General features: G+C 63.8%; 51 protein-coding genes (2 of these 51 running past the window's edge). 29 read left to right on the top strand and 22 right to left on the bottom strand.

Going from position 1 to position 57671, the window contains the following annotated elements; translation table 11 throughout:
* On the bottom strand, positions 1-999 hold the 5' portion of the coding sequence (locus ACX80Q_RS03315; protein WP_459329089.1) for an ATP-binding protein. Its footprint begins 480 nt before the window's first position; the window shows 999 of its 1479 coding nt (coding positions 1-999); it begins with the start codon at positions 997-999; its stop codon lies off the left edge, out of view.
* 32 nt (positions 1000-1031) lie between these two features.
* On the opposite strand from ACX80Q_RS03315, the gene ACX80Q_RS03310 reads away from it, so the two are divergent.
* From ACX80Q_RS03310 to ACX80Q_RS03275, 8 genes are all read left to right on the top strand, one after another.
* The gene (locus ACX80Q_RS03310; RefSeq protein WP_459329088.1) at positions 1032-1226 is read left to right on the top strand and encodes a hypothetical protein; all 195 of its coding nucleotides are present in this window, start codon (positions 1032-1034) and stop codon (positions 1224-1226) included.
* Entirely contained in the window at positions 1226-1408 is a 183-nt protein-coding gene (locus tag ACX80Q_RS03305) for a hypothetical protein (protein ID WP_459329087.1), read from the top strand. Before ACX80Q_RS03310 ends, ACX80Q_RS03305 begins: the two co-directional genes overlap by 1 nt.
* A 60-nt stretch (positions 1409-1468) precedes the next feature.
* Positions 1469-2689, top strand: coding sequence for a DUF4389 domain-containing protein (locus ACX80Q_RS03300; protein WP_459329086.1), 1221 nt, complete (start codon positions 1469-1471; stop codon positions 2687-2689).
* Positions 2592-3035: an AarF/UbiB family protein gene (locus ACX80Q_RS03295; protein ID WP_459329085.1), complete on the top strand. Its 444-nt coding sequence runs from the start codon at positions 2592-2594 to the stop codon at positions 3033-3035. The genes ACX80Q_RS03300 and ACX80Q_RS03295 overlap by 98 nt, the downstream gene beginning before the upstream one ends.
* Before the next feature lie 174 nt (positions 3036-3209).
* The gene (locus ACX80Q_RS03290; RefSeq protein WP_459329084.1) at positions 3210-3464 is read left to right on the top strand and encodes a hypothetical protein; all 255 of its coding nucleotides are present in this window, start codon (positions 3210-3212) and stop codon (positions 3462-3464) included.
* Between the two features lie 57 nt (positions 3465-3521).
* A complete protein-coding gene (locus tag ACX80Q_RS03285) occupies positions 3522-3992 on the top strand; it encodes a pyridoxamine 5'-phosphate oxidase family protein (protein WP_459329083.1) in 471 nt (156 codons plus the stop codon).
* A gap of 125 nt (positions 3993-4117) precedes the next feature.
* Positions 4118-6010: a heavy metal translocating P-type ATPase gene (locus ACX80Q_RS03280; protein WP_459329082.1), complete on the top strand. Its 1893-nt coding sequence runs from the start codon at positions 4118-4120 to the stop codon at positions 6008-6010.
* An 88-nt stretch (positions 6011-6098) separates the two neighbouring features.
* Positions 6099-6791 (top strand): response regulator, encoded by a 693-nt coding sequence (locus ACX80Q_RS03275; protein ID WP_459329081.1) that lies wholly within the window; start codon positions 6099-6101, stop codon positions 6789-6791.
* Here ACX80Q_RS03275 and ACX80Q_RS03270 read toward each other — a convergent pair.
* Positions 6785-8506 carry a GAF domain-containing sensor histidine kinase gene (locus ACX80Q_RS03270; RefSeq protein ID WP_459329080.1) on the bottom strand — a complete coding sequence of 574 codons (1722 nt, stop codon included), beginning with the start codon at positions 8504-8506 and terminating at the stop codon, positions 6785-6787. The two genes, ACX80Q_RS03275 and ACX80Q_RS03270, sit on opposite strands and share 7 nt — an antisense overlap.
* A gap of 173 nt (positions 8507-8679) precedes the next feature.
* Here ACX80Q_RS03270 and ACX80Q_RS03265 point away from each other — a divergent pair, with 173 nt between their 5' ends.
* The gene (locus tag ACX80Q_RS03265) at positions 8680-9162 is read left to right on the top strand and encodes a pyridoxamine 5'-phosphate oxidase family protein (RefSeq protein WP_459329079.1); all 483 of its coding nucleotides are present in this window, start codon (positions 8680-8682) and stop codon (positions 9160-9162) included.
* 58 nt (positions 9163-9220) lie between these two features.
* Here the strand turns inward: ACX80Q_RS03265 and ACX80Q_RS03260 are convergent, their stop codons facing one another.
* From ACX80Q_RS03260 to ACX80Q_RS03250, 3 genes are read right to left on the bottom strand one after another with little or no spacing between them, the layout of a single operon-like run.
* Positions 9221-10135, bottom strand: coding sequence for an amino acid kinase family protein (locus ACX80Q_RS03260; protein ID WP_459329078.1), 915 nt, complete (start codon positions 10133-10135; stop codon positions 9221-9223).
* Positions 10136-10137: 2 nt separating this feature from the next.
* Positions 10138-11082 carry a universal stress protein gene (locus ACX80Q_RS03255; protein WP_459329077.1) on the bottom strand — a complete coding sequence of 315 codons (945 nt, stop codon included), beginning with the start codon at positions 11080-11082 and terminating at the stop codon, positions 10138-10140.
* A 40-nt stretch (positions 11083-11122) separates the two neighbouring features.
* Positions 11123-11641, bottom strand: a complete 519-nt coding sequence (locus ACX80Q_RS03250; RefSeq protein WP_459329076.1) for a universal stress protein — start codon at positions 11639-11641, stop codon at positions 11123-11125.
* Between the two features lie 240 nt (positions 11642-11881).
* On the opposite strand from ACX80Q_RS03250, the gene ACX80Q_RS03245 reads away from it, so the two are divergent.
* Complete coding sequence (locus ACX80Q_RS03245; protein WP_459329110.1) at positions 11882-14275, top strand: phosphoketolase family protein; 2394 nt, start codon at positions 11882-11884, stop codon at positions 14273-14275.
* A 440-nt stretch (positions 14276-14715) separates the two neighbouring features.
* Here the strand turns inward: ACX80Q_RS03245 and ACX80Q_RS03240 are convergent, their stop codons facing one another.
* The 4 genes from ACX80Q_RS03240 to ACX80Q_RS03225 form a co-directional block, all read right to left on the bottom strand.
* On the bottom strand, positions 14716-15603 hold the full coding sequence (locus tag ACX80Q_RS03240; protein WP_459329075.1) for a helix-turn-helix transcriptional regulator: 888 nt from the start codon (positions 15601-15603) through the stop codon (positions 14716-14718).
* Between the two features lie 105 nt (positions 15604-15708).
* A complete protein-coding gene (locus ACX80Q_RS03235; protein ID WP_459329074.1) occupies positions 15709-16743 on the bottom strand; it encodes an aldo/keto reductase in 1035 nt (344 codons plus the stop codon).
* Between the two features lie 10 nt (positions 16744-16753).
* Positions 16754-16876 (bottom strand): hypothetical protein, encoded by a 123-nt coding sequence (locus ACX80Q_RS03230; RefSeq protein WP_459329073.1) that lies wholly within the window; start codon positions 16874-16876, stop codon positions 16754-16756.
* A 99-nt stretch (positions 16877-16975) separates the two neighbouring features.
* A complete protein-coding gene (locus tag ACX80Q_RS03225) occupies positions 16976-17851 on the bottom strand; it encodes an aldo/keto reductase (protein WP_459329072.1) in 876 nt (291 codons plus the stop codon).
* A gap of 156 nt (positions 17852-18007) precedes the next feature.
* On the opposite strand from ACX80Q_RS03225, the gene ACX80Q_RS03220 reads away from it, so the two are divergent.
* From ACX80Q_RS03220 to ACX80Q_RS03205, 4 genes are all read left to right on the top strand, one after another.
* Positions 18008-18934 carry a helix-turn-helix transcriptional regulator gene (locus ACX80Q_RS03220; protein WP_459329071.1) on the top strand — a complete coding sequence of 309 codons (927 nt, stop codon included), beginning with the start codon at positions 18008-18010 and terminating at the stop codon, positions 18932-18934.
* Positions 18935-19109: 175 nt separating this feature from the next.
* Entirely contained in the window at positions 19110-20345 is a 1236-nt protein-coding gene (locus ACX80Q_RS03215; protein WP_459329070.1) for an MFS transporter, read from the top strand.
* A gap of 76 nt (positions 20346-20421) precedes the next feature.
* Complete coding sequence (locus ACX80Q_RS03210; protein WP_459329069.1) at positions 20422-21462, top strand: NAD(P)-dependent alcohol dehydrogenase; 1041 nt, start codon at positions 20422-20424, stop codon at positions 21460-21462.
* A 64-nt stretch (positions 21463-21526) separates the two neighbouring features.
* A complete protein-coding gene (locus tag ACX80Q_RS03205) occupies positions 21527-23209 on the top strand; it encodes an MFS transporter (RefSeq protein WP_459329068.1) in 1683 nt (560 codons plus the stop codon).
* A 46-nt stretch (positions 23210-23255) separates the two neighbouring features.
* On the opposite strand, the gene ACX80Q_RS03200 is transcribed toward ACX80Q_RS03205, so the two are convergent.
* The 6 genes from ACX80Q_RS03200 to ACX80Q_RS03175 form a co-directional block, all read right to left on the bottom strand.
* Complete coding sequence (locus ACX80Q_RS03200; RefSeq protein ID WP_459329067.1) at positions 23256-25265, bottom strand: ABC1 kinase family protein; 2010 nt, start codon at positions 25263-25265, stop codon at positions 23256-23258.
* A 125-nt stretch (positions 25266-25390) separates the two neighbouring features.
* A complete protein-coding gene (locus tag ACX80Q_RS03195) occupies positions 25391-27034 on the bottom strand; it encodes a dipeptide ABC transporter ATP-binding protein (RefSeq protein WP_459329066.1) in 1644 nt (547 codons plus the stop codon).
* Positions 27031-27891: an ABC transporter permease gene (locus ACX80Q_RS03190; protein ID WP_459329065.1), complete on the bottom strand. Its 861-nt coding sequence runs from the start codon at positions 27889-27891 to the stop codon at positions 27031-27033. Before ACX80Q_RS03190 ends, ACX80Q_RS03195 begins: the two co-directional genes overlap by 4 nt.
* Positions 27888-28892, bottom strand: coding sequence for an ABC transporter permease (locus ACX80Q_RS03185; protein ID WP_459329064.1), 1005 nt, complete (start codon positions 28890-28892; stop codon positions 27888-27890). Before ACX80Q_RS03185 ends, ACX80Q_RS03190 begins: the two co-directional genes overlap by 4 nt.
* Positions 28879-30531 (bottom strand): ABC transporter substrate-binding protein, encoded by a 1653-nt coding sequence (locus ACX80Q_RS03180; protein WP_459329063.1) that lies wholly within the window; start codon positions 30529-30531, stop codon positions 28879-28881. Before ACX80Q_RS03180 ends, ACX80Q_RS03185 begins: the two co-directional genes overlap by 14 nt.
* Positions 30528-32207, bottom strand: coding sequence for an amidohydrolase (locus ACX80Q_RS03175; protein ID WP_459329062.1), 1680 nt, complete (start codon positions 32205-32207; stop codon positions 30528-30530). The genes ACX80Q_RS03180 and ACX80Q_RS03175 overlap by 4 nt, the downstream gene beginning before the upstream one ends.
* A 131-nt stretch (positions 32208-32338) precedes the next feature.
* Here ACX80Q_RS03175 and ACX80Q_RS03170 point away from each other — a divergent pair, with 131 nt between their 5' ends.
* The 7 genes from ACX80Q_RS03170 to ACX80Q_RS03140 all read left to right on the top strand — a co-directional run bounded on the left by ACX80Q_RS03170 (position 32339) and on the right by ACX80Q_RS03140 (position 40221).
* Positions 32339-33043, top strand: coding sequence for a TetR/AcrR family transcriptional regulator (locus ACX80Q_RS03170; RefSeq protein WP_459329061.1), 705 nt, complete (start codon positions 32339-32341; stop codon positions 33041-33043).
* 207 nt (positions 33044-33250) lie between these two features.
* Positions 33251-34636, top strand: coding sequence for an aspartate aminotransferase family protein (locus ACX80Q_RS03165; RefSeq protein ID WP_459329060.1), 1386 nt, complete (start codon positions 33251-33253; stop codon positions 34634-34636).
* 3 nt (positions 34637-34639) lie between these two features.
* On the top strand, positions 34640-36064 hold the full coding sequence (locus tag ACX80Q_RS03160) for an NAD(P)/FAD-dependent oxidoreductase (protein WP_459329059.1): 1425 nt from the start codon (positions 34640-34642) through the stop codon (positions 36062-36064).
* A 30-nt stretch (positions 36065-36094) separates the two neighbouring features.
* On the top strand, positions 36095-37231 hold the full coding sequence (locus tag ACX80Q_RS03155) for an ABC transporter ATP-binding protein (protein WP_459329058.1): 1137 nt from the start codon (positions 36095-36097) through the stop codon (positions 37229-37231).
* Position 37232: 1 nt separating this feature from the next.
* Positions 37233-38399: a polyamine ABC transporter substrate-binding protein gene (locus ACX80Q_RS03150; RefSeq protein ID WP_459329057.1), complete on the top strand. Its 1167-nt coding sequence runs from the start codon at positions 37233-37235 to the stop codon at positions 38397-38399.
* On the top strand, positions 38396-39301 hold the full coding sequence (locus tag ACX80Q_RS03145; RefSeq protein WP_459329056.1) for an ABC transporter permease: 906 nt from the start codon (positions 38396-38398) through the stop codon (positions 39299-39301). The genes ACX80Q_RS03150 and ACX80Q_RS03145 overlap by 4 nt, the downstream gene beginning before the upstream one ends.
* Entirely contained in the window at positions 39298-40221 is a 924-nt protein-coding gene (locus ACX80Q_RS03140; RefSeq protein WP_459329055.1) for an ABC transporter permease, read from the top strand. Before ACX80Q_RS03145 ends, ACX80Q_RS03140 begins: the two co-directional genes overlap by 4 nt.
* Before the next feature lie 138 nt (positions 40222-40359).
* Here ACX80Q_RS03140 and ACX80Q_RS03135 read toward each other — a convergent pair whose 3' ends face one another.
* The 5 genes from ACX80Q_RS03135 to ACX80Q_RS03115 all read right to left on the bottom strand — a co-directional run bounded on the left by ACX80Q_RS03135 (position 40360) and on the right by ACX80Q_RS03115 (position 46733).
* Positions 40360-40824, bottom strand: coding sequence for an Lrp/AsnC family transcriptional regulator (locus ACX80Q_RS03135; RefSeq protein ID WP_459329054.1), 465 nt, complete (start codon positions 40822-40824; stop codon positions 40360-40362).
* 30 nt (positions 40825-40854) lie between these two features.
* Positions 40855-42243, bottom strand: coding sequence for an NAD(P)/FAD-dependent oxidoreductase (locus ACX80Q_RS03130; RefSeq protein ID WP_459329053.1), 1389 nt, complete (start codon positions 42241-42243; stop codon positions 40855-40857).
* Entirely contained in the window at positions 42233-43672 is a 1440-nt protein-coding gene (locus ACX80Q_RS03125; RefSeq protein WP_459329052.1) for an aminobutyraldehyde dehydrogenase, read from the bottom strand. The genes ACX80Q_RS03130 and ACX80Q_RS03125 overlap by 11 nt, the downstream gene beginning before the upstream one ends.
* Positions 43673-43832: 160 nt before the next feature.
* Entirely contained in the window at positions 43833-45218 is a 1386-nt protein-coding gene (locus ACX80Q_RS03120) for an aminotransferase class III-fold pyridoxal phosphate-dependent enzyme (RefSeq protein WP_459329051.1), read from the bottom strand.
* Positions 45219-45248: 30 nt separating this feature from the next.
* On the bottom strand, positions 45249-46733 hold the full coding sequence (locus tag ACX80Q_RS03115) for a CoA-acylating methylmalonate-semialdehyde dehydrogenase (RefSeq protein WP_459329050.1): 1485 nt from the start codon (positions 46731-46733) through the stop codon (positions 45249-45251).
* A gap of 185 nt (positions 46734-46918) precedes the next feature.
* Between ACX80Q_RS03115 and ACX80Q_RS03110 the strand changes: the two genes are divergently transcribed.
* The gene (locus ACX80Q_RS03110) at positions 46919-48574 is read left to right on the top strand and encodes a PucR family transcriptional regulator (RefSeq protein ID WP_459329049.1); all 1656 of its coding nucleotides are present in this window, start codon (positions 46919-46921) and stop codon (positions 48572-48574) included.
* Between the two features lie 178 nt (positions 48575-48752).
* On the top strand, positions 48753-50210 hold the full coding sequence (locus ACX80Q_RS03105) for an amidase (RefSeq protein WP_459329048.1): 1458 nt from the start codon (positions 48753-48755) through the stop codon (positions 50208-50210).
* A gap of 67 nt (positions 50211-50277) precedes the next feature.
* On the opposite strand, the gene ACX80Q_RS03100 is transcribed toward ACX80Q_RS03105, so the two are convergent.
* Complete coding sequence (locus tag ACX80Q_RS03100; protein WP_459329047.1) at positions 50278-50658, bottom strand: cupin domain-containing protein; 381 nt, start codon at positions 50656-50658, stop codon at positions 50278-50280.
* A gap of 212 nt (positions 50659-50870) precedes the next feature.
* Between ACX80Q_RS03100 and ACX80Q_RS03095 the strand changes: the two genes are divergently transcribed.
* Complete coding sequence (locus tag ACX80Q_RS03095; RefSeq protein WP_459329046.1) at positions 50871-51809, top strand: MerR family DNA-binding transcriptional regulator; 939 nt, start codon at positions 50871-50873, stop codon at positions 51807-51809.
* A 166-nt stretch (positions 51810-51975) separates the two neighbouring features.
* Entirely contained in the window at positions 51976-53430 is a 1455-nt protein-coding gene (locus ACX80Q_RS03090) for a TrkH family potassium uptake protein (RefSeq protein WP_459329045.1), read from the top strand.
* On the opposite strand, the gene ACX80Q_RS03085 is transcribed toward ACX80Q_RS03090, so the two are convergent.
* Positions 53427-53954, bottom strand: a complete 528-nt coding sequence (locus tag ACX80Q_RS03085; protein WP_459329044.1) for a TetR/AcrR family transcriptional regulator C-terminal domain-containing protein — start codon at positions 53952-53954, stop codon at positions 53427-53429. The genes ACX80Q_RS03090 and ACX80Q_RS03085 overlap by 4 nt on opposite strands.
* 111 nt (positions 53955-54065) lie before the next feature.
* Here ACX80Q_RS03085 and bioB point away from each other — a divergent pair, with 111 nt between their 5' ends.
* The 4 genes in view from bioB to ACX80Q_RS03065 are tightly spaced (each overlapping or abutting the next) and all read left to right on the top strand, a layout consistent with a single transcriptional unit that may run on beyond the window.
* The gene (gene bioB, locus ACX80Q_RS03080; protein WP_459329043.1) at positions 54066-55142 is read left to right on the top strand and encodes a biotin synthase BioB; all 1077 of its coding nucleotides are present in this window, start codon (positions 54066-54068) and stop codon (positions 55140-55142) included.
* Entirely contained in the window at positions 55135-56496 is a 1362-nt protein-coding gene (locus ACX80Q_RS03075; RefSeq protein ID WP_459329042.1) for an adenosylmethionine--8-amino-7-oxononanoate transaminase, read from the top strand. Before bioB ends, ACX80Q_RS03075 begins: the two co-directional genes overlap by 8 nt.
* Positions 56496-57641 (top strand): 8-amino-7-oxononanoate synthase, encoded by a 1146-nt coding sequence (locus ACX80Q_RS03070; RefSeq protein WP_459329041.1) that lies wholly within the window; start codon positions 56496-56498, stop codon positions 57639-57641. The genes ACX80Q_RS03075 and ACX80Q_RS03070 overlap by 1 nt, the downstream gene beginning before the upstream one ends.
* Positions 57638-57671, top strand: partial view of a cytochrome P450 gene (locus ACX80Q_RS03065; protein WP_459329040.1) — the 5' portion only. 1055 nt of this gene lie beyond the right edge of the window; only the first 34 of its 1089 coding nucleotides appear in the window; its start codon is at positions 57638-57640; its stop codon lies beyond the right edge, outside the window. Before ACX80Q_RS03070 ends, ACX80Q_RS03065 begins: the two co-directional genes overlap by 4 nt.

Here is a 57671-nt window from a genome sequence, read left to right as displayed (position 1 = left end):
CAGATCCTCCAAGACGGCCAACGCCACCACCAAGGGTTCGTCGGGGTAGCTGAAGCCACCAAGATCAAGCACTGTTGCGTCCGGGCGTGACTGAACGATCTCGGTGACAGCACTGAAATCTCCTGCCCACACGTCCCAGTCCGTCACCTTTAGGTTTTCGATCCGTGCCGCCAGGGCGTGCGCTGCAGCGGTTTCGCGTTCGCGTAGCTTGGGCACAATCTCATCGGGGCCAAGGACGCCCACGCTTTGTTCCAAGTGGATGAGCTCGTTGTATTCGGCACGGTCCTGGATGGGATGCAGCCGGAGAACTGCGCCCTTGGACTGCAGGGACAATGCGGTGAAACGAACATGCAGCGAATCCCGCTCCGACGTTCCCGGGCGGAGAATCCGAATGTTGTGGCCGGCAAGGACGTGCGGCTGCGCACCTGCGTCACTGGGTTCGCGCAGGCGGACAAAGTCGGCATTAGGATCGAATATCACCATGGGCAGGCCCGTGTGAATCAGAATCTGTTCCAACACCACACCCAGGGCGTAGGTCTTGCCTGAACCGCTCTGCCCGCACCAGAACGTGTGCCGGTTGAAGCGGTGCGGGAGCAGGCGGGCCGGGATGTCGCTGGCGGCCAGGTATCGCCCGATCACCAGCGAGCCGGCCTGGCCACCGTACAGGAGCTCCACCGTTTCCGCGTCCGCAGGCTCAATGGCAGCACTGGAAAAACGGAAGGAGCCGCGGACATCCAATGAACCATCCACTGCTATGGAACCAAGAATCCGCCCCGCACCACGCAGGCTGCTGCCCATGGAAAACGCTGCCTCATCCACCTGGCCCAGCTGCACCGCATCCGCTCCGTTGCGCAGTGTGACAAAGGTTCCCGGCTCCAGGGCAGATGCGCCCGGTGCCGTGAATTGAAAGCGCCGGCCGTCCATCGATACGGCGTGGGCGTCCTCAAGCGTGGGTGAGTCTTCAACGGCCATGGTCAGTTTTTCCGTTCTCGTATCCATCTGGATGCTGCATCCTGAACGAAAGAATAGCCGTGAGTGGCGTTGTTGACTACAGATTCACCCGAGTTGGAAGTGAATTGCTGATTCCTGGGCCGCAGGGCATGGCCTTTCATGAGGTGCACAACCACGACGGCGGCCGGCTGCGCCCTGACTATGGTGCTGATGGTGGCGGGAGGATTCCGGCACCTTTCGTGAGCAGCCCCGCCAGCGGTGACCTTAGCCTCTAGTGGCGCCGGTACTGGGCACCTTGCTGGCATTGCTGGGGGCCGGCGGGGTTACCGCTGGCGTGGCTTCGGCTGTGGTGAGTTCACAGCAGGGCTCGGAGGGCTACTTCACTACACAGAGGCGTGAATTCACCACCACCTCGTATGCGCTCTCCTCTCCCCCGGCCCAGCTTGGGGTCGAGTAAATTCCCCTCGGCCGTGGCAGCATCCGGCTGAGTGCTGCGTCAGCTGCGCCCGGGGGTGAGGTGTTCATTGCTATTGGCCCCAAGGCGGCGGTGGACAGCTATCTCAGGGGTGTGCACACCACAGTCATCACCGGCGTTGAAACCCAGCCGTTCCGGGTGAGCTACAGCGATGTTCCCGGCCAGGTGGCACCCGAGCTGCCCGGGGAGCAGAGTTTCTGGACTGTGCAAGCGTCCGGAACCGGTACCCAGGAAGTCACCATGGACCTGCGCAGTGGTGATTGGGTCATGGTGGTCATGAACGCCGATGCCAACCCGGGTGTCACCGTCAACATGGCTGCCGGGTTGCTCGCCGAGTTGTTTGGCGCGATCGCACCTGCCTTGTTGATGGGCGGGGTGGCAGCCCTGATGATCGGGGCCGGCTTGATCGCTGTGGGTGCCGTGGGCCTGGGCAGGCGGGTCCCGTCGTCCCCGCGGCCGGTGCCTGGCCATCCGGTCACGGGCAGCGGTGCGCCCCCCTCGGGGCTTGCCTACGCGCAAGGCTATCCAGCGAGACTGACCGGGCAGCTTGACCCGCAGCTATCTCGGGGTCTGTGGCTGGTCAAATGGCTTCTGGCCTTGCCGCACATGATCGTCTTGTTTTTCCTGTGGTGCGCCGTAGTCATCACCACAATCCTTGCCGGCTTCGCCATCCTGTTCACCGGCCGCTACCCGCGTGCGCTGTTCAACTTCAATGTCGGAGTCCTGCGATGGAACTGGCGGGTGGCGTTCTACGCCTACTCGGCGTTGGCCACAGACAAGTACCCACCGTTCACCCTTGCCGCCACCGAGTATCCCGCCGACTTCGAGGTTGACTATCCCGCTCAGCTTTCCCGTGGACTCGTGCTGGTCAAGTGGTGGCTCTTGATACTCCCCCACCTGCTGGTAGTAGCCCTATTGACCAGTGCAGGGTGGTCCGTGTGGGGACAGGGCGGTGATTGGCAATCGGGCTACGGCCGTGCGGTGGGGTTCTCCCTGCTCGGCATTCTGGTGCTCATTGCCGCCGTCGGGCTCCTATTCACGGGGCACTATCAACGACAACTCTTCGATCTCATCATGGGAATCAACCGATGGATCTATCGAGTGGCCAGCTATACCCTCCTGCTGAGGGATGAGTACCCGCCGTTCCGCTTGGATCAGGGCCCTGATGAGCCGGCCGGGGGTGGTTGTCCACGTTCAGGAAGATCTGGAAATCCTTCAAAACCTGGCCCACCAGGCAAGCCGGAATTGGGTGGCGGTGGCTGACTACAGCCTTGAGGCTAGTGCCACCGAGTTCGCCATAACACTTAGGGCCGAACTCGATTACCTGCAAGGGGGATGCTACGCTGAACGGTTTGCGAGCAATTTTGCCAACCACCCCAGCATCCACGTGCCGAGAATTTTCTGGTCCACCACCACCTCCCGGCTGCTGACCATCGAAAGAATCTTTGGCCTGAAGATCGACGACGGCGACGTTCTCGCCATGCCTGCCTTCGAGCGGACCCGCCTGGCTGATGTGGCAGCCAAAGCCGCGATCAAGATGATCGTTGAGGCCGGCTTCTTTCCTTGCAGATTCCCACCCGGGGAAACTAGTGCTGGCATTCAGCGTTGACGACCCCGCCCGCACCGCCAGGGCACTGGTGGAGCCCTCGCTCAACCGACCCACCACAGATCGTGGCCTGCTGCGGCAAGGCATTCTGCGCAATCACCCTCTTCAGCTGTCCAGTGAAATAGCCATGGTGACCACAATGGTCTTCATGACAGCAGGACAAAGCTCCGAAAGCTGTTGGATCTACTGGATGACGGCGTGGAGGTTCAACTGCGCTCAGGAGAATTGGTGCCCTTGGTGACGCGCGCCGAACGCATCGGAGATTGTCGCATTGCAGGGATGCTCGTCGCAGCATGTGTTCGAGGAACTGGCGAACTGACGGCAGCCGAGAGGGACCGGCTCAAGGCATGGCAAAACACGCTGGCGGTGTTGGCGTCGTCACGGCGTTGGGCGGGCCTGCCCTGCTTCCTGCCACTCGTGGCGAGCTCCTAGCCAATAGCGGGTCTTTGGACTCTATTGACACAGCACCCGCCAGCCTAGGCTCAGACCATGACGAACAAACCAGCCAGTGCCCCCGTCGAGGAACTAGATGCCCACGAATGCTGGGCGTTGCTTCGTGGCGTTTCCGTGGGGAGACTGGCGGTCTGGGTCACTGACCATCCCGACATCTTCCCCATAAACTACGCGGTGGACCACGGAACGCTGGTGTTCCGCACGGGTCTCGGGACCAAACTGGAGGCGGCCCTCGGTGAAACGCCCGTGGCCTTTGAGGCCGACGGCGTCGACCCGGGCAGCGGCGTCGCCTGGAGCGTTGTGGCCAAGGGCAGTGCAGTTCGCATCGACTCAACGGAGGATGTCCTGGCCAGTTTTTCGATCATGCTCTTCCCCTGGCAATCAGGACACAAGGACACGTTCATTCGGATTGCCCCAACGTCGATCACGGGCCGAAGATTCACTGTGGCCGATCCCGCGCAGTGGTGGAGCGCCCAGGCCACAGCCCCCCATACCGCTCCCGAATGACGGTTCCGAACCTCAAGGGCAGGCGCTCCGCACAAATACGAGGACGCCACGGGGGCAGGTCCTTGAGCCTTCTCCCGTAAGCCGTCCATGAAATCAGTGTTCGACACCTGAACCGGAAAGTGACCATGACCTTCATTCGCACCCACCTCATGATCACAGCCACCCTTGCAGTGGGGTGCGTGGTGCTGATTTTGCTGGGCGTGGGCCAGGGCGGAGTCGCACAATTGCTGGCCAGTGTGTTTGCAGGCTGCGCCGCGATTTCACGAGGCGCAGCCATGATCCGTGACATGGCGCATGGCCGCTGGGGTGTTGACCTGCTGGCCGTGACAGCAATCGTCAGCACGATTGTGGTGGGAGAGTACCTCGCAGCGCTCATCGTGGTACTCATGCTCTCCGGTGGAACAGCCTTGGAGAAGTACGCGTCCGGCAGAGCTCAAGCGGAACTGACCGCGCTGCTGGACCGCGCCCCTCAGTCTGCGCATCGCGAACGCACTGGCGGCGACCTGGAAGAAATTGCCGTCACTGAGGTGGTGGTGGGGGACGTCTTGCTGATCAGGCCCGCCGAAGTGGTTCCCGTCGACGGTCACCTGTTGTCAACCGCGGCGTCCTTTGATGAATCGGCCATTACCGGCGAGAGCCTGCCGGTGGAACTGGGTCAGGGCGATGGCGTCCTGAGCGGTTCCGTGAACGGGCCGGTGGCTGTCCGGATCGAAGCCACCGCAACGGCTGACGATTCTCAATACAGCCGCATTGTGGCGCTGGTGCAGGGCGCGGCCAGCAGCCGTGCGCCAGTGGTCCGCCTGGCAGACCGCTATGCCGTGCCGTTTACGCTGATGTCCTTGGTGATAGCAGGTGTTGCCTGGCTTCTTAGCGGAGATGCTCTGCGTTTCGCAGAGGTGCTGGTGGTTGCCACGCCATGCCCGCTGCTCATTGCGGCGCCTGTGGCCTTCTTGGGTGGCATGAGCAGGTCTGCGCGGAATGGAATCATCGTCAAAAGTGGCGGCACTCTTGAACAACTCGCCAAAGTGGCTACGGTTGTCTTCGACAAGACCGGAACCCTCACGCAGGGCCGTCCAACGCTGGAGGAAGTAAGGGTCAGCACCAACGGTGCAGGCTATCCCAACGCCGAAGAGCTACTGTTCCTGGCTGCGTCTGCCGAACAGTACTCATCGCATGTCCTGGCCTCGTCGGTGGTCAGTGCGGCACTGGATCACGGACTGACGCTCTCGCGCCCCAAGGAGGCTGCTGAACATGCAACCGACGGAGTCTCTGCCCTTGTCGGGGAACACTGGGTGGTGGTGGGCAAGCGCTCCTTTGTCGCCCAAAACACCGGCTTGGTCCCGGAGCCGGAATTAACCGGCGGCCAGCTAGCGGTCTATGTGGGAGCTGATTCTCGCTACGTGGGCGCACTGATCATGAGTGATCCGCTGCGGGACAACGCTGTTGAAACACTTGCCCGACTGCGCACCTTGGGTGTTGCCCATACTTTGATGGTCACAGGTGATGCCGCATCGACGGCGGAGCACATCGCCCGCCAGGCGGGAATCTCGCAGGTCCGTGCCGGCTGCCGTCCGGCAGATAAAGTCACGATAGTGCGGGGCATTCTCCAACGGCCTGTCATGATGGTGGGGGACGGCATCAATGACGCCCCCGTGTTGGCTGCAGCCGATGTGGGTGTTGCCATGGGCGCCAAGGGGGCCACCGCAGCCAGCGAATCCGCCCATGTTGTCATCATGGTGGACGACCTCTCAAAGGTGGCCAGCGCCGTCCGCATTGGCAAGGATACGGTTCGGATCGCAGTACAGAGCATCTGGATCGGAATACTGTTGAGTCTTGGTTTAATGCTGTTCGCGGCTGCCGGGTTGATCCCCGCCGTTGCTGGCGCCCTGAGCCAGGAATTGGTGGATCTAGCCACCATTTTCAACGCATTGCGAGCACTCAAATGGGGTGAGCGTTCGTCCGCCCGCGGGCGCGCTAAGGTGCAGCACAGTCCCCCTCGCCAACTGGCCCAGAAATGACTCGGCCCGCCCTGAGGACTTTGTGCCCTTGCTGGCCAATGGTGAGTAAGACAAACTGGCTGAACAGCTACGGAGGGAAACGACGACGATGGATGGACTAGTTGCCTCCGACCCGCAAAAGACCGGCACGGCACCGATCACCGTTTTTATCCTCGACGATCACGAACTTGTTAGGCGGGGACTCAAGGAACTGCTCGAAGGTGAGGGCTTTGATGTCATTGGCTCCACCGGCTCCGCACTGGAAGCAACCAGACGCATCCCCGCCCTCCATCCTGACGTTTCGGTGTTGGATGCGCGCCTCCCCGATGGCACGGGCATAGAGGTCTGCCGTGATGTTCGGTCGGTGGATCCAACCCTGCAATGCTTGATTCTCACCAGCTACGACGACGAGCAGGCCCTGCGTGGCGCCGTGCTGGCTGGAGCCTCCGGCTATGTGCTCAAGGAAATTGACGGCACAGATCTACTTTCGTCCCTGCGCCGAACCGCCAAAGGTGAAACGCTTTTCAACCCCGACGTCTTGGCGAAAGTAGTTCAGGGCCTGGCCGAACCCGAACGGACGGACCCTAGGATCTCCGCCCTGACCCCGCAGGAAGGGCGCGTACTCAAACTCATTGGCCGCGGATTGACCAACCGGGACATTGGCAGGGAAATGTTTCTGGCCGAGAAGACTGTGAAGAATTATGTGTCCTCGCTGCTGGCAAAACTGGGTTTTGAGCGGCGCACGCAGGCGGCCATTTTCATTACCGAAACACGCTGGCAGGACCCTGACTTCCGTCAATGATCATCGGTGGCAGGCACACTCCAGATCAGCCGTGTGCCGGTATTTTCCCCGCTTTTCAGGTCAAAGGTTCCGTGCAGAATCTGGGCCCGCTGTTCAATGTTGCGCAGGCCGCTTCGATGAACCAGATCTCCCACACCAATGCCGTCGTCGTCAATAGTGACGCTCACGTGTTCGGCTGTGACGTCAACGGCTACTTCAATCGCCCCCGCGTCGGAATGCCGAACGGCGTTGCTCAACCCTTCGGACAGCACCGCTAGCAGATGCTTGGCTGTTTCCTCGGAGATCGCAGAGTCTATGGGGCCTGCCAAATTCAATCGGGGGGCGAAGGCGAGCGTTTTGGCGGCATTGCGAACTGTCCTCAGGATCAGGTCACTCAGCAGCTCAGTTTCGCCGGAGCTAACCCGCAACGAATAAATGGTATTCCGCAAGTCCCGAATGGTTTCGTCAAGTTCTGTGGTGACAGCCCTGATCCGCTGGGACGCCGTCTCATCCGTAATGAACCGCTGCAAACTCTGAATGCTCAGCCCTGCAGCGAAGAGGCGCTGAATGACCACGTCGTGCAGGTCCCTTGCAATACGGTCCCGATCCGTGAAAACCATGATTTGTTCACGGAGTCTGTGCGTTCTGGCTAGTTCCAAAGCCAAGGCGACGTGAGATCCAAACACGGCGCTCATCTCCACCACAATCTTGGAATAGCTCCCGGATCCTTGGCTGCGCGCCAGGATCAACAAGCCCTGATTCGGGCCCTGGGGACCCAACGCAATGACAATGATCGGCCCAAACGCCGTTCCGTCCTGCGCACCGAGCAGATCAGTGGCGTCCTCGAAGACAGTGGGTACGCCGGTTCTCAAAACCTCCAAAATCTTCGGGGAGTTCAAAGCAAGGGAACGGCCGGCAAGGAAGGGGGCCCGTTCGCCGGCGGCCGCCGCCACATACAGCTCAGGGCCATGATCGGAAGAAACTCCTATCATGGTCAGGGCAGAATCGGACTCGGCCAACGCCGTGGCCGCAATCATGTCCAGGCTGCTTTCAGTGACGTTGCGTTCGTCATCCATCATTCGGCCGATGACGTACATGCACGCTTCGAGCCAACTTGAGCGCCGTCTGGCGTCTTCAAACAACCGGGCATTTTCAATGGCAACCCCCGCAGCGGCCGCCAAGGCAACGGCCAATTCCTCGTCCTCGGCCGTGAAGTCTTCACCGCTGGCCTTTTCAGTCAGATACAGGTTCCCAAAGACGTTTCCCCTCACTCGTACCGGGACACCTAGAAAGGACACCATGGGCGGGTGGTGTTCCGGGAACCCATAGGAGGCGGGGTGATCGTGCAAATCATGCAGCCGTAGCGGGTGCGGGTCACTTGTCAGCAACCCCAGAACACCGTGTCCTGTGGGTAAGGGACCTATCTTGGTTATGAGTTCCTGATCTATGCCAACGGTAATGAAATGACTCAGCGACTGATCGTCACCGATGACTCCCAGCGCAGCGTAGCGAGCGTCCAAAAGTGTGCAGGCTGATCTCACCACCCTCTCCAGCACAGCATCCAGACTAAGATCCTCAGCCACGGACACCACGGCCTCCAGCAAGCCCCGCATCCTTTCCTGGGTGGAGAGCAGTTCGCCCGCGCGGTCCACAAACTCCCGCAACAAGTCCTCAATGCGGGTGCCCGCAACGGCCGGCAACAGTGGCACCGCCCTGTCCGCATCAGAATCCTGCACCAGACCACCTTCGATCGACCGTCAGCCGTTTAGTAAAAGCCTCAAGACCCGGCCACTAATCACAGGCTACCCCCGTTGCCGGCCAGTGGTCCGCATACGGCGGGCCGGGGACGAACGATGCTGGGGACTTTGTACCCTACGTTCACAGATCCTGAGGGCATAGAGTCGATCTCATGACTACTAATATTCCACTGTCAGGGGATACACCGCAGATAGAGTCGCTGTCCAGGGACCAATGCTGGGCATTGCTCCGTGGACAGGTCATTGGGCGCCTGGCCGTGGTGGCTGATGATCACCCCGACATTTTTCCCATCAACTACGCAGTGGACAAAGACTCCATCGTGTTCCGAACGGCCGAAGGCACCAAACTGTACGGCTCCAGCAGCAACACGCCGGTTGCCTTTGAAATCGATGGCTACGATCCCTCAAGTGAGGAGGCGTGGAGTGTTGTGTTGCGGGGCACTGTCATGGCGGTCAGGGCTGGTTCCGGGCTTGCGGAGGCGGAATCCCTCACTCTGGAGCCATGGCAGGGCGGTGTCAAGAATCACCTGATGCGAATTCTTCCCCTGAACCTCAGCGGCCGGAGGTTCAAGGTCACAAAGCCTGACATATGGCACACACCCTTGTCTGATGCGCGGCGTGCGTCCTTCGAATAACGCCTTGCACGAGCCGCATGGCTGGCAGTCAAACCGGCCAGGCGTGCCACCACTAGGATTAAGTGGTGGCCGGGCCAAGGATTTCAGTCCCGCTTTTTCCGTTCATGATTGCTTCAAGATTGTCCAAGGAGCCGATGAGGGCGCGACCACCGCTGGCAGTCACGAAGTCCGCTGCAGCCCTGACTTTGGGCCCAATGGACCCGTCCGGGTAGTTGTTGCCGTCAATGTCCTGAACTTTCAGGGTCTTGAGGAGTTTTTGGCTCGGCGTCCCAAAATTGCTCATGACACCTTGGACGTCCGTTAGGATGACCAGCATCTGCGCACCAACTTCTGCGGCGACCCTGGCAGCAACGTAGTCCTTGTCCACAATCGCCTCGATACCTCGAAAGCCCGCCCCATGGGGCACAACAGGTACGCCACCGCCACCAGCCAGCACAACTGTTGCTCCGGCGTCGAGCATGGAGATTGCCTGTGCGCACTCAAGAATACGGATGGGCAGCGGTGACGGAACCACCCTGCGCCAACCGGAACCATCCGCTGCGAACGTCCAATCATGCTTCTTCGCAAGCGCGTGCGCGCGGGACTCGTCATACAGTGATCCCACGAACTTGCTGGGCGCCAACAGGCGCGGATCTGTGGGATCCACAAGAGTCCGCGAGACGAGCACAACAACATCCTTGGCAAGGCCCGCGTGACCCAACGCTTCCTGCAACCAGGACCCAATCAGTCCCTGGCTTTCAGCAACCAAGTCCCACAGAGGGTAGGGGGAAGTCAGCGAACTGTCATCGCCGGTCTCCATCGCCAACAAGCCCACCTGCGGACCATTGCCGTGAACAATGACCACCTCATGTTCTGCGGCAAGTGCCGCCAATGCCGGAGCTGCCAAGGCTAGGCGGGCCACCTGAGTCTTAGCATCCGGTACCTCTCCCCGGCGAAGAAGTGCGTTACCGCCAATAGCCACTACAAGGCGCATGCTTAGAAGCCTTCCGGGGAAATCTGCACAGGCGCTAACATTTGTTGGCCTGTGCCGAGGTCTTTGTCCTGTTGGGCGGCCACGCCTGCATACTCCTGTCGGGTAATGACCAAGGGGCACGGCACATCCAGAAGGAGCCCCTGCGTAGCCGAGCCCATGAGCGCACCGTGTGTGACTCCCCTGCCACGACTTCCCACCACGAGCATGGCGGCACCTTTCCCTGCCTCGATGAGCACCCGCGCCGGCACTTCGTGCTGTTCGAATCGATCGAAAACGCTGAGCTGTATGTGCCGGGCACGCACAGCAGCCACAACAGCTGCCAAGATCACGCGCCCCTGCGTGCCAATCTGCTGATTTTCTAAGGATCCGTCGGTACTGGGACGCACCCACCGTGCCGGGGACTGTGAAACACAAATGACTGTGAGTTCCTGCCGGGTGCGTGCAGCCTCCGCTGCGGCAAAGTACGCGGCTGCCATGGACTCGGGGGAACCGTCAATACCCACCACGACGCCGGCATTCACAGCGCGACGGCGTGCCGGGATGACTGCCACGGGGCATCGCCCTGTCCTGGCAAGTTGGAAATTGAGCGTGCCGAACCCCTCACCATGAGCATCTGCCGTTCTGTCCGTCCCGACCACCACCATGGAAGAACGAGCAGAAAGTTCTGCCAACACTTGGGCAGGCTCGCCAAAGAGGAAGCTGCTGCGCACCTCCACAGCGGGGGCAAACCCGCGCACACTGTTGGCTTCACTGTCCAGCATGCCCTCGAGGGACGCCCGGACACTCTGGTAGCTAAAGTGCTCCGGTGAGACCAAGTAGTCCGGCACGGCGTGGACCAGCAGGAGGGGCAGTTTTTGTTGCTGGGCCCGTCGTGCTGCCCATTCGAGGGCAGCACGGCTGGCTGGTGCACCATCCACACCCACCATTATTTGCGATTTTGGCACCATGCGTGTCTCCCCGATTCCTAGCTTGCGCAGCGGCCGCCGCTCAGTCTGTCCCGACTGAGCCGGTGGGGACGGGATCATGGCGGTTCTCATGGGCCGCACTCACCGGCGCCTTCACTGCATCCCTGTCTCCATGAACCACCAAGACCGGACAAGTGGCGTGTTCCGCACAGGCCGAGCTCACTGAGCCCAGCAGCATCCCCGCAAACCCGCCATGTCCGCGGGAACCCACAATGAGCATTTGCGCCGATCTGCTGTGTTCCATCAACACTTTGGCGGGTGTGCCGCGAACGCATACCGCGCTGAATCCTTCGGGCGGGTTTCCCCCAAAGGCATCCTGCACTGCGTCCTTGAGAATTTGCCGCGCACCCTCGTCGGGGTCCCAATCGGGAACTATGTACGATCCAAAAACGGTCTCCATATGCCAGGCCGAGACGGCTGTGATGGTTGCATCCAGTGCCTGCGCCAGCGTTTTTGCCCATTTCAGGGCAAGCACGGACTCTGGCGATCCGTCCACACCGACCACGATGCGCGAACCCTGGTGGATTGTCTTTTCTTCCATGGCTTGATCCATTCTTCTCACGTGTGCCTCAGTGCCAAGTGTTACCACTCCCATGATCTGTGCCAGCGCCTGCTCCTGCACAGGGCCAAAAGGCCCTAACCATCGGGCGGGGCAGGTGTCACTGTTAAGTCCTAGGGGCGCGAGCTTCCTGCGTCCGCGGGCCTGTGCTTTGGGCCCGATCCACCACAAAAGAACACGGTGAACGCCTTGAAGAGCCAGCTCGCCCACAGCAGCCCCGACGTGAAAAACCGCCCGGACCCCGCACAAGTACCGAATGAATTTGTGCTGCTTTACCGCTATTGGGATGCCGCCAACTACTTGACGGTGGCGCAGATCTATCTCAAAGACAATGCCCTTTTGACCTCCCCGCTGACGGCAGAGCACATCAAACCACGGCTGCTGGGCCATTGGGGAACCAGCCCTGGTTTGTCCTTGATCTACGTGCATTTGAATCGGCTCATTCGCAACACCAGGGCCAAAATCCTGTTCGTGGCTGGCCCAGGACACGGCGGCCCGGCAGTCATTGCCAACCTTTATCTGGAGGGGAGCTACTCTGAAATTTATCCCCTAGTTGGTCAGGACCCGGCAGGACTGCAGCAGTTGATTCGCCAGTTCTCCACTCCCGGTGGCATACCAAGCCATGTGGGTCCCCAAACACCGGGATCCATCCACGAAGGCGGAGAGCTGGGGTATTCACTGGCGCATGCCACCGGCGTAGTCATGGACAATCCGGAACTCATAGTGGCCTGCGTTGTTGGCGACGGTGAAGCTGAAACCGGCCCCTTGGAGGGCTCATGGAAGGCGCCGGCCTTCCTGAACCCAAGCAGGGACGGGGCCGTGCTGCCCATCCTTCACCTCAACGGCTACAAGATCTCCGGCCCCACGGTGCTGGGGCGACAATCCGACGAACGGGTCATGGGACTGTTGCGCGCACACGGCTGGGATCCCGTGGTGGTCTCCGGCAGTGATCCTGCACTTGTTCACCCCATGCTGGCCCAGGCCCTGGACAATGCGCACGCCCGGATACTGGAGATTCAGCAGCAGTCACGACAACATGGTGCCAGCACCCCCGCAGCGTGGCCCGCCATTATCCTGCGGACGCCGAAGGGGTGGACGGGCCCGGACTCTGTTGACGGCGTTGCCGTGGCAGGCACTTTCCGCTCCCACCAGGTCCCCTTGGCTGGGGTTCGTGAAAATCCAGCCCACCTGGCCCAGTTGGAGGCGTGGCTGCGCAGCTACAAACCCGAAACACTTTTTGACGCGCAGGGCCGGCTGGCGCCGGAATTGTCCGCCCTGGCCCCCGATCCGGATCGGTGCATGGGCGCAAACCCGTGGGCAAACGGTGGCCCGGATTCGGCCCCGCTTCCCTTGCGCCCCTTGGAAAACTACGCCTTGGATGTAGCCTCGCCGGGGTTCTTGAAACACGAAACCACCAGGCCCTTGGGTGAGATGCTGCGGGATATTTACACGGACACGGCTCACGATCCACGTTTCAGGTTGTTCAGTCCCGATGAGACCAACAGCAACCGCTTGGGCGCCGTCTTTGAAGTCACCGACAGGTGCCTGATGGAGCCAGCCCAGGCCGGGGATGACCACCTCTCCCCGGATGGCCGGGTCATGGAGGTCCTTTCCGAGCACCTTTGCCAAGGCTGGCTTGAGGGATACGTTCTGAGCGGGCGGTACGGCCTGTTCGCTACCTACGAAGCTTTCGCCATGGTGAGCGCTTCCATGACCATCCAGCATGCAAAATGGCTCCAGCACGCCCGTGACCTGACATGGCGGCAACCCGTGCCAAGCTTGAACATCCTGCTCACCTCAACCTGTTGGCGCAACGACCACAATGGCTTCAGCCATCAGGGCCCGGGCCTGATCGACACCGTCCTCTCCCTGTCCGGTTCCGTCATCCGCGTCTACCTTCCGCCAGACTCGAACACCCTGTTGGCCGTGGCCGAACATGTCCTGCTCAGCAACGACTACGTCAACCTGGTGGTGGTGGACAAGCAGGCTCACCCCCAATACCTGAATCTGCAGGACGCGCGGAGGCACGCGGCCGCAGGCGCATCCATCTGGGCCTGGGCCGGGAACGAAAACCGGGAAAAGGTCGCTGGGCCGGACATTGTTCTGGCCTGTGCCGGTGATGTCCCCACCGAAGAGACACTCGCAGCCGCCTGGCTGCTCCAGCGGCATGTGCCCGCGCTGAGAGTTCGCGTGGTCAATGTGATGGACGCCTTGGTCCTGCCACCGCCGGACGTCCATCCGCACGGCCTCTCCGATCCCGATTTTGAACGATTGTTCACAGCAAATGCTGAGGTCATCGTGGCGTGGCACGGATACGCCCGCGCGTTCCACCAGCTCCTGCACGGACGCTTGAATCCGGGCCGATTCCATGTGCGCGGCTATAGCGAACAAGGAACCACCACAACGCCATTTGACATGGTGGTGCTGAACAAAATGAGCCGCTACCACCTTGTCCTGGAGGCACTGCGCCGGGCCGGAATGCACCGCGACGGCGCCCAGGAACTGGCGGAGCACTGCCGGACCATGCTGGCCAGCCACGAAACATATATTCGTGAGCATCTGGAGGATCTCCCGGAGATTCGCGATTGGGTCTGGACACCGCCACAGCACGGATAAGGACAGAGCGTAAGCACCAACCAGGAACCGGACACCAACATCGCAGGGTGGCCAGCGACAACGACGGCATTGTTTCCGTCGCAGCACCCAGAGGGTGAATTGAACATCAGCCAGCACGAGGAAGCCAATCCCTGGCAGGGCGCCTATGCCTCCGCGGCTGGCTGTGCCGTGGGAGCAATCCTGCCGCTGCTGGCCCCTGCAAGCTACGGCATCGGCAGCACCCTCGGGGCCAGCGGTTTCATTGAGTGGTGTGTCCGCGCCTTGTTTGATGGGTTGAGGGGGCCGGTGCCGCTTCCCTCAAGGTGGACCTTCCCATCGACGGAGCATGTCTCCAGTGCACTGGCGGCCTGGCGGAGCGTTCCGGCCGGTCAAACATACACCCTCCGCACTGCTTGGCTGCTTCCCCGGATTCTGTGTACATTCCTGGCTGCCGGTGTGCCTCAGCTTTTCCCTGGAGCAGCGGCCGCAGCCTGCTGCTCCTTGGTGGCCGCCCAGATGGACAGCAGCCGCAGCGCCTCCTCCGTGGCTGATCCCGGCTCCGCCCCATAGACGATCAGGGCCTGTCCTGGGTCGGCCGGGAGGTCCAGAACCTCAAAGGTCAGCTCCACGTCACCCACCACGGGATGGTGCAGGGCCTTGACGCCGGTGTCGTGATACCGGACATCGTGGGCGGCCCAGAGCGTGGAAAATTCCTGGCTTCTGGTGGACAGTTCGCCAACGAGGTCCTGCAGGGACCTATCGTGAGGGTCGCGCCCCACTTCGGTGCGCAGGTTGGCAACAATGTCGGCCGCGGCCTTGTCCCAGTCCCGGAAGAAGATGCGGGCGCCCGGATTGAAGAAGAGATACTTCACAGTGTTGACGGCGCCGTCAACGTCGGCATCCGCATACAGCTCAGAATAGAGGGCCCGGCCCATCGTGTTGGCGGCCAGCAGGTCGCGGCTGTTGTTGCGGACAAAGGCCGGCGCGTCGGCCAGCCCGTCGAGCACGCGTTGCACAGCCTGGCGCACGTTGTGCGATTGTGTGCGCCTGTGGCCCTGCCGGATGGTGGCGGTGCGGGTGGCCAGGTGAAACAGGTGCTCACGCTCTGCCTCGTCAAGTTGCAGTGCCCGGGCCAGCGAATGCAGTACCCCGTCGGAGACGCTGCCAAAGTTGCCGCGTTCCAGCTTGGTGTAGTAGTCCACGCTCACCCCGGCAAGCATGGCCACTTCCTCGCGGCGCAGCCCGGCCACACGCCGGTTGCCGCCATAGGCCGGCAGCTTGGCCTGTTCCGGGGTGATCCTCGCCCGGCGTGAAGACAGGAACTCTCTGATTTCGTCACGGGAATCCATGGACCCAACTTTACGCGGCGGTTGGACGTCCCGGGAGGGACTGGCAGTACCTCCCGGGACAGTACCTCCAGTGTCCTAAACTTCAGTGTCCTAAACTTCAGCGTCCTAAACGTCAGTGACTACCGGGCGACGGCGTGCTGTCGCAAGCAGTTCGTTGGCGCCGTAACTGTTGTCGGCCGGATTCAGTGTGCGCCCCGGGGCCACAAGTTCATCAATCCGGTCCAGGACGTCCGTGGAAAGCCGCACGTTTGCGGCCGGCAGCTGGGACACGAGCTGTTCCATGGTCCGTGGCCCAATGATGGCGGAGGTGACACCGGGATGGTTGATCACGAAGGCGATGGCGAGCTCTATCAAGGTGATCCCGGCGCCGTCGGCCAGCTGCGCCAGGGCTTCCACAACGTCGAGCTTGTGCTGGTTGGCCGGGCTCTCCATATTGAAACGGGCCTTGGGCCGCGCCCCTGAGGTGGGGACCGGGGCCGCGTCCCTGCGCCATTTCCCGGAGAGCCAACCGCCAGCCAGCGGGCTGTACGTCAGGGTCCCCATGCCGTGTCGCTGCGTGGTGGGCAGGACGTCCTCCTCGATGCCACGGACCAGGATCGAGTACGGCGGCTGTTCCGTGACGAACCGGGTCAGGTGAGCGTCACGGGATGCCGTCTGGGCTTCCACGATCTGGCTGCCCGAGTAGGACGAGGAGCCAATGTAGCGCACCTTGCCCTGGTGGACCAGGTCGGTGAGGGCGCCGAGGGTTTCCGCAACATCCGTCAAGGCGCTGGGACGGTGGACCTGGTAGAGATCAATGTAGTCCGTGTCTAGGCGCCGCAGCGAGTCATCAACAGCCTGCATGATCCACTTGCGCGAGCCGCCGCCGCGGTTGGGCCCCTCCCCCATCGGCATGAAGAACTTGGTGGCCAGCACCACGGAATCGCGGCGCTCCTTGAGTGCCTTCCCCACGATCTCCTCCGACCCTCCGGCCGAGTAGACGTCAGCGGTGTCGATGAAGTTGATGCCGGCGTCCAGCGCGTGGTGGATAACGCGGATTGAATCATCCACGTCCGGGTTTCCCCAGTCGCCGAACATCATTGTGCCCAGGCACAGCGGGCTGACTTGCACGCCTGTGCGGCCCAAATTGCGGTAGTCCATGAGGTGCTCCTTAGTTGTGGTTGGCGGCGTCGGAGCCGAAACTGTCAACCAGCACGCTCGCGATTTGGTGCCGGGCGATGATTCCGTCCGATGAATTTCCGGCCCGACGGGTGTCCCCCTGCAGGGGCGTCATGATCAGCTCATCGTGGTGGACATAGTCACACCAGACGTTCCACGCGCCGTTTCCAGTCGTGGGTGCCGACGACGAATACCAGGCCGTAGTTGTGTCGCTTCACGCCTCCGGGATGTCGCGTCCGAAGGCCGCCAGCGTGATGGAGTCAGGGTCAGGACCGCCGCGCACCCCCGTGTTAAGCGCGGCAAGGGCCGCCATTTGCGCGGGGTTTAGTTCGACGTCGAAAACGTTGAAGTTCTCGACGATGCGCTCGGGGCGGACGGACTTGGGAATCACTGAGTGTCCCAGTTGGAGTTGCCAGCGCAGCATGACCTGGGCCGCACTCTTGCCGTGCTCTTCGGCGATGGCCAAGATGGCCGGATGGTTGAAGGTGCTCGTGGCGGAGTCTCCGCGGTAGGAGGTGATGCCGCCGATCGGCGACCATGCCTGGGTGAGAATGCCCAGCTCCCTGTTGGCCGCCTGCACCTGGGGCTGGGTGAAGTAGGGGTGCAGTTCAATCTGGTTGACCGCCGGGACAATGGAGGTCTGCTGGCGCAGCGCAGTGAGGTGGTTCGGCATGAAGTTGCTGACGCCGACGGCGTGCACGCGGCCATCAGCCAGCAACTTCTCCAGCGCCCTATATGCCGCGATGGTCTTGTTGAAGTCGGTGGAGAGCGGCTGGTGGAGGACGAGCAGATCCAGCTGATCCACACCGAGTTTGCCCGCGCTCTTTTCGAAGGCGTGCAGGGTCTGCTCGTAACCGTAGTCGCTGATCCACACCTTGGTTTCGATGAAGATCTCGGAGCGGTCCACGCCCGAGAGTCGGATGCCTTCCCCCACCTGGCGCTCGTTGGCGTAGGCGGCTGCCGTGTCAATAAGGCGGTACCCGGTCTTCAACGCTGTTGCAACCGCCGCGGCGGTGGCCTCCGGGGGTGTCTGGAAGACGCCGAGCCCAATGGCGGGCATGGTGACACCGTTGTTCAGGGTGACGTTCATGGTTTTGTGGTTCCTGTTCATTGCTGCAGGACGGCGATGGTGTTCCCGTCGATGGTCTCCAGTCAACACCTGGCCAGCGTTGTGTGGGAGACCGTGATGATCGGGGTACTGGCAGTGCCTGTCTGGCGGCTTGCCCGGGGACGTACCGTTGTGTGTATGAACAACCGTAGTGAAATCAAGGAATTCCTTGCCTCCCGGCGAGCAAAGCTCACACCCGAGCAGGCCGGGCTGCCCACCTTCGGCGGCATCCGCCGCGTCCCGGGGCTTCGACGCGAGGAGGTTTCGCTTCTGGCGGGCGTGAGCGTGGAGTACTACACCCGTGTTGAGCGCGGCGGCCTTGCTGGTGTTTCGGACTCCGTGTTGGAGTCCATTGCGCGGGCCCTTCAGCTCAATGAGGCCGAACACGAACACCTGTTCAATCTGGCCCGGGCAGCCGCGCCAGCCACACGCCCGCGGCGGCAGGCGGCCAAGGGAATCCATCCCAGCGTGCAGCGCATCCTGGACAGCATGGTGGGCATCCCAGCCTTTGTGCAAAACGGCCGCCTGGACGTCGTCGCGTTTAATGAGCTGGGGCGGGCCCTGTACTCAGGCGCGTTCGAGGATCCGGTCCGCCCTGTGAATTTTGCCAGATTCGCCTTCTTCAACCACCGTTCCGAATCGCTGTACCCGGACTGGAACGTTGCTGCCGACACAGCCGTGGCCATGCTGCACACCGAGGCTGGACGCAACCCCCTGGACAAGTGCCTGATCGATCTGGTGGGGGAACTGTCAACCCGCAGCGAAGAATTCCGCAAACGCTGGGCTCAGCACAATGTGCGTCTTCACAGAACCGGTGCCAAGACCTTCCACCATCCGGTGGTCGGTGAACTCAAGGTGCACTTTGATGCCTTCGAACTGCCAGCAGCACCGGGGCTGACCATGATGACCTACAGCGCCGAACCGGGTTCCCCTTCGGAAGACGGCATGCGGCTGCTAGCCATCTGGGCGGCAAGCAACAAGCAGGCCGAAACTGCTGCCACTGTTCTCCCGGAGCCGGCAAAGGACCAGAAGAAGGGCAGCTTGACCGCCGGCATGGACCAGTAGTGGCTTGTCTTAGCTGCCGTCTCGAATGATGTTGTGGGGGTCCCTGCTGGTACCCCCTAACAACGCGGCCTGTTTACGGCCCGGGCCTTCGTGTTGAGTAGAGGCAGCAAGGGGCAAGCAGGGCCCCCAGCAAATCACCCCACCAATTCGCAGCCCGGAAAGGAATGGTTCCGCAGTGACTCGAGCAGCCCTTCCGGCAGGCGCAACCCAGGCCCTCGCCGGTGCGCAAGAACCAGCACAGCCCGGACGCCAGCACCCCATCGGGGACCGCCTGCCATGGGCGGCCCTGCTGGTGATGGCTCTGATGGGGTTCATCCTGATCGCCACCGAGACCATGCCGGCGGGTTTACTGCCGCAGATCGCAGCGGGTTTGGGCACCACCGAGGCAACAGCGGGCCAACTTGTCAGCGCCTACGCTTTGGGCACAGTCGTCGCCACCATGCCAGCGGTGGCCCTAACACGTGGCATGCCGAGAAAGCCGGTCTTCCTGGTGGGGATTCTTGGCTTCCTTGCCGCCACGATCGCCACGATAGTTACCGGTGACGTGGTCCTCGCCCTGGTGGCCCGCTTCGTCGCCGGCGCATTTTCCGGCCTCCTCTGGGGGATGTTGGCGGGATACGCGCGCCGCATCACTCCCGCCCACCTTGCCGGGCGGGCCCTGGCGATCGCCTCCATCGGAACGCCCCTTGGCCTGGCGTTGGGGACGCCACTGGGCGCTTGGCTCGGCACAACACTGGAATGGCGATGGTCTTTTGGGGCGTTGGCGATCCTGGCAGTGGTCACAGGCGTCCTCGCCGCAGCACTCGTTCCGGATGCGCCGGGTCAACGCGCCGCATCCCGCGTGCCGATGATCCGTGTCCTTGCGCTGCCCGGGGTTGCCGTCGTCCTTGCGGTGATCGTGGCATGGATGGTGGCGCACAACACCCTCTACACCTACATTTCCGCATATCTTCGCGCCATGGACGTTCACTTGCCGGTCGGCGCCGCACTGGCCACCTTTGGCGTTGCTGCACTGCTGGGCATCGGTTTCACCGGCGCGGTGATTGACCGGGCGCTGCGGCAGCTGGTGTTCGTCAGCCTGGCCGTGTTTGTCCTTGCCGGGGCGATCTTCGCACTGGGCCACGAGTCGCTGCCCGCCGTTCTCACTGCCATAGTCCTGTGGGGCGTTGCGTTTGGCGGTGCTGCGGCCCAACTGCAGGCTGCCATCAGTGCCGCAAGTGGTGAGAACGCAGACGTCGCGAACTCCATGCTGGGCGTTGCCTTCAACCTGGCCATCTTCGGCGCCGGGGTTGCCGGCGCCCTGGTTGTCAGCAACCTTGGCGGACTTGCCTTGCCGGTCGTCATGATCGTTCTGGCCCTGACAGCAATCCTCGTTGCAGCCCTCGGGCGCCGCACAGCTTTCCCCACATAGCCTGCCGACAGCGGCCGCCACGTGCCGCCGCAGGCCATCCACCATCCACCTCTTCACATCAACAACAGGAGAAATCATGTTAACCGTCAATGCCTACGCCGCACCCTCCGCGACCGGCGAACTGGTCCCCACCACCATCGACCGCAGGGCCGTTGGACCCCACGATGTCCTCATCGAGATCAAGTTCGCCGGCATCTGCCACTCGGACATCCACACGGTCCGCGGCGACTGGGGCCCGCAAAGGTACCCGCTGGCCCCGGGACATGAAATTGCCGGCATCGTGACAGACGTTGGCTCAGCCGTCACCCGGCACGCACTCGGTGACAGGGTGGGCGTGGGCTGCATGGTGAACTCCTGCGGCGAATGCGCCAACTGCCAGGCCGGCGAGGAGCAGTACTGCCTGGCCGGAAATACCGGCACCTACGGGGCAGTGGACCGCGACGGCACCATCACCCAGGGTGGCTACTCAACCCACGTCGTGGTCACCGAAAACTTCGTGCTTGGCATTCCCGAAGGCCTGGAGCTGGACGTGGCGGCACCACTTCTCTGCGCCGGCATCACCACCTATTCGCCCCTGCGTCACTGGGGTGCCGGACCCGGTAAGAAGGTTGCCGTCATCGGCCTCGGCGGGCTGGGCCACATGGCCGTCAAGATCGCCCACGCCATGGGCGCCGAGGTCACGGTGCTGTCGCAGTCGTTGAAGAAGCTCGAGGACGGTCTGCGCCTGGGCGCCGACCACTACTACGCCACAAGTGATGAAAACACGTTCAGTGATCTGGCCGGCAGCTTCGATTTGATCATCAACACCGTCAGCGCCTCCATTGACATCAACGCCTACCTGCAGCTGTTGCGGCTCGACGGCGCACTGGTCAACGTCGGCGCCCCGGCGGAACCGCTCCCGGTACAGGTGTTCTCACTGATCCTGGGCCGCCGGTCCTTCGCAGGCTCCGCCATTGGCGGCATCCGCGAAACCCAGGAAATGTTGAACTTCTGTGCCGAACACGGCATCGGGGCGGAGATCGAGGTCATCCCTGCGAGCCAGATCAACGAAGCCTACGAGCGTGTTTTGGCATCAGATGTCCACTACCGCTTTGTGATTGACGCTGCCACGATCTAGGCCGTGTTTCGTCATCATCCGGATGGATGATTACGACAGACTGTCACTAAAATATGCTCGAAGCATGAATCAGCAGAAGAGTGCCGTGGGGGCCAGGACACCCAACAAGTGGGCCGGACTGGGTGTCCTGGCGGCCGGACTGTCCATGATCGTCATCGACGGCACCATTGTGGGTGTTTCCCTGCCAACCATTATCGACGATCTCCATCTGGACCTCAATGAGGCGCAGTGGGTCAACAGCCTCTACTCCGTGGTGCTGGCGGCACTGCTACTGAGCAGCGGGCGTTTGGGTGACCGGTTTGGCCGGCGCAAGCTGTTCATCATCGGTGTGGTTCTGTTCATGGCGGGCAGTATCCTGGCTGCCCTCTCGCACGGCGCGGCCGGATTGATCCTCAGCCGCGTGGTGCAGGGCATTGGCGGGGCGGCGGTGCTGCCCGCAACGCTCTCCAGCGTCAATTCCACCTTCTTCGGCAAGGACAGGACCACGGCGTTTGCCATCTGGGGCGCCGTGATCTCCGGCATGGCAGCCATTGGGCCGTTGCTGGGTGGCTGGCTCACCTCGCAGTTTGCGTGGCAGTGGATCTTCGTCGTCAACGTCCCGCTGGGCCTGCTGGTGCTGGTGGGGGCCAAGCTGTTCGTAGCCGAGACCCGCTCCCCCCATGACAAGCCCGGACTGGACGTGGTGGGGCTGCTGCTCAGCGCCACAGGCTTTGGCCTGCTGGTCTTCGCCCTGATCGAGGGGCCAACGCTGGGCTGGTGGTCCGCACAGTCGGCGCTGCACCTTGGCCCCATCAGCTGGCCGGCCGACGCCGCGCTTTCAATCGTGCCGCTGGCCTTGACGGTGGGCCTAGGGGCGTTGCTTGGCTTCCTGCTCTGGGAGAAGAACCGGGCCGCCCGGAACCGCTCAGCCATCCTGGACCTCTCCCTGTTCCGGGTCAAGACGTTCTCCTGGGGCAACATTGTGGCGGCCATGGTGGCGATCGGCGAATTCGGCCTGCTGCTGGTCCTGCCGCTGTACCTGATCAACATTCTGGGCCTGGGTGTCCTCACCGCTGGATTCGTCCTGGCGGCCATGGCCCTGGGCGCTTTCTTCTCCGGCGCCTCGGCCCGCCACCTGGCCGCCAGGATGGGGCCGCCGGCTGTGGTCATTGTGGGCCTGGCCCTGGAGACGGTGGGACTACTGGTGCTGGGCCTGTTCATCACGGCCACCACCTCAGTGTGGCTCATTGCAGCGCTGCTGGTTGTCTACGGCCTGGGCTTGGGGCTGGCCTCGGCCCAACTCACGGGCACAGTCCTGGCCGATATCCCCACGTCCGTCTCCGGCCAGGGTTCAGCCACCCAAAGCACCGTCCGCCAGCTCGGTGCCGCCCTGGGCTCGGCCATCATGGGCAGCCTGCTGGCCCACTTCGCACTCTCGCAGGCCACCACTTTGCTGGGCGGCGTGCCCGGCCTGCCGGAAAGCCAGGTGCCGGCCCTGGCCGGCCAGCTGCGCGATTCCGCCGGCGGCGTGGTGCCCATGCTTGCCCAACAGGGGGTCAACGGTCCCCTCGGAGCCGCCGGACCGGCCGCAGTCGAGGCACTCTCCAACGGCTTCGCCCAAGCCGTCAGCGCCTCAATCCTCGGAGCCGCAGCCTTCTTGCTCCTTGGCCTGGTGGGCTCGTTCTTCGTGGCCGCAGCAGCACGGAAGGGCAAGCCGGAAACCCTGACGGGGCACCCGGATCTGGCGGGCGCTGACGGCGGGCGTTAGGACGGTCGACGGCGGCTGGCCAGTCATGCCTCTCACCAACCTGGCGTCAGTCGTTGTCGCGCTTGAAGACAAGCATCAAGGCGCGCATGCCCAGCACAAAGCCGCCAAAGAGCAGGGCAAAGCCGAGCGCGGAGAACAGGTGGACCTGCTCGGTCAGCAGCGGCCCTTCGTTGCTGGTGATCAACATGATGGCCCCCACCACGGCCGCCCCGGCCAGCACGGCAACCACCAACTGCTGGAACAGGCCGGTGAGGTAGCGCCTGTCGGCGGGGTGGGCCAGCACTCGCACGTTCACGGAGAATCTGCCCGCTTCTAGGTCCTCGCTGATCTTATTGACCCGCCGCGGCAGCCGGGTCAGTAGCGGGAGCAGCGCCACCATGCGCTGCTCAAACTCATCCTTGACATTGCCAACAGTGATTTTTCCCTGCACCAGGCGGTTGCCTTCGGCACGGGCGGCTGCCACCAGGTCCATGCCGGGATCGATCACCAGCAGTGTTCCCTCCACGGCGGACAGGGCACGGAAGGCTGCCCCGATCTGGGCCGGGACGGAGAATTTGTGCGCAATCACCAGGGCGAACAGTTCGCCGAACATCTTCTGGCTGCCGCCAACACGGAACCCGGTGCGGAAGCGGGTCAGCAATTGGCCCAGGGACCGTTCCACGGCGCGCACGTCCAGGTCGTCGGGCCGGTCCAGCAGCTCAATGAGCGCGTCCGTGGCCCCGGCGGCGTCGTTCTTGTCGATCGCATACAGCATCATGCCCAGGGCCTCCTGGGTGGCGGGGTCCAGCCGGCCAACGGAGCCAAAGTCCAGCAGCCCCAACGTCCCCTCGGGGGTGATGAAGATGTTGCCCGCGTGCAGGTCGGCATGGAAGACGCCGTCGGAGATAATTTGTTGCAAGGTGGCACCGAGGAGCGTGGCGGCCAGGGCGCTGCGCTGCTGCTCCGTCAGCTCATGCAAGATGCGGCCGGCCGAGCTGACGGGACGCCCGGGCAGCCGGTCCATGACCAGCAGCCGTTCCCCCGAGTGCTCCGGGTACGCATGCGGGACTGTGACGGCAAACGCACCGGCGTCCAGCGCGTGTTCAATGCTGCGCATGTTCTCCAGCTCGATGGTGTAGTCCAGCTCCTCCTCGAGCGATCCGGCAAAGCCGCGCGCCAGTTCGTACACCCCCAGGGACTTGCCCCACGGTGTGGTCTTGTTCAGCCAGTGGGCCAGGCGGATGATGATGTCCGTGTCCAGATTGACCTGTTCCAGCGCCCCGGGCCGCTGCACCTTGATGACCACCTCGGTACCGTCTAGCAGCATGGCCTGGTGCACCTGCGCCACGGAGGCAGCTGCCAGCGGCACGGGGTTCACCTCGGCAAAAACTTCCTCCAGCGGACGGCCAAGCCGTTCCACCACGGCAGCCTCAATGACCTCCCACGGCTCCGGATTGGCCTTCGTTTGGAGCGTCTCCAGCTCACGAATGTAGGCCTCGGGCAGCAGGTCGCGTCGGGTGGAGAGCATCTGACCGAGCTTGACGAACGTGACTCCTGCTTCATTGAGCGCATTGCGCAGGGCTCGTGCCGTTTGCTGCTCGTGCTCATCACTGCTGACTTTGCCGAAGCCGCGCAGCCTCGAGCCCAACCCATGGTGGACAGCAAGGGAGACGATGTCGGCATAGCGGCGTGCGCGCCGCCGTCGGGCCTGCCAGCCGGTGAAAAGCGTTGTCAGCGCGGGCAGCGAACCCGTGGGGAAGGCTGCCTCAAAGAAGACCAGGGCGCCCACTCCCAGGGCAAAGATCCAGCCCACCGCCAGTATCAGGAATAGTGCCGCCACGGGCGGGGCAACATTTAGCCCGTTGGTATTTTGGCCCATTGCCGCCCGGAACAAGTACTGCACGGTGACACCCATGGCGGCACTCATGACGAACCCCACCACCAAGGACCTGGGCCAGCCGATGGGCACACCCACCACGCGGCGCACCACGGTGGCGGCCAGCCAGGACTGCAATAGTAGGAACAAGAGTCCCGAGATGGCAATAAGGACTATGAACAGCACGTCTAGGACGGCCATCAGGAAATGCGCCTGGAGGGCAGTGTGTTGTTAATGGTCATGGGTGCTCCCATCGGCTTCGAATGTGACTTCACTGTAGCGCTACAGTCCCGTCCGCGCATGCCTGCCTGGGCATCACACCATCTTCATGACGCCTTCCGGACAGCCTCCCCCGCCTCCCACGCGGGGCGGGGAACCGAATCGATCAAAAGTTGCGTATAGGGGTGCTGGGGGTCAGCGAGCAGCTCAAGGGTTCTGCCGTGTTCCACGATTTCCCCCTGCTTCATGACCACCGTTTCCTCGCACACCCGCCGCACCACGGCAAGATCATGGCTGATGAAGAGCACCGTCAGCCCCCGCTCCCGGCGGATCTCAGCCACCACGTCCAGCACCTGCGCCTGCACGGACACATCCAGTGCACTCGTGGCCTCGTCCATGACCAGCAGATCCGGTTCAATGGCCAACGCCCGGGCAATGGCCACGCGCTGCCGCTGACCGCCAGAGAGTTTGCGTGGCCTGGCGCCCGCGTGCTTGTCCGTCAAGCCCACCTGGTCCAGCAGTTCAAGAACCCGGGCCCGCGATTCACCCGTTGTCAGGCGGGTGTGCAGCCGCAGGGCGTCTTCAATGGCCCTCCCTGCCGTAATCCGTGGATCCAGGGACAGGTAGGGGTCCTGGAAAACCATCTGTGCTGAGCGCGCATGGGCAAGGCGCTGCCGGCGCTGGCGTGGCGGTGCTGAGCGCTCCTTCCCGGCGATCAGGATTGCCCCGCCATCGGCATGCTCCAGACCCACGACGAGTCGGGCCAGGGTCGACTTTCCGGACCCGGATTCCCCCACCACCCCCAACGCACCGCCGCGGGGAATTTCCAGTGAGACGGCCGCGACGGCCCGCACCGGTATTTTCCCACGGACGGCATACGTCTTAGAGAGTGAGCGGACTGCCAGCGCGCTGCCTGCCCCGGGAACCACACCCACTGCTGGCGCTGGCATCCCAGGTGCAGCGGCGCCTCCATCCCCCACAAGAATTGATGGTGTCGCGGCAACCAGCTTCTTCGTGTAGTCGGCCTGCGGAGCACTGAACACGCCGCGGGCACTGCCCTGCTCCACCACACGGCCCCCGCTCATCACATAAACCCTGTCGCAGAGCGAGGCTGCGAGATTCAGATCGTGGGTGATAAACAGCATGCCCATGCCCCTGCTCCGGCGCTGCTCCGTGAGTACGGAAATGATCTCCGCCTGGGTGGTGACGTCGAGGGCCGTGGTGGGCTCGTCACAGATCAGGAGCCTCGGTGAACTGCTGAGCGCCCCTGCGATCATGACCCGCTGCAGCATGCCACCGGAAAATTCGTGCGGGTACTGCAACAGGTGTTGCTCGGGACGAGGCAGGCGCACAGCCTTGAGCATGTCAATGGCACGCTCCCTGGCCTGTTCCGCCGGCAATCGTTCGCACAGTCGAAGCGTCTCGCTCAGGTGGTCGCCGATGGTGCGCATGGGGTTGATCCCGGCGCGCGGGTCTTGAAACACCATGGACGCACTGTGGCGGCGCAGCTCCAGCAGTTCGCGCGGGGACGCCGTCAGCACATCCTGCCCACCCAGCAGCACCTTGCCACTTGTCGTTGCGGACTCCGGCAACAGGCCCAGCACGGATCGTGCCGTGAGGGACTTGCCGGATCCGGATTCGCCAACCACGCCGACTGTCTCGCCTTCGGCAACCGACAGGCAGATGCCGTCAAGGAGCCGCACCCCATGGGGCAGCTCGAGCGTCAGCTGGTCAATGTCGAGAAGGTTCATGCGGGGATCTCGCCTCCAATGCGGTCAGAGAGTTCTTCACCAATAATGTTCACGGCAACAACAACAATCACCACGGCGACGGCGGGGAGCAGCGCCGGCAGGAAGTAGCCGCCGATCAGGCCCGCCTGGGCCTCATTGATCATGGCACCCCAATCCGCAGTCGGAGCCTGGACACCGAGTCCCAGGAATGACAACCCGGCGAGTTCCGCCAGGACGTAGCCAAAGTTGAGGGTGGACTGCGCTCCAACAATGGGTGCCACATTGGGCAGCACCCGCCGCAGGGCAATCCACCTTCCGCTGAAGCCCTGCACCCGGTAGGCGGCAACATAGGGACGGTGCCGTTCGGAGGCCACGAGTGAGCGGGTAAGGCGGGCAACATACGGCGCGTAGGCAATGCTCATGGCGATCACCGGGGCGACCAGGCCCTTGCCAAATAGGGCGACAGCCATGATGGCGATCAGCAGGGATGGGAAGGCGAAGACGACGTCGAACAGCCGGGCCAGCACTGCGTCCACCCAACCGCCGCACCAGCCGGCCAGCACACCCAAAAGGATGCCAAGAATCGTCGAAGTGACAACAACCAGTAGCGGGCCCAGCAGCGCTGTTCGTGCGCCAAAGATCATCCGGCTCAGGAGGTCCCGGCCGAGCGCATCGGTGCCAAGCCAGTGCGCAAGGTTTGGTCCCTGCTGAACGGCAAGAAAGTCCACCAAGTCCGGATCATAGGGGGCGATCAGCGGGGCCAGCAGGGCAGCGACAGTCATCAACAGCACCACTGCCGCTGCCGCCAGGAAACGGATGTCGGGGCGGCGCACCCTCGGTGCCTGCACCACCTTTTCGGTGATTGTCTGGGTAGTCATCGTGCACCAGCTCCTGCTGCGGATCGGGGATTGATCCAGGGTTCGAGGATGTCAATGAGGGCATTTACGGCGACGAACGTTGTCACAACCAGGAGCACCACGGCCTGGACCACAGGGAAATCAAGACGGTCCACGGACTGCACCAGCAGCGAGCCGATACCCGAAATGCCGAATGCGGCCTCCACGATCGAACTCGCCACGAGCAATCCGGCAACGAGCGGACCACTGACCGTCAGAATTGGCCCAAGGGCGTTGCGGAAAACATGCCGGCGAACCACCGCGCCGCGGCTCAGGCCACGGCTCGTGGCAACCTCGACGTGTTCCCGATCGAGCTGCTCAACCATGGAGGACCGTGTCACCTTGCCAACGAGCACCACAAATACGATGGCGAGAGCCACGGACGGCAACACCAAGTGGTACGCCGTATCAAGGAACCCCTCGCCCGAACCGAACGCCGGGAACCAGCCAAGCTGCACGGCGAAAACGGCAATCAGCACGATCGCGCCCACAAAGGAAGGAATCGCACCGAGAACTGTCAACCCCGTAAGGATTGCCTTGTCCAGGAATCTGTTGCGGTTCAGCGAAGCGGCAATGCCCGCGATGAGCCCAACGGCTGCAATCATGAGCCCGGCCATGACCACCAGGCCAACGGTGACGGGAAGCCGGTCCCCTATAACGGTGGAAACGTCCTGCCGAAATTGCAGGGACCGGCCAAAGTCTCCGTGCAGCACGCCCGTGATCCAGTTGAAGTACTGCTGCCAGGGGGGAAGATTCAGCCCGAACTCCGCCGTGACATCGGCTACTGCTTCCGGGCTTGGTTTGCGTCCCCGTAACAGGAAACTGACGGGATCTCCCGGCACCAGGAACCGGGAAAAGAAGACCAACAAGGAGGCCAGGAACAAGGTCAGTAGGAGGCCGCCCAGTTTGCCGGCGATCCGGCGGAAAACGATCGCCGTGCCACCGCCTGACAATGCTGTCCGGCTGAGATTAGCGAGAGCCAATGGTGGCCGCCCAAGGGTAGTAGAGGAAGGCGATGGACGGCGCCACCCCGGTGATGCGCTTGCCCTGGAACACTGTCATGGGCCCGGTGGAGAGCGGCAGCCAGGGCAGCTGCTCATTGGCTATGCGTTGCGCCTCGGCGGTCTTCTCGGAGCGGACTGCCGGATCGTCGATCATGATGGCCTCATTGACAATCTTGTCGAAGGCCGGATCTGACCAGCCACCGTAGTTGCTGAACTCTCCGGTTCGCAGGACGGCGTACATTTCCAGGGCATCGGGGCTTGAGAGGTACCAGGAGGTGTAGAACAGGTCTGCCCCCTCGCGTGCGCTGGGATCTGAGAACAATGCGGTGTAGGCGTTGGGGGTGACGGTCTTGATGGTCGCCTTCAACCCGATGGACTCGGCGGCCGCTGCTGTTGCCTGCGAAATGACGCTGAAGTCGTTGCCAAGGGGAGCCGTCACCACAACGATCTCCTCCCCGGTGGCGCCGGCCTCCGCAACGAGCTGCTTTGCCGCGTCAAGATCGCGGGGGTACTCCTGGAGACCGTCAAACGCTTGGGTCAGCGCGGCCTTGCTCGCTCCCACCCATACCGACTCCGTGGTGTGCGCATTCGTCACTTGTCCATAGCCGGCGCTGGCAGCCTGGATGATTCCCTGCCGGTCAAGGGCCATCATCATGGCCTTGCGGACCCGCAGATCGCCCAAGGGGCCCTTGAGGTTGTTGACAATAAGATTGCCCACGGCCGTGTTCATGCCGAAGCTGACCTTCCCGGCACCGGAGGAATCCAACTGCTTGATGGCCTCGGCCGGAACCATCCACCCGCCGTCGACCTGGCCCGACTTCAAGGCGTTGACCCGGGCATTGGCGTCGTTCATGAACAGGAACTTCACTTCGCCGGCTTTTGCCCGCAGGTCTGCGTCCCAGTAGTTTTCGTTGCGCTTGAGCGTGATGCTCTCGCCCGACTTCCAATCCTCAAGACTGAACGGGCCCGTGCAGTTGACCTTGCCTGTGGAGTTTCCGTAATTTGCACCGGAAGCCGCCAGCGTGGCTGCGGATTCGACCACACCTGCCGAGCCACCCATGGACAGGTTGAACTGCGAGTCGGCCTGCTTCGTCGTGACGGTGACCTCGCGATCACCGGTCTTGTTGACGGACGTGACGTTTTGGTACACCGAGAACCAAGAGGAGCCCACCGAGGGATCCAGGTGCCTGCTCATCGATGCCACTACGTCGTCGGCCGTCATGGCAGTGCCGTCGTGAAAGGTGACGCCAGATCGGATCGTGTAGACCCAGGTGGTTGGCGTAGGGTGTTCGAATTTTTCGGCAAGGCTAGGAGTCAGTGTGTAGTCGGGATTCAGCCGCAGCAATGACTCACACACGTTGGCCAGGACCTGGTTGTCCGCGTAGTCAAAGGCGTAGGCATAGTCCAGCGAAAACGGTTCGGCGTAGCTCACCCACGAATACGAATCAATGTCACCCTTGGGTTTGTCCGTCTGGCTGGTGAGCTCCCACGTCGCCTTGGTGGCCGTTGGCCCCGGTTGTGCCCCTGAACATCCGGAGATGGCCAAGGTGGCCGACATGAGGACCGCGGCAGCAGCCGCTGAAGGTGCAAAACTTCGGGTGTGCGTGGACCTGGTCATTTTTCCTCTTCCGGGCTGATGGGGCGGGAGTACACAAGGTTTCCCTCGATCCATGTGGAGACCACTGTGGAACGGTGGATCTCTTCACGGGGCACGGTAAACGGGTCGGGTGCCAGAACCACCAGGTTGGCCAGGTAGCCCTCACGCACAGCCCCGGTGTCATGGTCGCGATGGTTGGCGTAAGCGGTGCCGGAAGTGTAGGCGGCCATGGCCGTGGCCAAATCCATGCGTTGGTGCTCACCACCCAGCGGCGGCGCATTGTTCCCCGGGGAGACCCGGTTCACGGCAATGTCCACAGCCTCGATGGGATTGGCACTGGAGACGGGCCAGTCGCTGCCGGCCGCCAGCCGCGCCCCGTGCCTGACCAAGTCACCGAACGGATACTGGCGGGCTTCGGCACCCTCTTGCAGGAACGGCAGCGTGAGCTGGTCCAACTGGTCTTCATGGCAGGCCCACAAAGCTTGCAGGTTCGCGATGGCTCCGAGTGGGGCAAAGCGGGCGGTGTCCACCTCGTCCACGATCTGCAGGTGCGCCAGTTGGTGGCGGCCGTCCGACTCGCCGTTCGCGGCCCGCGCCGCCTCGATCGCGTTCAGGGCGTCCCGCACAGCCTTGTCACCCAGCGCATGGAAATGAACCTGCATTCCCTCCGCGTCCAGGGCCACCACATAGTCCTGCAGCTTGGCTTCGTCGATGAAGGAGATGCCATGGTTGCCAGTGTCATGTCCGTGCTTGTCTCTATAGGGCGTCAACATGGACGCCGTCGCGTTCTCCGCGACGCCGTCAACCATGATCTTCGCTGTCCCGAGGGAATAGCGGAACGGGTTTCCAGCGGCTGCGACAGCATCGCGGCGGCGCGTCATCCGCTCAACCTGCTCCATTCCACCGGACCGCTCCCACCACTGGGCACCCACCACATGCACCAGCAGCTCACCTTCGGCGAGGGCCCGCTCATAGGCACCGGCAGCGTCAACGATCCCGCTGGAGCCTTCACCGATCATGGCGTCCTGCCACCCCGTGATGCCCAACGCGATCAAATCCTGTTGTGCACGCAGCAACCCACGGTAGACGAGCTCGGGGTCCGTGGCCGGTCGGATACTGGCGAACAGTTCGCCGGCCCCCTCATGGAAGGTACCCGCCGGTGTCCCGTCTGCCTCTCGCTCAATGCGGCCGTCTGTGGGATCGGCAGTGCTGGCGTCGACGCCGGCCAGGAGGATGGCGGCCGTGTTCGCCCAGGTGCTGTGGTGATCACGGCTCAGGAGCAGGACCGGCCGGTCCGGGACAATCTCATCCAGCAGAGTTCGCAGCGGCGAACCGCCCGGATAGTGGTCCATGGACCAGCCCCCGCCGAGAATCCATGGTTCCCCGGGATTGTCCTGGGCGTACGCCTTGATCGTGGCCAGGGCTTCGGTGGCGTTCGCGGCCTCGGTGAGATTGCACATCAAGAGCTCCACCCCGCCACTGACGGGGTGGATGTGCCCATCTTGGAAGCCCGGGCTGAGCAAGGCACCGCTGAGCTGAACCACGCGGGTCTGCTCGCCGATCCAGGCGCCGGCTTGATCCTCCGGAAGGATCCCCGCGATGCGCTCTCCAACCACCGCAACGGCGTGATCTCGGAGGGGTGTGCCGGCGCCGGTAAATACGGCACCGCCGGTAAACAATACGTCTGCAAAAACCAACTGTCATCCTCACTTCATCGTTGAACGGGGCGAATAGGCCAAGGCTAATCACTGCGCAACATGATTGTCAACGGTGTTGTCTAAGTAGTTTTGGATTCGATTTGAGGCCCGTTTGCGTGGAGAATACAACCATGAAGCCAGCAACCTCCACCCGCAGCGCCGCGGCGCAACCAACGTCCGGACGTGGCCGCCTTGACCGCGACACCATTATCGCCGCAGGGCTCAAGCTCGCAGCCATCCCCGGCTCCCCGTCCATCTCGGTGCGTGAACTTGGCGCGTTGCTGGATGCGGATCCGACGGCGATCTACCGGCACTTCCGCAACAAGGAGGACCTCATGCGGGAGCTCCTTGATGAACTCATCGGGCAGAGCGTGGCGAACGTGACCGCTGACCCTGCTAACTGGCGGGAGCGGCTGACCCAGCTGGCAACATCCACCCTTGACCTCTTCGCCAGATACCCCGCAATCGGCGTCGAGGCGATTGTGCTGACCACGCACGGGCCGGGCGAACTGGATGCGGTGGAATTCATGCTCGACGCCTTCGCGCGGGCTGGCCTCGCGGGGGATGACCTGGTGCGCCACTACGCCCTGCTAGCTGCACATATACTCTCCAGCGCCGCCGGCATTGCACGCGAGCGTAGTTTGCGCGGCACCGAGGCGGACAAGTCCAGCCCCTGGTTCGAGGGTCCGATCCTCGCTGACCCCCGCAAGTATCCGCGCATCGCGGCAGTGGGCGCGCAGCTTATGCAACTGGAGGACGAGGACCTGTACCTGTTGGGCGTGACGTCCGTCATCCAGTCCGCCGAGCGGACGGCCGCCCTTGCTCCGAACGGCTGATCGACGCGTCACTTGCGGCAATCTGTCGCATATCACAAATCGCCGATATTGCAACGTAATTCAAAGCAATCGCTTTCCTGACAATGGATTCTGAAGTCTAGCCAAATCTTTTCCACCGATTCCCTTGTAACGGCTACGAATGACGGGCAGACTGGACAGCAAGCCGCACCACTGCCGGTGCGGCCGTCCGTTTGCAAGGAGAGCAGCATGCCCGAGTTGTTGTCAGCCGCCACAACCCACCCATCGATTCGCCGGGCCGGCCATGAGAACCTGTGGCTGCACTTTTCGCCGCAGCCACAACATGCCGCCGAGCTGCCCATGATTGTCCGCGGCGAGGGCGCCTACATCTTTGATGACGCGGGGAAGCGCTACCTGGACGGCCTGGCCGGGCTGTTCACCGTCCAGGTGGGCCACGGCCGCAGGGAATTGGCAGAGGCTGCGGCACTCCAGGCGGAGCAGCTCTCCTACTTCCCCCTGTGGTCCTACGCCAACGAGCCCGCAGCGGAACTGGCCGGACGCCTGGCCGCCCTGGCCCCGGGAGAACTGAACAGGGTCTTTTTCACCAACAGCGGCAGCGAAGCCGTGGAATCCGCATGGAAATTGGCCAAGCAGTACTTCAAGATCAAGGGCAAGCCGGGCAAGCACAAGGCCATCTCCCGCACCACCGCCTACCACGGCACCACACACGGGGCCCTTTCCATCACTGGCATCCCCGAACTGAAACAGGACTTTGAACCCCTGGTGCCGTCCACCTTCCGGGTGCCCAACACCAACATCTACCGGGCCGAACACCACGGCGAGGATCCCGTTGCCTTTGGGCTCTGGGCCGCCAACCAGATAGAACGCGTCATCCTTCAGGAGGGCCCGGACACCGTGGCCGCCGTGTTCCTGGAGCCCGTCCAGAACGCCGGCGGCTGCTTCCCGCCGCCACCGGGATACTTCCAGCGGGTGCGGGAGATCTGCGATCACTACGACGTCCTGCTGGTCAGCGACGAGGTGATCTGCGCCTTTGGCCGGCTGGGCACATACTTTGGCGCCGAACGGTACGGCTACGTTCCGGACATGATCACCTGCGCCAAGGGGCTCACCAGCGGCTACTCCCCCATGGGCGCCCTCATCGCCTCGGAGAAGCTCTACGAGCCGTTCGCAGACGGGCGCAACGTCTTTGGCCACGGATACACGTTCGGCGGGCACCCGGTCTCGGCCGCCGTCGCCCTTGCCAACCTTGACATCTTCGAGCGCGAGAACCTCAACGGCCACGTCCGCGCCAACGAGGACGCCTTCCGGGCCACCCTGGAAAAGCTCAAGGACCTGCCCATCGTGGGTGATGTGCGCGGCGCCGGCTACTTCTACGGCCTGGAACTGGTCAAGGACAAGGCCACCAAGGAGACCTTCAGCGAGGAGGAATGCCAGCGGGTCCTGAAGGACTTCCTGTCCAAGGAACTGTTCAACAATGGCTTGTACTGCAGGGCCGATGACCGCGGGGACCCCGTCATCCAGCTGTCCCCGCCCCTGATCATTGGCCAGCCCCAGTTCGATGAGATTGAATCCATCCTCCGCACCACACTCACCCAGGCACAGGAGTTGCTCTAATCCATGGGATCAACAGTATTTGAACGCAACATCCCCGCCCCTGCCGTGATCGAGGCGGCCCTGGCGGGGGCCAAGCATGTCCCCTTCTGGCTTGACGACGTCGGCCCCGCACCCCTGGGTGCGCCCCTCACGGGGCAACTCGAGGCAGATTTGGTGGTGGTGGGGGCCGGGTACTGTGGCCTGTGGACGGCGCTGCTCGCCAAGCAGGAAGACCCCACCCGTCGCGTGGTGGTCCTGGAATCCCACACGGTGGGCTGGGCGGCGTCGGGCCGCAACGGCGGTTTCGTGGAGGCGAGCCTGACCCACGGACACGAGAACGGTGAGAGCCGCTTCCCGGAGGAGATCGACCAACTCAACGCCCTGGGCCTGGCCAACCTGAACGAAATTGAACAGGCAGTCAAGGACCTGGGCCTGGACTGCGAGTTTGAGCGCACCGGCTCCATTGGCGTTGCGGTGGAGGCCTACCAGGTTCCAGAGCTCAAGGCAGCGGCGGACGGCGGGGACACGGTCTTCCTTGACCAGGACCAGGTGCGGGCGGAGTTGAACTCTCCCACGTACCTGGCCGGGCTGTGGTCCAAACAGGAGACTGCCCTGGTTCACCCGGCCAAGCTGGCCCGGGAACTGGCCCGGGTGTGCCGCGAGCTGGGCGTGGAGATCTTTGAGCACTCCGGCGCCACCTCCCTCGTTCCCGGCAAGGGCGGCGGTGACGTGGTGGTCCACACCGACAGGGGGCGCGTCACCGCGGCCAAGGTTGCCCTGGCCACCAACGTGTTCCCCTCACTGCTCAAGCGCAACCGCCTGTTCACCGTGCCGGTCTACGACTACGTGCTCATGACCGAGCCGTTGACGCCCGAACAACTGGAGTCCATTGGGTGGAGCAACCGCCAGGGTTTCTCCGACGTGGCCAACCAGTTCCACTACTACCGCCTCAGCACCGACAACCGCATCCTGTGGGGCGGCTACGACGCGCTGTACCATTTTGGCCGCGAGGTGCGGAACGAATATGAGGACAGCCCGGAGACGTTCCGCAAGCTGGCCAGCCACTTTTTCACCACCTTTCCGCAGCTGGAGGGCATCAAGTTCTCGCACCGCTGGGCTGGCGCCATCGACACCTCCACCCGGTTCTGCGCCTTCTTCGGCACCGCACACGGCGGACGGGTGGGCTATGCAACAGGCTTCACGGGCCTGGGCGTTGCGGCAACGCACTTTGCCGCCAAGGTCATGCTGGACCAGCTGGCAGGCAGGGACACCGAACGGACCCGACTCAAAATGGTCCGCTCCAAACCGCTGCCGTTCCCGCCTGAACCCTTTGCCTCCGTGGGCATCCAGGCCACCCGCTGGTCCCTGGACCGTGCCGACCACAACGGCGGCAAACGGAACCTGCTCCTGAAAACCCTCGACGCCGTTGGCCTCGGCTTCGACTCCTGACCACCACGCAAGGAAGAACAGGTTCATACCGTGACTCAAAATTCAGTCCTCAGCCCCACAGTTGCCGACGGAGACGCAAGCCGCGGCGCCGGATCGGTGCAGATCCGCGGCGTGGTCAAACGCTACGGCGCATCCCCCGCCGTGGCAGGAATCGACCTGGACGTGCATTCCGGGGAGTTCCTGTCCCTGCTGGGCCCTTCCGGCTGCGGCAAGACCACGCTGCTGCGCATGATTGGCGGCTTCGAGGAACCCGACCAGGGCGACATCCTGCTGGCGGGCAGCTCCGTGGTGGGGGTCCCGCCCAACAAGCGCCCCATCAACACCGTGTTTCAGGCCTACGCCTTGTTCCCGCACATGACCGTGGCCGAGAACGTGGCCTATGGGCTGCGGCAAAAACGCACCCCCAAGGCGGAGGTTGCCGCCCGGGTGTCCGAGGCGCTGGGCCTGGTGCAGATGTCAAAATTCGCCAACCGGAACCCCAAACTGCTCTCCGGCGGCCAGCAGCAGCGCGTGGCGCTGGCCCGGGCCATCGTCAACCGGCCCAAGGTGCTGTTGCTGGATGAGCCCATGTCCGCCCTGGACAGGAAACTCCGTGAGGAGATGCAGCTCGAACTCAAGGCGCTCCAGCGCCAGCTGGGCATCACCTTCATCTTTGTCACGCACGACCAGGCCGAGGCCATGTCCATGAGCGACAGGATTGTGGTGATGCTGGACGGGCAGATCCAACAGGTGGGCACGGCGGAGGAAATCTACACCAACCCCGCAACATCCTTTGTGGCCGGGTTCATCGGCAAGCAGAACTTCATTGCCGGCACGCTGGGCACCGATGGGAGCGTGGAAACGGCCGACGGCGTGCTGCTCGCCCAGGCGCCCAGAATCGGCGCTGCGGGTTCCCCGGTTTTGGCTGCCGTGCGGGCCGAGTCCATCACGGTTCACAGCGAAGAACCTCCGGGCGGGGTCAACGTGGTGGGTGGAACGGTTGGTGTGGTTTCCTTCCTGGGCGATGTTATCCAGTACCAGATGACCACCGGATCCGGCCATGAACTGCTGGCCCGCACGGCACCCAGCAACGGGGTGCTGCCCACGGCGGGCACGCCGGTGTGGTTCAGTTGGCAGCCCCAACATGTGCAGGTCTTCCCCAATCCCCATCCCAGTGCGGGAGAGTGAGATGCGCCCAGAGGAACCAATCAAGGTGCTGGCTCCCGCCGCAGCCATCCCGAAGATCAGCCGGCGTGCGCTGCTGGGCGGCTTCGCCGTCGTAGGTGCTTCCCTGGCCTTGGGCGGGTGCGGCAATGACAAAAGCTTCGCCGCATCCGCCGTGCCCAACGGCAATCTGGGACGGCAGCTGAACGTGTATTCGTGGGGTGACTACGAGGACCCGGACAACATCAGCGCTTTTCAGGATTCAACGGGCGTGCGGGTGCAACTGGACAGTTTTGGCTCCAATGAGGAGCTGATCGCCAAACTGGCGGCCACCCGGGGCACCAGCGGCTATGACGTGGTGGTGCCCACGGGCCTGTACATTCCCCAAATGGTGGCCAACGGCCTGCTGCAAGCCCTTGACCACAGTCTGCTGCCCAACATGGCCAACCTTGATGCCACGTACACCAACCAGGTGTGGGACCCGGGCAACAAACACTCCATTCCCAAGGCGTGGGGAACCACGGGGTATGTGTATGACACCACCGTGATCAAGGACGAGCTGACATCGTGGCAGGACTTCATGACGGCTGCGGAGGGTCCTGCGAGCGGGAAGACCGCCGTGCTGGAGGATTCGTGGGAGGTGGTTGCCATCTACCTTGGCGCCAAGGACATGGACATGAATTCGACCGACCCGGTCGCCCTGGATGCCGCAGAAAAATACCTGGTGAACACACTGGCACCAAACATCAGGGCCTTCAATTCAAGCGTGGTTACTTCAGGCATCCCGCAAGGCACCTTTGCCCTCATGCAGGCTTTCAACGGTGACGCCCGGCAGGGATTGCTGGCGGCGGAGGACCCGGAGCGGTGGAAGTTTGTGTTCCCCACCCCCACGGCAAATCTGTGGATGGACAATTGGTCGCTGGCCACCGGGGCACAGCACCCGGACGCCGCCTACGCCTTCATCAACCACATGATGAACCCCGAGGTGGCGCTACGCGAGGTTGAATACATTGGCTACCACACCGGCATCAAGGACTTGAAGGAGGCCGCCTTGGCCAACGAGATGGAGTTGCCAGATCTGGTCTTTCCGCCACAGGACGTCCTGGACAGGCTGCAGGCGGCAGTGCTCAACGATGGGCAGGAACGCCGGGTCCAGATCCTGAACCGCATGCAAGCAAAGGCAGGGGCATGAGAAAACTTTCTTCTCGAAACGTGGGGGCGGCGGCGCTCTCCTTTCCCAGCTGGGCGTACCTGGTGTTCTTCTTCATCATCCCCGTGGGTTTAGTTCTCTGGTACAGCTTTGGCTACAAACCTGACTTGTTCACTGCCCACTCCAACGCGACCCTGTCTTTTGACAGGTACTTTGAGGCGCTGGACCCAACGTTCCTGTCCACGTTCATCAACACCCTGCAAATTGCCGGCCTGGGCACGTTGATCTGCCTGTTGATAGGCATCCCGTTTGCCTATTGGATGGCGGTGAAGGTGCCGGTCAAGTGGCGCGGACTGCTGGTGGCCCTGGTGCTGGTGCCGTTTTGGACCAACTTTCTGGTGCGCACCCTGGGCTGGCAGATCATGCTGGCTCCCGAGGGCTTTGTCTCCGATGCCCTGCAGAATCTTGGCGTGATTGGCGGGCCCATTGAAATTCTGTACACCCGCGCCGCCGTGCAGTTGGGCGTGGTCTACAACTACCTGCCCTTGATGATTCTGCCGTTGTTTGTGTCAATGGATCGGGCCGGGGCCAGCTTGCGCGAGGCCAGCCGCGATCTGGGGGCCAACCGGTGGCGGACCATGTTCTCCGTAACGCTTCCCCTGGCAGCGCCGGGCATCATCTCCGGCAGCCTGCTGGTGTTCATCCCGTTGATGGGCGACTACATCACCGCCTCCGTCCTGGGCGGCGCACAGGGCAACATGGTGGGCCAACTCGTGGCCAACCAGTTCAACTCAGCCCAAAACTGGGCCCTGGGTTCGGCCATGGCGGTGCTGCTGATGGTCTTCATCCTGCTCACCGTGGCCATCGTCGGTGCCATCTACCTGATCATCCGTGCCATCCTGCGCTTCAACCGCAGGGTGGTCATTGAGGAGCCCGCATCATGAGCACCACAGTCTTGAACGATCCCGCCGAGAAGCGGTCGGCCACGACGGCAGGAGGTCCCGCCCCCATCCACAGGAAGCGGCGCGATCCCCTGGCCATCGCCATGGGCATCTTTGGTGTGCTGGTGTTTTGCTTCCTGTTCCTGCCCATCCTGGTCATCTTCATTTACTCCTTCAACACCGGCCGCCTGTTGGCCGCCTGGGAGGGCTTTGGCTTTGACGCCTACATCAATGCCGCAGGCAACCAGGTGATCCGCGGCTCCGTCATGACCTCCCTGCAGGCGGCCCTGGGCACGGCGCTGCTCTCCACCATCCTGGGCACCCTGGGCGGGCTGGCCTTGGCCAGGGCCAAGAAAAAAGCCAAGTGGGCCATCATGCTGACCGGACTGCTGGCCCTGACCCTTGTCACCCCGGAGATTGTGGACGCCATCTCCATCCTGCCGTGGTTTGTCAGCCTGGGCACCGACTTTGGCATCACCCCCATCAACAACGGCATGGTCAGGCTGGTGGTGGCCCACACCGTCATGTCGATCGCCGTGGTGACATTCATTGTGCGGGCACGCATGCAGGGCACCGACTTGGCGTTGGAGGAAGCGGCAGCGGATTTGTACGCCACCCCCTGGAACAAGTTTTGGCAGATCACCCTGCCCATCGCCGCCCCCGGCATCCTGGCCGGCGCACTGATGTCGTTCACGCTGAGCCTGGACAACACCATTGTGTCCAGCTTTGTGCAGGTCCCCGGCAACACACCCTGGCCGGTGTACATCTTCAGTTCCCTGCGAGTCTCCCTGCGTCCGGAAATTGCTGCGGTCTCCACCATCATGCTGCTGCTGACGCTGGTGGCGCTGGCGGTGGTGGCACTGGTGCTGCGGCGCATGGGAGAGAGCTCCACGGACATCGCCAAGACCATCGCCGGGTCCTAACCTGGGGCCGAGTCAGACCGAGCGCCGCGCCTGGGGCCGAGTCAGACCGAGCGCCGCGAAACAGACGTTGGACTACGCATGTCTCAGCGGCGCTCGGTCTGACTCGGCGTGGCGGTGTGGTGGCGATGAAGCCGAACGCTAGCGGGTGCCCCAGTCGTAGCGCTGCTTGTGCAGCTTCAGGTACATGAACGTCTCGGTGGACAGTACCGCGGGCAGCTCCCGCATCCGGCCCAGCAGGCGCAGCAGATGGGCGTCGTCCTCGCAGACCACCTCCACCAGGAGGTCGTATTGGCCCGCCGTGAGCACAATGTAGCTGACCTCGGGGAAGGATTCCAGAGCCTCCGCCACCGTCTCCATCCGGCCCTGGACCTTTACACCGATCATGGCCTGGCGGTTGAATCCCAGCCGGAGCGGATCGGTGACCGCCACGATCTCCAGCAGCTTGCCATCGATGAGGCGCTTGATGCGTTGGCGCACGGCTGCGTCGGAGAGGCCCACGGACTCGGCGATGGCCGCGTAGGACCGTCGGCCGTCCTCCTGCAGTTCCTCGATGATCCGCTTGGAGATGTCATCGAGTTCGGTCTGGTTAATTTCCGGGTGCATAATCTTTACCTTATCGTCCCGTGCCGCCGATCAAGCCTTGCCGCTGATGAGATCGGCGGCGTGGGCCAGCGGGTGCGTGGTGGTCCGGCCGCCGGATTCTGCCCGGTCCGCTGCGTTGTAGGTGGCATAGAGGGTCTTCACGGCCAGCCATCGCAGCGGTTCCACCTCCCACTTGCGCACCTGCCGCCCCACCCAGGGCAGGGTGGTCAGTTCGGTGGTGCGGCCAAGAATGAGGTCGGCCAGGGTGCGCCCGGCCAGGTTGGTGGTGGCCACCCCTGTGCCCACATAGCCGCCCGCCCAGCCAACGCCGTCGTCCGTCAAACCGACGGTGGCGTGCCAGTCGCGCGGGACACCCAGGACCCCCGACCACGCGTGGTCAATCCCGATGCCTTCGACGGCGGGAAACAGCCGGGTGAGCATGTCACCCAGTGCCCGAACAGTTTTCTCGGGGGTGTGGCCGTCGACGTCGGTGCGGGAACCAAACTTGTAAGGGTCCCCGCGTCCGCCGATGGCGATCCGGCCGTCGGCCGTGCGCTGGGCGTAAATGTAGGCGTGGGCTAGGTCCGCCAGGGTCTCTGCCCCGTCCCAGCCAATGGCCTCCCACTGCCCGGCGGCCAGCGGTTCGGTGACGATCATGGAGGAGTTCAGCGGGATCCAGCTGCGCCGTTGGCCGGCCAACCCCGCGGTGAATCCTTCGGTGGCCCGGATGACGTAGCGCGCCGTCACGGTGCCGCGGGTGGTCCGCACGGCACCAGGCGCAATTTCCACGGCGGGGGTGCCCTCATGGAGGGTGACTCCCAGCCGCCGGACAGCGTTGGCAAGCCCACGGACCAGCTTGGCCGGTTGGATGCGGGCGCAGTGCGGGTGCCAGATGCCGCCCACTGCGCCAGCAATCGTGATCCGCTCGGCCGTTTGCGCCGCGTCAAGGAGCTCGGTGTCGGTGTTTGGCCATTGGGCTTCCTGCGCCGCGAAAGCCGTGAGCCGTTGCAGCTGCGCAGCGTTCAGGGCGACGTTCAGCTCGCCGCCCTTGACGATGTCCGCGTCGATCCCTTCGGCGGCGGCAACATCCATCACCTCCTGCACCGTGCGGTTCATGGCGTCCTGAAAACGCACCACGGCGTCCCGGCCATGGGAGCGCACATAGCCTTCACGGCCACCGGTGATGCTGTTGGTGAGCCACCCGCCGTTGCGCCCGGAGGCACCGTAGCCGGCAAATTCCGCCTCACAGATGACAATCCGCAGGCTGGGATCGGCCTTGGCCAAATAGTAGGCGGTCCACAGCCCCGTGTATCCGGCGCCAACAATGCAGACGTCAGCTGCGGCGTCGCGCTCCAGCGGGTTCGCCGGCACCGGGACACCGGATCCGGCGTACCAAAAGGACACCTCGCCGTTGGTGGTCCCGCCGCCCTCAGCGTTCAAGGTTCACCATGACGTGCTTGACGCGGGTGTAGTCCTCCAACGCATACATGGACAGATCCTTGCCATGGCCGGAGTGCTTGAAGCCGCCGTGGGGCAGTTCGGCGCTGATGGTCAGATGGTCATTGATCCAGACAGCGCCAAAGTCCAGCTGCCGGCTCAGGTCCATGGCCCGGGCCACGTCTCTGGTCCAGACGCTGGAAGACAGGCCGAACGGCACATCGTTGGCCCATTGAACTGCTTGTTCCTCCGAGGCAAAGGACTGGACGGTAATGACGGGACCGAAGATCTCCTCCTGGATGGCCGCATCCGTTTGGGCCAGTCCGGCCACCACTGTGGGCGCATAGAAAAAGCCGTCACGGTCAAGCGTGTGGCCGCCGGTCAGTATGCGGGCGTGGTCCGGCAGGTTCGCAACAAACGCCGCAACCCGGGCCAGCTGCCCCGCATTGTTCAGCGGACCCATGTCGGCATTCTCCTCCGGGGCACCCACGGAATAGCTGGCCGCCTCGGCCGCCAAGGCAGCTGCAAACTCGTCATGAACCGAAGCCTCCACCAGGACGCGGGTGGCGGCTGTGCAGTCCTGGCCGGCGTTGTAGAGTCCTGCCATGGCGATGATCTTGGCCGCCTTGGCCAGGTCCGCGTCGGCAAAAACCAGCACGGGTGCTTTGCCGCCAAGTTCCAGGTGGGTGCGCTTGAGATCCAGGGCAGCAGACTTCGCCACCTCCATGCCGGCCCGCACACTGCCTGTGATGGATACAAGCTCGGGAGCGGCATGCTCCACCACGGCCCGGCCGGTGTCGCGGTCGCCGGTGACCACATTGAATACGCCCGCGGGCAGCACCTGGGCGGCGAGTTCGGCCAGGCGCAGGGTGGTCAGCGGCGTGGTGTCGGAGGGTTTGAGGACAATCGTGTTGCCTCCCGCCAGTGCCGGGCCAATCTTCCAGATGGCCATCATGAGCGGGTAGTTCCAGGGCGTCACTTGGCCTACGACGCCGATCGGCTCGCGGCGGATGAACGAGGTCCGGTTGGGCACATACTCACCGGCGGCCGAGGCGTCCATGGTTCGGGCCGCTCCGGCAAAGAAGCGCAGCTGGTCGGCGCACGGCGGAATTTGCTCGTTGGCGATCATGGCGAATGGCTGCCCTGTTTGCGCGCTTTCCAGCTCAATGAATTCTGCTGCGTGCTCCTCCAAGAGATCGGCCAGCTTCAGCAGCGCATTTTGCCGCTCGGACGGGGTGGCCCTCCCCCAGTCCTTGGCTGCCGCGGCAGCGGCGGCATAGGCGCGGTCAACGTCGGCGGCATCGGCGATGGCCACCTGCGCGATCTCCCGGCCTGTGGCGGGATTGACCACGGGCGAGGTGCGTCCGCTTCCGGCCGCCGCAAATGCGCCGTTGATGAACAGCCCCGGATTCTCATACCTTGTTGCAGTCATTACGCACCCCTGGTGGTTGGTTCGCCAATGGACCATCTAACTTCGAAAAACGTGACAAAAAGCAAGGTGGATGTCCTGAATCCATGGAATTCAGGACATCCACCACGGAAAACGAAGAATACTAAACAGCCTACAAGCAATATTGTTGTTGTAAAGGGTTTTAGCGCACGAACCCGTCGGCCACGGTCAACGCTTCGTCGATGACCTCCAGCCCGGTTCGCAGCTCTTCTTCGGTGATGATCAGCGGCGGGCAGATGTGGATGCGGTTGTTGTTGGTCATGGGCCACACGCCGCGGGCTTTGCACGCGGCCACCACTTCAGCCATGGGACGTGTTGCTTCGCCTGCGGCGTTGAACGGCACCAATGGCTCGCGGCTTTCCTGGTTGGTGACCAGCTCCACGGCCCAGAACAGCCCCTGGCCCCGGACCTCACCCACGCTGGGGTGCTTCGCCAGCCACGACTCAAGGATCGGGCGGACCACCCGATTGCCCAGGTCACGGACATGCGCCAACACGCCGTCGCGCTCGAAAACCTTGAACGTGGCCACGCCCGGGGCACACGCCAAAGGGTGGCCCGAGTAGGTCAGCCCGCCAGGGTAGGGCTTTTCATCGAAGATCGCCGCGATCTCATCGCTCATGACCACCCCGCCCAGGGGCACGTAGCCTGAGTTCACGCCCTTGGCGAAGGAGATCAGGTCCGGGACCACGTTGAACGCGTCCACCGCGAACCACTCGCCAATGCGGCCAAAGCCTGCCATAACCTCGTCGGCAATGTAGACGATCCCGTACTTGTCGCACAGGGCGCGCACGCCGGGAAGGTAGCCGGGTGGCGGGACCAGGATGCCGTTGGTGCCCACCACGGTTTCAATGATGATGCCGCCAATCGTGGAGGCACCTTCAAGGACGATGACGCTTTCCAGGTGCTCCAGGGCTCGGGCACTTTCTTCCTCGGGCGTGCTGGAGTGGAACGGGGAACGGTACGCGTACGGGCCAAAGAAGTGGGCCACAGAGGCGGCACCGGGCTCATTGGCCCAGCGGCGAGGATCACCTGTGAGCGCCATGGCCGTGGACGTGGCGCCGTGGTAGGACCGGTACTGGGCTAGGATCTTGGACTTGCCGGTGAATGCCCGGGCCATGCGCACGGCGTTTTCATTGGCTTCGGCGCCGCCGTTGGTGAAAAACACCTTGTTGAGGTTGCCGGGGGCCTTGGCGGCGATCAGGGCCGCGAGTTCGCCGCGGACATCGTTGGCGAAGGCGGGCGCGATGGTGGCCATCTTGCCGACCTGGTCCTGGATGGCCTTCACGAGGTCCGGGTGCTGGTGACCCAAGTTCAGGTTGACCAGCTGGGCGCCGAAGTCAAGGTAGCTGTTGCCCTGGTAGTCCCAGAAGGTGGAGCCCATGCCTCCCTCAACGGGCAGCGGGTCAATCTTGGCCTGCGCAGACCAGGAATGCAACACGTGGGTGCGGTCATTGTGGCGGACCGTGCGTTCGACGTCGACGTTCTCGCTGGTAGGCGCAGCCGGGAAAGTGGTCAGGATGTCAGTCATGGAAGTGTCCGTCTCTCTTTGGGGCCGCAATTAGGAGTTGCTCGGGAAGCCCAGGTTGACCGAGGAGGTGGAGGGGTCGTTCCACCGGGTGGTGACAACCTTGCTGCGCGTGTAGAAGTGCACGCTTTCCGGGCCGTAGATGTGGGCGTCGCCAAACAGGGAGTCCTTCCAACCGCCAAAGGAGAACGATCCCACGGGGACGGGAACGGGGACGTTGATGCCCACCATGCCGGCTTCGACGTCGAACTGGAAGGAACGGGCGGCGCCGCCGTCACGAGTGTAGATGGCGGTGCCGTTGCCGAACTGGTTGCTGTTGATCAGCTCCAGGGCCTCGTCGTAGCTCTCCGTGCGGACCACACAGAGCACAGGTCCGAAGATCTCATCGGTGTAGACCGACATGTGGGGCTTGACGTGATCCAGCAGGGTGACGCCAATGAAGAAGCCGTCGTTTTCGAAGAGGGTTTCGCGGCCGTCGGCGATCACCGTGGCCCCTTCGGCAGCCGCGCCGGCCACGTAGGAGGCCACCTTGTCGCGGTGTTCGCCGGTGATCAGCGGACCCATGTCCGTTCCTGCCGCCGTGCCGTCGCCAATCTTCAAGGCACCCAGGCGGTCCTTGATGGCTGCGACCAGGTCATCGGCGATGTCGCCCACGGTGACCACCACGCTGACGGCCATGCAGCGCTCCCCGGCGGAACCATAGGCCGCTGAAACGGCGGCGTCGGCAGCGTTTTCAAGGTCCGCATCGGGCAGCACCATCATGTGGTTCTTGGCGCCGCCCAGGGCCTGGACACGCTTGCCGTTGGCGGCAGCACGCTGGTAGATGGAGCGGGCAATGGGTGTGGAGCCCACAAAGCTGACGGCTTTCACGGTGGGGCTGTCCAAGATGGCATCAACGGCTTCCTTGTCACCCTGGAGCACGTTCAGCACGCCGTCGGGCAGCCCGGCTTCCTGGAACAGCTTGGCCAGGAAGATGGCAGCGGAGGGATCCTTTTCGCTGGGCTTGAGCACCACCGTGTTGCCGCAGGCGATGGCGCTGGCGATCATCCACAGCGGCACCATGACAGGGAAGTTGAACGGGGTGATGCAGCCAACCACGCCCACCGGCTGCTTAATGCTGTGCACGTCAATGCCGGAAGAAACCTGCTCGCTGTGTTCGCCCTTGAGCAGATTGATCAGCCCTGCCGCGAACTCGACGTTCTCACTGCCGCGGGCGATTTCCCCGGCGGCATCCTCGAGCACCTTGCCGTGCTCGCTGGTGACAATCGCTGCCAGCTCGGACTTGCGCTCCTGCAGCAGCGTGCGCAGCTTGAAGAAGATGTCGGTTCGCTTGGTCAGCGAGGTGGCGCGCCAGTCCGGAAGTGCAGCAGCCGCCGCGGCGATGGCGTGGTTCGCGAACTCTGTGGTGGCGAAAGCCACTTCCTTGTGCTGCACGCCCGTGGCCGGGTTGTAGACGGCGCCTCGGCGCTCGGAGGTGCTGTCCTCTTGGCCGGCGATGAAGTGGGGAATCAGCTGCATGTGTTTTCTTCCTTGAGTGTCAATTGGCTTCAGTGTCTACGTGTCCGGACAGTCCGTTCGGCGCCCGCTGTATGCTCTCAGTAACGATCCTCACACGGAAGACATGGAGCAGAGCCCTGACAAATGAACGGAATTTCACCCCCATCCGGACAGATCGTCCGGACACGCTTCCCACGGTCGCCGAGGTGCTTGCCCTGCCCGTTTTCCTTGACGGCGGTGCCCGCGTACTGGCGGGTGCGGCCCACCTGGGCAACGCCGTCCGCTGGGTCCATGTGGTTGAGGCGCAGGATGTGACCGAGCTGCTCGATGGCCATGAACTGTTGCTGGCCACAGGGGTTGGCTGGCCCGACGGCGACGGCTGGATCCCCGGCTATATCGCCGAACTGACGGCTGCTCGCGTTGCGGGGCTGGTTCTGGAGCTTGGAACCCGCTATCGGCACGCACCCCAACGCCTGGTGGAATGTTGCCTGAGCCAGGGCCTGCCGCTGGTGGTTCTGGAGCGCAGGGTCAAGTTTGTCTCAGTCACCGAGGCCGTGCACGGGCGCATCATCGCCGAGCAGATGGGGGCCTTGCAGGCCCGCGATGAGGTCCACGCCCTGTTCTCCGAACTGAGCCTGCGCGGTGCGCCGGCGGACTATATCGTGGCCCAATTGGGGGCCGTCCTGGGATCCCCGGTGGTCCTGGAGGACATGGCACACCAGGTTGTTGCCTTTGAATCGGCCGGCCTGCCGGAGGAACTCCTGCTGGCTTCCTGGGAGAGCCGATCCCGCTCAACGCACCGCGCCCGGGTACAGGACGCGGGCGACGAGGCGCGAACCTCCGTCCTGGGGGCGGAGGACTGGCTGGTCACGCCGGTGCAGGCCCGCGGCACCCGCTGGGGTTACTTGATCGCCCTCGACGGCGCCCCGCACCCGGCCGGCCGGGCCCTGGTGCTGGAGCAGGCCGCCGTCGCACTTTCCCTCAGCAGGCTTGCCGACGGCACGGGCGAGAGCTGGATCCCGGCCAGCCAACACTGGCTTTTGGCGGCCCTGCTGCAGGGGCGCTACCGCAGTGAGGTGGCTCTGCACGCCCGATTTGAGGCGATGGGCCTGCCGGTGACCCAACGCCAGCTGTGCGGCCTGGCCCTGCGCCCTGGCCCTCAGCGGCCACGGGTCACCGGCGGCCCCGGCACCGGAACAGCCGTCCCCGCCATCGCCGAGGTGTCCCGCCTGGCCCGCTCCCTGGGCCTGAACGCGGTGGCCAGCTGGCAGGGCGCCTCGGATGCGCTGCTCATTGCGTTGTCCGTCCCCAGTCCGGGTCGTGGACGGGTGGCTCCTCTGGTGGCGATTGACTCCTTTGCGGTGAAGCTGCGGGAACTTTTCCGCAGCGAGTCCCCATCCGGCGGGCCGGCGCTGGTGGCGGCCGGGGCCGTAGTTGAACAGGTGGGCGCCCTGGCGGCATCCCTTCAGGAAGCCCTGGAGGTCCTGGACACGGCCACCAGCCGTGGCCCTGCCGCGCCGGAACTTGCCGTCCACCGGGCATCGGAGCAGATGCTGCGCGGGCTCATCGGAGCCCTGCGGACCGACCCCCGGATGCAAAGTTATGCCGAACGCACCCTAGGTGCCGTGCTGCACCACGACGCGCGGCACGGCAGCGACCTGCTGGAGGTGCTGAAGGCGTACCTGGCTCATCCGGGGAACCGCACCAAGGCTGCCGCCGACAGCCACTTGTCCCGCTCGGTTTTCTATCAGCGGCTGGACACCCTGGCGGGGCTGCTGGGCGTTGACTTGTCCGACGGCGAGGTGATCGCCGGGCTGCAAGCAGCAGTCATCGCCTGGGAGACCACGCAGAATCGCCCCTGAGCGAGCCCAAGGATGGAGCGACTCACTCGTTCCCACGTTGGGAGCGGGGCTTGTTCCTCATTCAAGTCACAAGTGTTGTCATCACCGTTGACTTAAATTTCAGCTGAGCCTAGTCTCGTGTTCAGCCTGGCTTTTGGTTCATCCCGAACCCGCACCACCATTGCGCAGGTGGTGCACGATGACTTCTCCCGATTGGACCCCCATGGAACTGCATTACCTCACAGCCAGTAAGGCACGCGAGCTCTTTGCCTCCCGCGAGCTCTCCCCCGTTGAATTGCTCGACGCCGTTGTGGCACGCACCGCCTTGGTTGAACCGGCTGTGAATGCCTTGACTGAACAGATGTTGGATGAGGCATACGCGGCGGCACGCGTCTCCGAAGCCAAATTTGCCACCTCAGATCAGGGGCATGGCCCACTGGAGGGGGTCCCCCTGCTGCTCAAGGAAGAGCAGCCCATTGCCGGGCGGACCTCCGAGGAGGGCTCCCTGACGGAGCAGGGAACCCTTGCCATGACCAGCCACCCGATCGTTGGGCGGATCTACGCCGCGGGTGCCGTGGTGCATGGGCGCACCACCACCCCGGAGTTTTGCTGCGCCCCCTACACGCACAGCAAACTCTGGGGCGTCACCCGAAACCCCTGGAACCTGGAACTCAGCCCAGGTGGCTCCTCGGGAGGATCAGGGGCGGCCCTGGCGGCCGGAGAGTCCATCCTTGCCACAGGCTCGGACATTGGCGGCTCTATTCGCATCCCAGCCTCCTTCTGCGGCATTGTCGGCTTCAAGCCACCGTTTGGAAGAGTTCCGGGAATGGCCCCGTTCAACCAGGACACCTACTGCGCCGACGGCCCCATGGGGCGCAGCGTTGCCGATGTTGCCCTGCTGCAAAATGTGCTGGCGGGTCCGCACGCCACCGACCAGGCGTCTCTGCGCCCCGCCTACGTGCTTCCCACCCCCAACGCCGCCTCAGCACGCGGGATGCGGGTGGCCCTCTGCATGAACCTGGGCGACTACACGGTGGACCCTGTCATCGAGGCGAACACCCGTGCCGCGGCAGAAGCTCTTCGCAGTGCGGGCGTCATGGTCCAAGAGGTCTCGCTGCCCTGGAGCCGGAAGAGAATCGTCGCAGCCGCCTGGGCACATTTCGGCGGCATCATGGGACCCTTCATTTCCGAGATCGCCGGCGCGCAGGGCGATCTCTTGATGCCGTACACGATTGACTTTGCCAAACGCGCCGCACAGGCGGAGTCCTTCGCCGACGGCCTTGTGGCCGAGGCGGAACTCTACGAACCGTTGGGCAGGCTCCTGGAAGACTACGACGCGCTGCTCTGCCCCACCCTGGCAACCCAGGGCATCGCCGCCGACTTCGCCGACCCGGCCGGGCTCATCGATGTGGGTGCGAAACGGGTCAATTGGATCGAATCGGCATTGACCGTTCCGTTCAACGTGGTGGGCCGCGTCCCTGTGCTCTCGGTTCCTTCAGGAATGGCCCCCAACGGCTTGCCCACGGGTGTCCAAATCGTTGGGCGAAGCTACGACGACGCCACGGTGTTCGCCCTCGGGGCGGCGCTTGAGCATGCCCTGGCCCTCACCACCTCGGACAACTGGTGGCCAAATCTTGTGGCGGCATCCAGCGTCTAGGGTGGCAGCCGCCTAGCAATGAGGGAGTTGGTCACAAGCTCAAAGTGACCAGTTCCCTCTTCGTTGGCTACCGGCTCAGGTACAGCTTGCGCAGCGGCTCATGCACAACCCAGCTGGTGCTCATCCCTTCGCTCAGGTGGCAGACAGTGCCGGGCTCCAGCCGCAGAGCAGCGGCCTGGAAGCCGTTACCGGCATGGATCTGCACGGTTGCCGTACCGCTGAGCACTACGAAGAGTTCCTCAGCTTCCACGTCGCTCATGGCTCCGGCGCTCATTTCCCACAGCCCGTACTCGAGTCCGAAAATGTTGCCCAGGCTCTCCGCCGCGGTGGTTGGGGCACCAGCCAAGACCTGATTGGCTGGCACCGCATGGTGGCCCAAATCCACTGACGGCGCGTGAATGACCAGGTCTGAGGACCCGGCCAGCGGGGTGGCCCCTGCCGCGTTCATGCGCAAAACCCGCGGTGACTTACGATTTTTCCGTTCAATCCCATGACACTCCCTTGACTTTGCGTGTGCGTTCATCCAAGGAGAATGCAATAGCCGGGTCTTGTCAAGGATTCGGCGCACGGTGACGGAAGGACTCGGCGCAGGGCGTGTGCCGTCCGCCGTCTTGACCCTGCCCCCAGGGGCAAGGTTTAGGGTGGTGTCAGGAGGCAATAATGCGAATTGGTGAGTTGGCCGGGCAGGCGGGAGTGTCCATCAAGGCCGTGCGCTACTACGAACAGCTGGGTTTGGTGCGGCCCGAACGGCTGCCCAACGGCTACCGCGACTATTCCGGGCATGATGTGCGCGTGATCAGTGAAATACGCGCCCTCTCCCTGCTCGGGATCAATCCCGCACGTGCCGCCCCTTTCATTGACTGCCTCGAGGCTGGCCACCAGCACAGTGACGAGTGCCCGGCGTCGTTGGCTGCCTACCGGGACAGCATCGCAGAGCTTGAGCGCACCATTGCATCCCTTACCGCCCGGCGCGAACACTTGCAGCAGAAGCTGCACCACAGCGCGTCCCGTACGTTGAGAACGGAGACCACTTCCATGGTTGATTACGCCAAGGTCCTGCCCAGCAACCTTCCCGTCCCGGAGGACGACGGCGCCGCCGCTCACCTTCCGGGGCTGGCCCTGCCGGAGCTGGCACTTCCATCCACCGACGGCCGCATGGTCAATCTCGCCAGCCTTGGCAGCGGCCGGACCATTGTTTACCTCTACCCGTTGACGGGAGTGCCCGGGACGGACCTGCCCGATGGCTGGGATGCCATCCCCGGCGCCCGTGGCTGCTCCACGGAGGCGTGCGATTTCAGGGACCACTTCACAGAACTGCAGGAAGCCGGGGTGGAGGGTGTGTTCGGGATGTCCAGCCAGGGATCGGAGTATCAACGCGAGGTTCAGGAGCGGCTGCGGCTCCCCTTCCCCATGCTCTCCGATCCCACTTTTGCCCTGGCGGCCGCCCTGGCCCTCCCCACCTTTTCCGCGCCGGGGCATGACCGACTGTATTCGCGCCTGACGCTGGTGATCAAGGACGGCACCATCGAGCATGTGTTTTATCCGATCTTTCCACCCAACACCCACGCCCAACAGGTCCTGGACTGGTTGCAAAAATAGGCACCCCGGCGAGGAAAGTTGGGGCGTCAAGATTTCGTAAAGATGACCCCCTTTCGCAAGTCCCCGGTGTTAGGCTCCATGATGCGTTCCATGCAGTTCCGGGTCCATGATCTTGGCCGGAAGCGGACTGCTGAGATGCTTTTTTGACAATGGAGAGGTTCAACGGATGCCAGCACCTGAGCGCGAAGCCCTTGGGCAAGGGCTTCCACGGTGGTTCCGGCGCGGCGATACCTCCGGGGCCCGAAGCCACCATGGCATCAAGCGGCCCGCCGCGAAGAAAGAGTCACGCCTGGCCCGCGCCCTCCAGCATCCCGTCCGCACTGTCCCGCTGGCCTTCCTGGCGGTCATCCTCCTGGGCGCCGGGCTTCTCATGCTTCCGGTCTCGCGCACGGCAACTGATGGTGAATTCCTCATGCCGGCACTCTTCACAGCCGTCTCGGCCGTCTGCGTCACGGGCCTGATCACCGTGGACACCGCCACGTTTTGGACACCCTTTGGTCACGTTGTCATCCTGGCGTTGATCCAGGTTGGTGGCTTCGGCATCATGGCCCTGGCCACCCTACTTGCGCTGCTGGTGCGCAAAAGCATCGGGCTGAGGGGCCAGCTCGTGGCACAGTCCGAGACGCACACCCTGAACTTCGGTGACGTGAAGGCGGTGCTTTTCCGGGTCTTCAAAATCATGACTGCTATCGAGGTGGCAGTGGCCGCCGTCCTGAGTGTCCGTTTCTGGCTCGTGTATGAAAGCAATCCGGGCACGGCCCTGTGGCACGGCACCTTCCACGCCATCTCTGCCTTCAACAATGCAGGGTTTGCCCTCTACAGCGACAACCTGATGAGCTTCGCCCAGGATCCCTGGATCATCGTCCCCATTTGTGCCGCCGTGGTGGCCGGCGGGCTCGGCTTCCCCGTGATCATCCAACTCCTCAGCGGAGGGCTCAAGATCAAAGATTGGAGCATCCACCTGCGCCTCACAGTATGGGGTACGCTCATGCTCCTGGTGGTGGGTTTCGCCTTCTTCGCCGCCATTGAATGGAACAGGGCGGAGACTCTGGGCCCCATGAGCACGGGTGGGAAGATCCTGGGCGCACTGGGCGGAACCGTGTTTCCCCGCACGGCCGGATTCAACAGCATCGACTACGGGGTGGCCTCGGAAGACACTCTCATGGTCACCAACGTCCTGATGTTCATTGGCGGCGGCAGCGCGGGCACTGCAGGCGGGATCAAGATCACCACCTTCCTGGTGCTGGCCTTCGCCATCTGGAACGAGATCCGCGGGCGTGAACAGGTCACCATAGCCCACCGTTCCATCAGCCCCTCCGTGCAACGGCAGGCACTCACAGTCGCCCTGCTGGGTGTGGCGGCCGTCATGACCGGCACCCTGTTGCTGCTCATGACCACCGACTACAGCCTGGACAAGGTCTTGTTCGAGGCCGTCTCAGCCTTTGCCACGGTGGGGGTGAGCACCGGCATCACCTACCACTTGCCGGCCAGTGCCGAATGGGTCCTCATGGCTCTGATGTTCACCGGGCGGCTGGGCACCATCACCGTGGCCTCCGCCATTGCCCTGTCCTCGCGGCCGCGCCTGCACAGGCTGCCCGAGGAGCGGCCCATCATCGGCTAGGCGCGCGTCAGCCCGGCCAAAAACAGCTCCAAGCCAAACGCAAAGGCCGCATCGGCGCCGTGGTCCGGGTGGTCCACCAGGCCAGCCCGGGCAAGTCCCGCCCGGGTCTGCTCCGCCGTGGCGGCGCCCAGAATGAAGTGGATGAGCGCATCGGCGGCCCACTGCTCCTCTGCAGCGGACAGTCCCTGCCCCGCAATCAGCTGGCGAAGATGCCGCAAGGGCGAGGGCGCATCCGGCGCCAGTGCGTGGGCCAGCGCCACCACCTCGGCGCCGTCGCGCACGGACAGCAGCGCCCGGCGAATGGCCAGGGCCAGTCCGCGCAGCGAGGCCGCCTGGCCCACGGGTTCCAGGATCAATCCGGCCAGCACTGTGAGCAGGTCCTGCTTGTTCTTGATGTGCCAGTACAGGGCGCCGGGCTGGACGTCCAGGTCCCGGGCCAGGCGGCGCATGGAAAGGTCTCCCAGCCCGTAGTCGCGCAGGATGGCCATGGCGGCATCGACGATCTGCTCGCGAGTCAACGCCATTGGCTCCGGTCCCCTCAACTGTGTTGCCGTGCCCCAGCGGCACCCCTCCATCTTCCCCCATGGAAGGTGTCCCTAATTGACAGCGGCACACCCACCTCGCACAATTGAACGGTGTTCAATTACTTTGATGATCTCGCCGGCCGGCAGTTGACCGGCGCCACCCTGACCCGCGAGGAGGCCCTGGCTATCCTCGAATCCACCGACGACCAGCTTCTGGAAGTGGTGGCCGCAGCAGCGCGCCTGCGCCGCGCCCACTTCGGCAACACCGTGAAGGTCAACTACCTGGTCAACCTGAAGTCGGGGCTGTGCCCGGAGGACTGCACGTACTGCTCACAGCGCTTGGGCTCGGCCGCCCAAATCCTGAAATACACCTGGCTCAAGCCCGAGGACGCCGTGGCGCAGGCAACCACCGGCATCCGCGCCGGCGCCTCCCGCGTCTGTATGGTGGCCAGTGGCAAGGGCCCCAGCGACCGGGATGTGGACCGCGTGGCCGGGATGGTCAGCGAGCTCAAGGACCAGCACCCCGACGTTGAGGTGTGCGCGTGCCTGGGCATTCTCAAGGAGGGTCAGGCAGGTCGCTTGAAGGCCGCCGGGGTGGACGCCTACAACCACAACCTGAACACGAGCGAGGAGATGTATGCGGACATCTGCTCAACACACGAATTCTCCGACCGCGTGCGCACCGTGGAGCAGGCCAAGGACGCCGGCCTCTCCCCCTGTTCAGGAGTGATCGTGGGCATGGGTGAAACCCACGCCCAGCTCATAGATGCCGTGTTCGCCCTGCGCGAGCTGGAGAGCGATTCCATCCCCGTGAACTTCCTGATGCCGTTTGACGGGACCCCGCTGGAGGGCACCTGGCTGCTGACCCCGGCTGCCTGCCTGCGTGTGCTGGCCCTGGTCCGCTTTGCCTGCCCCGCCACGGAACTGCGCATGGCCGGCGGGCGCGAGATGCACCTGCGCACGCTTCAGCCGCTGGCCCTGCACGTGGCCAACTCCCTGTTCCTGGGCGACTACCTCACCAGTGAGGGCCAGGAGGCCACGGCGGACTTGGACATGATTGCGGACAACGGTTTTGTGGTGCTTGGCAGCAAGGTCGCCCAGGAGCCGGACGACGGCGGCACCTCCCTGGGTGGGCCCCTCACCATTCGCCGCCGGGGCGCGGGCACAGCCATGGCCCCCAATGCTTGATTGCACCGGTTCGGTGTCATCCCTCGTGCCGGCCACCCCTCCTGCCCGCGCCACACTCATTCAGCGGGACCGCGGATTGTTGTGGCACCCCTATGCCCCCTTGGACGGTGACGCACCCTATGCGGTGCACGGGGCGCAGGGCACCCGGCTGAGCCTTTCCGCGGAGGACGGCAGCCGTTTTGAGGCGGTGGATGCCATGAGTTCCTGGTGGTCGGCCATCCACGGCTACCGGAACCCTGCACTGGATGCGGCCCTGCTGGAGCAGGCGGGCCGCTTCAGCCACGTCATGTTTGGCGGCCTGACACACGAGCCGGCCGTGCGGCTGGCCGAACAATTGGCCGCCATGACCGGACTGGACCACGTGTTCTTTGCCGACTCCGGCTCGGTCTCCATTGAGGTGGCCCTGAAGTTGGCCGTGCAGTACCAGTTGGGGCGTGGCAGGCCCGGCCGCAGCCGCTTCCTGGCGCTGCGCGGCGGCTACCACGGCGACACCTTCGCCGCCATGGGTGTGTGCGATCCCGTGGACGGCATGCACGCAGCCTTCCCCGCCCAGATTCGGGAACAGCTGTTCCTGCCCCGCCCTCCCGCGGCCCGGCTCATGGGCGGCGTGCTGAGCGCCGACACTGTTGAGGTGGCTGCATGGATTGGCGCCCTCGAGGCCATGGTCCGCGCCCACAGTGACGAGCTGGCGGCCATCATTGTGGAACCCGTGCTGCAGGGCGCCGGTGGCATGCACGTCTATGCTCCCGAGTGCCTGGCCGCCGCGCGGCGGGTGGCCGATGAGAACGGCTTGCTGTTGATTGTGGATGAAATCGCCACAGGCTTTGGCCGGACCGGGAAACTGTTCGCCTCGCAATGGGCGGGCGTGGTTCCGGACATCATGTGCGTGGGCAAGGCGCTGACCGGCGGCTACCTGACTCTGGCCGCCATGCTGTGCTCCGCCCGTGTGGCCAAAGTGGTCACCAACTCCCCGCTGCGGGCGCTGCTGCACGGACCCACCTTCATGGCCAACCCCCTGGCGTGTGCCGTGGCGTCAGCTTCCCTGGACTTGCTGGCACGGCATGGCTGGCAACAACAGGTGGCCGGCATCGAGCAGGGACTGGCTGCTGCGCTGGCGCCGGCAGGTGCTCTCAAATCAGTCAAGGATGTCCGGATTCTGGGTGCCGTGGGCGTGGTGGAGTTGTCCGTGCCCGTGGATGTGCCGGCCGTGACGGCGGCGGCCCTGGCGTGCGGCGTCTGGGTCCGCCCCTTCCGCAATCTGGTCTACACCATGCCACCGTTCATCAGCTCAGCAGACGACGTGGCCACGGTTGGCGCAGGAATCTGCGCCGCCGTGGCCCGGGTGCACGGCTGATGGCCGGGGCAACAACCGCCATGGCGGCGTGGCTTGACTCGCGGGCCCATGTGCGCGAACGGCGCGGCATCCAACGCGGCACCGCGCCGCAGGCCACGCTGGTGGATCTGGCCTCCAACGACTACCTGGGGCTCGCCACCGATCCCCGAGTCATCGAAGCAGCCACCGCGGCGCTGCAACAGTACGGCGCCGGGGCCCGCGGTTCCCGGGTGGTGTGCGGCACCACGCCCGAACACCAGAATCTGGAGGAGCAGCTGTGCCTGCTCACCGGCCAGGAATCGGCGCTGGCCTTTTCCAGCGGCTACACCGCCAACATGGGGGTTCTGACAGCCCTGGGCGGGCCCGGAACTCTTGTGATTCACGACGCCCATGTGCATGCATCATTACTTGACGGCATCCGGCTCTCCCGCTCCCCCGCCCTCGAAGTGGCCCACCAGGATGTCGCCGCCATTGCGGCGGCTCTGGCCGGGCGCACCCAGCCCAGGGCCGTGGTGGTGCTGGAGTCCATCTACTCCGTGCTGGGGGACGCTGCGGATCTGGCTGCCGTGGCCAGCCTGTGTGCCACCTTTGACGCACTGCTGCTGGTCGATGAGGCCCATGGGATCGGCGTGGCAGGCCGGGGGCGGGGCGCCGTCCACGCCGCCGGTTTGGCCGCCGCCCCACATGTTGCCGTCACCGCCACGCTGTCCAAGTCGCTGGGCTCCCAGGGCGGGGCTGTGCTGGGCTCGGCCGCACTGCGGGACCACCTGGTCAACACGGCCAGGACATTCATCTTTGACACGGCATTGGCACCGTCGGCGGCAGCCGCAGCCGCGCGGGCCGCGGCCATTGTCCGCCAGGAGCCGGAGCTGGCTGGGCGCGTGCTGGCGAACGCGGCAGTCTTGGCCGCCCGGTGCGGTGTTCCGCAGGCCGCGGGCGCCGTGCAGTCCATCCCGGTGGAATCGGCATCCCGGGCCGCCGAGCTGGCGTTGGCGCTCGGGGATCAGGGTGTTTCGGTGGGATGTTTCCGCCCGCCCAGCGTGCCCGACGGCGTGTCCCGGCTCCGGCTGACGGCCCGGGCCAACCTCACGGCCACGGAACTTCAGTGGGCGGCTGGCACCGTGGCGCGTGTCCTGGAATCCGGCAGGAAGGGCGGCCCGGCATGAGCTACACAGTCATGGGCGAGCCAGCCCAGG

This window comes from Arthrobacter sp. HLT1-20 (assembly GCF_054510895.1).
This window is presented reverse-complemented; position numbering and strand designations above follow the sequence as displayed.

What these genes read in the sequence shown, in the direction of transcription:
- ACX80Q_RS03295 (WP_459329085.1), top strand. Translation starts at nt 2,592, where the DNA reads ATGAGCCGGCCGGGGGTGGTTGTCCACGTTCAGGAAGATCTGGAAATC.
- ACX80Q_RS03285 (WP_459329083.1), top strand. Translation starts at nt 3,522, where the DNA reads ATGACGAACAAACCAGCCAGTGCCCCCGTCGAGGAACTAGATGCCCAC.
- ACX80Q_RS03280 (WP_459329082.1), top strand. Translation starts at nt 4,118, where the DNA reads ATGACCTTCATTCGCACCCACCTCATGATCACAGCCACCCTTGCAGTG.
- ACX80Q_RS03275 (WP_459329081.1), top strand. Translation starts at nt 6,099, where the DNA reads ATGGATGGACTAGTTGCCTCCGACCCGCAAAAGACCGGCACGGCACCG.
- ACX80Q_RS03265 (WP_459329079.1), top strand. Translation starts at nt 8,680, where the DNA reads ATGACTACTAATATTCCACTGTCAGGGGATACACCGCAGATAGAGTCG.
- ACX80Q_RS03260 (WP_459329078.1), bottom strand. Translation starts at nt 10,135, where the DNA reads ATGCGCCTTGTAGTGGCTATTGGCGGTAACGCACTTCTTCGCCGGGGA.
- ACX80Q_RS03255 (WP_459329077.1), bottom strand. Translation starts at nt 11,082, where the DNA reads ATGGTGCCAAAATCGCAAATAATGGTGGGTGTGGATGGTGCACCAGCC.
- ACX80Q_RS03250 (WP_459329076.1), bottom strand. Translation starts at nt 11,641, where the DNA reads ATGGAAGAAAAGACAATCCACCAGGGTTCGCGCATCGTGGTCGGTGTG.
- ACX80Q_RS03240 (WP_459329075.1), bottom strand. Translation starts at nt 15,603, where the DNA reads ATGGATTCCCGTGACGAAATCAGAGAGTTCCTGTCTTCACGCCGGGCG.
- ACX80Q_RS03235 (WP_459329074.1), bottom strand. Translation starts at nt 16,743, where the DNA reads ATGGACTACCGCAATTTGGGCCGCACAGGCGTGCAAGTCAGCCCGCTG.
- ACX80Q_RS03230 (WP_459329073.1), bottom strand. Translation starts at nt 16,876, where the DNA reads ATGACGCCCCTGCAGGGGGACACCCGTCGGGCCGGAAATTCATCGGAC.
- ACX80Q_RS03225 (WP_459329072.1), bottom strand. Translation starts at nt 17,851, where the DNA reads ATGAACGTCACCCTGAACAACGGTGTCACCATGCCCGCCATTGGGCTC.
- ACX80Q_RS03220 (WP_459329071.1), top strand. Translation starts at nt 18,008, where the DNA reads ATGAACAACCGTAGTGAAATCAAGGAATTCCTTGCCTCCCGGCGAGCA.
- ACX80Q_RS03210 (WP_459329069.1), top strand. Translation starts at nt 20,422, where the DNA reads ATGTTAACCGTCAATGCCTACGCCGCACCCTCCGCGACCGGCGAACTG.
- ACX80Q_RS03205 (WP_459329068.1), top strand. Translation starts at nt 21,527, where the DNA reads ATGAATCAGCAGAAGAGTGCCGTGGGGGCCAGGACACCCAACAAGTGG.
- ACX80Q_RS03200 (WP_459329067.1), bottom strand. Translation starts at nt 25,265, where the DNA reads ATGGCCGTCCTAGACGTGCTGTTCATAGTCCTTATTGCCATCTCGGGA.
- ACX80Q_RS03195 (WP_459329066.1), bottom strand. Translation starts at nt 27,034, where the DNA reads ATGAACCTTCTCGACATTGACCAGCTGACGCTCGAGCTGCCCCATGGG.
- ACX80Q_RS03190 (WP_459329065.1), bottom strand. Translation starts at nt 27,891, where the DNA reads ATGACTACCCAGACAATCACCGAAAAGGTGGTGCAGGCACCGAGGGTG.
- ACX80Q_RS03180 (WP_459329063.1), bottom strand. Translation starts at nt 30,531, where the DNA reads ATGACCAGGTCCACGCACACCCGAAGTTTTGCACCTTCAGCGGCTGCT.
- ACX80Q_RS03170 (WP_459329061.1), top strand. Translation starts at nt 32,339, where the DNA reads ATGAAGCCAGCAACCTCCACCCGCAGCGCCGCGGCGCAACCAACGTCC.
- ACX80Q_RS03165 (WP_459329060.1), top strand. Translation starts at nt 33,251, where the DNA reads ATGCCCGAGTTGTTGTCAGCCGCCACAACCCACCCATCGATTCGCCGG.
- ACX80Q_RS03160 (WP_459329059.1), top strand. Translation starts at nt 34,640, where the DNA reads ATGGGATCAACAGTATTTGAACGCAACATCCCCGCCCCTGCCGTGATC.
- ACX80Q_RS03150 (WP_459329057.1), top strand. Translation starts at nt 37,233, where the DNA reads ATGCGCCCAGAGGAACCAATCAAGGTGCTGGCTCCCGCCGCAGCCATC.
- ACX80Q_RS03145 (WP_459329056.1), top strand. Translation starts at nt 38,396, where the DNA reads ATGAGAAAACTTTCTTCTCGAAACGTGGGGGCGGCGGCGCTCTCCTTT.
- ACX80Q_RS03140 (WP_459329055.1), top strand. Translation starts at nt 39,298, where the DNA reads ATGAGCACCACAGTCTTGAACGATCCCGCCGAGAAGCGGTCGGCCACG.
- ACX80Q_RS03135 (WP_459329054.1), bottom strand. Translation starts at nt 40,824, where the DNA reads ATGCACCCGGAAATTAACCAGACCGAACTCGATGACATCTCCAAGCGG.
- ACX80Q_RS03125 (WP_459329052.1), bottom strand. Translation starts at nt 43,672, where the DNA reads ATGACTGCAACAAGGTATGAGAATCCGGGGCTGTTCATCAACGGCGCA.
- ACX80Q_RS03120 (WP_459329051.1), bottom strand. Translation starts at nt 45,218, where the DNA reads ATGACTGACATCCTGACCACTTTCCCGGCTGCGCCTACCAGCGAGAAC.
- ACX80Q_RS03115 (WP_459329050.1), bottom strand. Translation starts at nt 46,733, where the DNA reads ATGCAGCTGATTCCCCACTTCATCGCCGGCCAAGAGGACAGCACCTCC.
- ACX80Q_RS03105 (WP_459329048.1), top strand. Translation starts at nt 48,753, where the DNA reads ATGACTTCTCCCGATTGGACCCCCATGGAACTGCATTACCTCACAGCC.
- ACX80Q_RS03100 (WP_459329047.1), bottom strand. Translation starts at nt 50,658, where the DNA reads ATGAACGCGGCAGGGGCCACCCCGCTGGCCGGGTCCTCAGACCTGGTC.
- ACX80Q_RS03095 (WP_459329046.1), top strand. Translation starts at nt 50,871, where the DNA reads ATGCGAATTGGTGAGTTGGCCGGGCAGGCGGGAGTGTCCATCAAGGCC.
- ACX80Q_RS03090 (WP_459329045.1), top strand. Translation starts at nt 51,976, where the DNA reads ATGCCAGCACCTGAGCGCGAAGCCCTTGGGCAAGGGCTTCCACGGTGG.
- ACX80Q_RS03085 (WP_459329044.1), bottom strand. Translation starts at nt 53,954, where the DNA reads ATGGCGTTGACTCGCGAGCAGATCGTCGATGCCGCCATGGCCATCCTG.
- ACX80Q_RS03075 (WP_459329042.1), top strand. Translation starts at nt 55,135, where the DNA reads ATGCTTGATTGCACCGGTTCGGTGTCATCCCTCGTGCCGGCCACCCCT.
- ACX80Q_RS03070 (WP_459329041.1), top strand. Translation starts at nt 56,496, where the DNA reads ATGGCCGGGGCAACAACCGCCATGGCGGCGTGGCTTGACTCGCGGGCC.